At 59.6% G+C, this 57,671-nt stretch carries 36 protein-coding genes, 1 tRNA gene, 3 rRNA genes and 1 pseudogene (1 of these 41 running past the window's edge); 24 read left to right on the top strand and 17 right to left on the bottom strand.

What is annotated here, in order from left to right:
* Nucleotides 1-450, bottom strand: the 5' portion of a protein-coding gene (locus HLG82_RS06985) for a PPA1309 family protein (RefSeq protein WP_246462381.1). Its footprint begins 135 nt before the window's first position; the window shows 450 of its 585 coding nt (coding positions 1-450); its start codon is at nt 448-450; the stop codon falls past the left edge of the window.
* 219 nt (nt 451-669) lie between these two features.
* Between HLG82_RS06985 and HLG82_RS06980 the strand changes: the two genes are divergently transcribed.
* The 3 genes from HLG82_RS06980 to HLG82_RS06970 all read left to right on the top strand — a co-directional run bounded on the left by HLG82_RS06980 (nt 670) and on the right by HLG82_RS06970 (nt 9,890).
* The gene (locus tag HLG82_RS06980; RefSeq protein WP_369408114.1) at nt 670-3,678 is read left to right on the top strand and encodes a UPF0182 family membrane protein; all 3,009 of its coding nucleotides are present in this window, start codon (nt 670-672) and stop codon (nt 3,676-3,678) included.
* Between the two features lie 311 nt (nt 3,679-3,989).
* The gene (locus tag HLG82_RS06975) at nt 3,990-9,587 is read left to right on the top strand and encodes an endo-alpha-N-acetylgalactosaminidase family protein (RefSeq protein ID WP_193326146.1); all 5,598 of its coding nucleotides are present in this window, start codon (nt 3,990-3,992) and stop codon (nt 9,585-9,587) included.
* A gap of 229 nt (nt 9,588-9,816) precedes the next feature.
* A tRNA-Met gene (locus tag HLG82_RS06970) sits at nt 9,817-9,890 on the top strand.
* Here the strand turns inward: HLG82_RS06970 and HLG82_RS10605 are convergent.
* Nucleotides 9,850-10,194 carry a helix-turn-helix transcriptional regulator gene (locus HLG82_RS10605; protein ID WP_193327756.1) on the bottom strand — a complete coding sequence of 115 codons (345 nt, stop codon included), beginning with the start codon at nt 10,192-10,194 and terminating at the stop codon, nt 9,850-9,852. The genes HLG82_RS06970 and HLG82_RS10605 overlap by 41 nt on opposite strands.
* A gap of 236 nt (nt 10,195-10,430) precedes the next feature.
* On the opposite strand from HLG82_RS10605, the gene HLG82_RS06960 reads away from it, so the two are divergent.
* Both HLG82_RS06960 and HLG82_RS06955 read left to right on the top strand, forming a co-directional pair.
* Nucleotides 10,431-11,623, top strand: a protein-coding gene (locus HLG82_RS06960; RefSeq protein WP_193326145.1) for an IS3 family transposase whose coding sequence is annotated in 2 segments (ribosomal slippage) — nt 10,431-10,710 and nt 10,710-11,623 — 1,194 coding nt in all. Because the reading frame shifts where the segments join, the coding sequence is not laid out codon by codon here.
* A gap of 315 nt (nt 11,624-11,938) precedes the next feature.
* Nucleotides 11,939-15,184, top strand: a complete 3,246-nt coding sequence (locus HLG82_RS06955; protein WP_193326144.1) for a hypothetical protein — start codon at nt 11,939-11,941, stop codon at nt 15,182-15,184.
* A gap of 348 nt (nt 15,185-15,532) precedes the next feature.
* Here the strand turns inward: HLG82_RS06955 and HLG82_RS06950 are convergent, their stop codons facing one another.
* Together HLG82_RS06950 and HLG82_RS06945 are read right to left on the bottom strand one after the other, a co-directional pair.
* Entirely contained in the window at nt 15,533-16,732 is a 1,200-nt protein-coding gene (locus HLG82_RS06950; protein WP_193326143.1) for an IS110 family RNA-guided transposase, read from the bottom strand.
* 723 nt (nt 16,733-17,455) lie between these two features.
* Entirely contained in the window at nt 17,456-18,733 is a 1,278-nt protein-coding gene (locus HLG82_RS06945; RefSeq protein WP_193326142.1) for a hypothetical protein, read from the bottom strand.
* A 110-nt stretch (nt 18,734-18,843) separates the two neighbouring features.
* On the opposite strand from HLG82_RS06945, the gene HLG82_RS06940 reads away from it, so the two are divergent.
* From HLG82_RS06940 to HLG82_RS06930, 3 genes are read left to right on the top strand one after another with little or no spacing between them, the layout of a single operon-like run.
* Nucleotides 18,844-19,206: a GntR family transcriptional regulator gene (locus tag HLG82_RS06940; RefSeq protein ID WP_193326141.1), complete on the top strand. Its 363-nt coding sequence runs from the start codon at nt 18,844-18,846 to the stop codon at nt 19,204-19,206.
* Nucleotides 19,207-19,212: 6 nt separating this feature from the next.
* On the top strand, nt 19,213-19,911 hold the full coding sequence (locus tag HLG82_RS06935) for an ABC transporter ATP-binding protein (RefSeq protein ID WP_193326140.1): 699 nt from the start codon (nt 19,213-19,215) through the stop codon (nt 19,909-19,911).
* A complete protein-coding gene (locus tag HLG82_RS06930) occupies nt 19,911-20,723 on the top strand; it encodes a hypothetical protein (RefSeq protein ID WP_193326139.1) in 813 nt (270 codons plus the stop codon). Before HLG82_RS06935 ends, HLG82_RS06930 begins: the two co-directional genes overlap by 1 nt.
* Before the next feature lie 125 nt (nt 20,724-20,848).
* Here the strand turns inward: HLG82_RS06930 and HLG82_RS06925 are convergent, their stop codons facing one another.
* A complete protein-coding gene (locus tag HLG82_RS06925) occupies nt 20,849-21,841 on the bottom strand; it encodes a calcium:cation antiporter family protein (RefSeq protein ID WP_193326138.1) in 993 nt (330 codons plus the stop codon).
* 162 nt (nt 21,842-22,003) lie between these two features.
* Here HLG82_RS06925 and HLG82_RS06920 point away from each other — a divergent pair, with 162 nt between their 5' ends.
* From HLG82_RS06920 to HLG82_RS06900, 5 genes are all read left to right on the top strand, one after another.
* On the top strand, nt 22,004-22,696 hold the full coding sequence (locus tag HLG82_RS06920; RefSeq protein ID WP_193326137.1) for a succinate dehydrogenase cytochrome b subunit: 693 nt from the start codon (nt 22,004-22,006) through the stop codon (nt 22,694-22,696).
* Nucleotides 22,693-24,720 carry a fumarate reductase/succinate dehydrogenase flavoprotein subunit gene (locus HLG82_RS06915; RefSeq protein WP_216858923.1) on the top strand — a complete coding sequence of 676 codons (2,028 nt, stop codon included), beginning with the start codon at nt 22,693-22,695 and terminating at the stop codon, nt 24,718-24,720. The genes HLG82_RS06920 and HLG82_RS06915 overlap by 4 nt, the downstream gene beginning before the upstream one ends.
* Nucleotides 24,717-25,469, top strand: coding sequence for a succinate dehydrogenase/fumarate reductase iron-sulfur subunit (locus HLG82_RS06910; RefSeq protein ID WP_193326135.1), 753 nt, complete (start codon nt 24,717-24,719; stop codon nt 25,467-25,469). The genes HLG82_RS06915 and HLG82_RS06910 overlap by 4 nt, the downstream gene beginning before the upstream one ends.
* Nucleotides 25,470-26,050: 581 nt before the next feature.
* Complete coding sequence (locus HLG82_RS06905; protein WP_193326134.1) at nt 26,051-27,262, top strand: LLM class flavin-dependent oxidoreductase; 1,212 nt, start codon at nt 26,051-26,053, stop codon at nt 27,260-27,262.
* A complete protein-coding gene (locus HLG82_RS06900) occupies nt 27,259-28,128 on the top strand; it encodes a CE1759 family FMN reductase (protein WP_193326133.1) in 870 nt (289 codons plus the stop codon). The genes HLG82_RS06905 and HLG82_RS06900 overlap by 4 nt, the downstream gene beginning before the upstream one ends.
* 56 nt (nt 28,129-28,184) lie before the next feature.
* Here HLG82_RS06900 and HLG82_RS06895 read toward each other — a convergent pair whose 3' ends face one another.
* The 3 genes from HLG82_RS06895 to HLG82_RS06885 all read right to left on the bottom strand — a co-directional run bounded on the left by HLG82_RS06895 (nt 28,185) and on the right by HLG82_RS06885 (nt 30,153).
* Nucleotides 28,185-28,733: a dihydrofolate reductase gene (locus tag HLG82_RS06895; RefSeq protein WP_193326132.1), complete on the bottom strand. Its 549-nt coding sequence runs from the start codon at nt 28,731-28,733 to the stop codon at nt 28,185-28,187.
* Nucleotides 28,734-28,741: 8 nt separating this feature from the next.
* Entirely contained in the window at nt 28,742-29,548 is an 807-nt protein-coding gene (locus HLG82_RS06890) for a thymidylate synthase (RefSeq protein ID WP_193326131.1), read from the bottom strand.
* A gap of 80 nt (nt 29,549-29,628) precedes the next feature.
* A complete protein-coding gene (locus tag HLG82_RS06885; RefSeq protein ID WP_193326130.1) occupies nt 29,629-30,153 on the bottom strand; it encodes a DUF2505 domain-containing protein in 525 nt (174 codons plus the stop codon).
* 38 nt (nt 30,154-30,191) lie between these two features.
* Here HLG82_RS06885 and HLG82_RS06880 point away from each other — a divergent pair, with 38 nt between their 5' ends.
* Nucleotides 30,192-31,616, top strand: coding sequence for a sensor histidine kinase (locus HLG82_RS06880; RefSeq protein ID WP_193326129.1), 1,425 nt, complete (start codon nt 30,192-30,194; stop codon nt 31,614-31,616).
* 59 nt (nt 31,617-31,675) lie between these two features.
* Here the strand turns inward: HLG82_RS06880 and HLG82_RS06875 are convergent, their stop codons facing one another.
* From HLG82_RS06875 to HLG82_RS06845, 7 genes are all read right to left on the bottom strand, one after another.
* Nucleotides 31,676-32,593 carry an aldo/keto reductase gene (locus HLG82_RS06875; RefSeq protein ID WP_193326128.1) on the bottom strand — a complete coding sequence of 306 codons (918 nt, stop codon included), beginning with the start codon at nt 32,591-32,593 and terminating at the stop codon, nt 31,676-31,678.
* Nucleotides 32,594-32,677: 84 nt separating this feature from the next.
* Nucleotides 32,678-32,920, bottom strand: a complete 243-nt coding sequence (locus HLG82_RS06870) for a WhiB family transcriptional regulator (protein WP_193326127.1) — start codon at nt 32,918-32,920, stop codon at nt 32,678-32,680.
* A 26-nt stretch (nt 32,921-32,946) separates the two neighbouring features.
* The gene (locus HLG82_RS06865; protein WP_193326126.1) at nt 32,947-35,418 is read right to left on the bottom strand and encodes an ABC transporter permease family protein; all 2,472 of its coding nucleotides are present in this window, start codon (nt 35,416-35,418) and stop codon (nt 32,947-32,949) included.
* Nucleotides 35,418-36,149, bottom strand: coding sequence for an ATP-binding cassette domain-containing protein (locus HLG82_RS06860; protein WP_193326125.1), 732 nt, complete (start codon nt 36,147-36,149; stop codon nt 35,418-35,420). The genes HLG82_RS06865 and HLG82_RS06860 overlap by 1 nt, the downstream gene beginning before the upstream one ends.
* Nucleotides 36,146-36,835 carry a response regulator gene (locus HLG82_RS06855; protein WP_193326124.1) on the bottom strand — a complete coding sequence of 230 codons (690 nt, stop codon included), beginning with the start codon at nt 36,833-36,835 and terminating at the stop codon, nt 36,146-36,148. Before HLG82_RS06855 ends, HLG82_RS06860 begins: the two co-directional genes overlap by 4 nt.
* The gene (locus HLG82_RS06850; protein WP_193326123.1) at nt 36,828-38,015 is read right to left on the bottom strand and encodes a sensor histidine kinase; all 1,188 of its coding nucleotides are present in this window, start codon (nt 38,013-38,015) and stop codon (nt 36,828-36,830) included. The genes HLG82_RS06855 and HLG82_RS06850 overlap by 8 nt, the downstream gene beginning before the upstream one ends.
* Nucleotides 38,016-38,059: 44 nt before the next feature.
* Nucleotides 38,060-38,803 (bottom strand): SOS response-associated peptidase, encoded by a 744-nt coding sequence (locus HLG82_RS06845; protein WP_193326122.1) that lies wholly within the window; start codon nt 38,801-38,803, stop codon nt 38,060-38,062.
* A 57-nt stretch (nt 38,804-38,860) separates the two neighbouring features.
* Here HLG82_RS06845 and HLG82_RS06840 point away from each other — a divergent pair, with 57 nt between their 5' ends.
* From HLG82_RS06840 to HLG82_RS06830, 3 genes are all read left to right on the top strand, one after another.
* A complete protein-coding gene (locus HLG82_RS06840; protein WP_255313844.1) occupies nt 38,861-41,449 on the top strand; it encodes an NAD-dependent DNA ligase LigA in 2,589 nt (862 codons plus the stop codon).
* A gap of 573 nt (nt 41,450-42,022) precedes the next feature.
* Nucleotides 42,023-43,747, top strand: a complete 1,725-nt coding sequence (locus HLG82_RS06835; RefSeq protein WP_193326120.1) for a S8 family peptidase — start codon at nt 42,023-42,025, stop codon at nt 43,745-43,747.
* A 99-nt stretch (nt 43,748-43,846) separates the two neighbouring features.
* Entirely contained in the window at nt 43,847-44,284 is a 438-nt protein-coding gene (locus HLG82_RS06830) for a hypothetical protein (protein ID WP_193326119.1), read from the top strand.
* Between the two features lie 490 nt (nt 44,285-44,774).
* Here HLG82_RS06830 and HLG82_RS06825 read toward each other — a convergent pair whose 3' ends face one another.
* Complete coding sequence (locus tag HLG82_RS06825; RefSeq protein WP_193326118.1) at nt 44,775-46,034, bottom strand: phospholipase D-like domain-containing protein; 1,260 nt, start codon at nt 46,032-46,034, stop codon at nt 44,775-44,777.
* Nucleotides 46,035-46,068: 34 nt separating this feature from the next.
* Here HLG82_RS06825 and gatC point away from each other — a divergent pair, with 34 nt between their 5' ends.
* From gatC to rrf, 7 genes are all read left to right on the top strand, one after another.
* Nucleotides 46,069-46,368 (top strand): Asp-tRNA(Asn)/Glu-tRNA(Gln) amidotransferase subunit GatC, encoded by a 300-nt coding sequence (gene gatC, locus HLG82_RS06820; RefSeq protein ID WP_193326117.1) that lies wholly within the window; start codon nt 46,069-46,071, stop codon nt 46,366-46,368.
* Nucleotides 46,368-47,864, top strand: a complete 1,497-nt coding sequence (gatA, locus tag HLG82_RS06815) for an Asp-tRNA(Asn)/Glu-tRNA(Gln) amidotransferase subunit GatA (RefSeq protein WP_193326116.1) — start codon at nt 46,368-46,370, stop codon at nt 47,862-47,864. The genes gatC and gatA overlap by 1 nt, the downstream gene beginning before the upstream one ends.
* A 2-nt stretch (nt 47,865-47,866) precedes the next feature.
* Nucleotides 47,867-49,360, top strand: a complete 1,494-nt coding sequence (gene gatB, locus HLG82_RS06810) for an Asp-tRNA(Asn)/Glu-tRNA(Gln) amidotransferase subunit GatB (protein WP_193326115.1) — start codon at nt 47,867-47,869, stop codon at nt 49,358-49,360.
* A 166-nt stretch (nt 49,361-49,526) separates the two neighbouring features.
* Nucleotides 49,527-50,918, top strand: a complete 1,392-nt coding sequence (locus HLG82_RS06805; RefSeq protein ID WP_193326114.1) for an NAD(P)-dependent malic enzyme — start codon at nt 49,527-49,529, stop codon at nt 50,916-50,918.
* Between the two features lie 585 nt (nt 50,919-51,503).
* Nucleotides 51,504-53,028: ribosomal RNA gene (locus HLG82_RS06800) — 16S ribosomal RNA — on the top strand.
* Nucleotides 53,029-53,239: 211 nt separating this feature from the next.
* A 23S ribosomal RNA gene (locus HLG82_RS06795) occupies nt 53,240-56,326 on the top strand.
* A 102-nt stretch (nt 56,327-56,428) separates the two neighbouring features.
* A 5S ribosomal RNA gene (gene rrf, locus HLG82_RS06790) occupies nt 56,429-56,545 on the top strand.
* Together the 16S, 23S and 5S rRNA genes form the textbook arrangement of a ribosomal RNA operon.
* Before the next feature lie 155 nt (nt 56,546-56,700).
* Here the strand turns inward: rrf and HLG82_RS10515 are convergent.
* A pseudogene (locus HLG82_RS10515) lies at nt 56,701-57,516 on the bottom strand (pyridoxal-phosphate dependent enzyme).
* Nucleotides 57,517-57,671: the final 155 nt, after the last annotated feature.

Genomic DNA, 57,671 nt, shown 5'->3' with positions numbered 1-57,671 from the left:
CCAGGTCTCCCCAGAGCGAAGGACGGAGACGACGATACGAACATCCTGGCGGTCGGGATGCGCAGCGAGAACCTTTTCGGCCTCGACTGGGTCCTCAGGCAGTGCCACCTCGGTACCCGGCGGGAGGATGATGCGTTCGACGGACAGGGCAGCGCCGTCGACCTCCTCGGGCCACACGATTCGGCTCACAAGATCCTCAATCGTGTCCACCTGCGGCAGGTCTTCCTGCTCGATGGAAAACAGGGTGGTTTCATCGGTAATGGCCTCGGCCTGAACATCGGCGGGCAGCTCGGAGGCGAGCTCGGGATGCTGCGCGAGTGCGTTTTTGGCGAGCGCGAGCGCGAACAGGCGCATGGGGGCGTCCCACCCGCCGGTAGCAACGTGGCGCTCGATCTCGAGGGTGGACTTCTCAAGAGAGCGGGTCATCGGGGTCTTCGATTGTTCATTCACGCCCACATTCTTTCACATCGTGCTGGGTTCAAGCCCCCTCGCGGCGAGCTTACGTGGGCGGCTGGGCAGCCGGCGGGCAGCGGCCGGAGAGATGTGCCGCCCGCTTTGAGCGGAACCACATGGAATTCGCCTAGCCATCTGGTATACGGTTTTGGAAGATGTAACTGCCCTCGCGGCTTGACGTCGCCCGCGAAATCGGGCGCGAAGTGAGGTTTTATCTTGACCATTCCCATGGCTCCGCTTGGCAAGCCTGACAACCGCCGATCCCCGTTGGGTGGTGCCTTTATGCCCACCCTGGTGGTACTCGGCGCACTCGTGTTTGCCGTCGTCATTTTTGCTAACTTCTGGACAGAGCTTAAGTGGTTCGAACAGATCCAGGCCGCGCGCGTGTTCTGGACGCAGTACGGCGCAGCGATCGCGCTTGGCGTGATCGGCTTCCTAGTCGTCTTCGGCGTCGTCGCCGTGAACCTCCGCCTTGCCATCGGCAAGCATAAGGAAGAGGCAAGCGGCGTGGTTGCCGGAGCGAAGAACGTGCTCGGCCGCCGGTGGCTGGTGTACGGGCTCATTCCGGCCGCGGTGGGTGCTGTTTTTGGCGCGGGGCTGTCCACGTCATGGCAGACCTTCCTCCTGTGGTTTAACGGCACGCCGTTTGGCACCACGGATCCGGAGTACGGGCTCGACGTCTCCTTCTACGTCTTTGCCTTGCCGGCAATCCACGCCCTGGTGGGGTTCGTGGTCACGCTCCTAGTGATTTCCCTCGTGGTCGCTGCCGCCGCCTACTGGGCTACCGAAGGAATTTCGGCGACGCCGACGGGCATCAAGTTCTCCAAGAAGGCCCAGGCACACTTCGGAGTGCTCCTTGCACTCGGTGCCCTCGTGGTGGCGCTGAAATACTGGCTTGCGCGCTACGACCTTCTGCTTGGCAATAATCAGCGCTTCTCGGGCGCTACCTACACGGACATCAACGCTTCCAAGCCGGGTCTGACGATCCTCGCGATCGCCGTGGTCCTCGTCGCCGGACTTTTTGTGTTCGCCGCGCTACGGCGTCGTTGGAAGCCCGCGATCGTGGGTATCGCTGCCACGATCGCCACGGCTCTTGTAGTCACCATGCTCTACCCGGTTCTCATCGAGAATTTCAAGGTTCGCCCGAACGCGGCTGAACTCGAGTCCACCTACATTCAGCGCAATATTGACGCGACGCTCAAGGCGTACGACATGGCGCACGTGGAAACCCAACAGTACGATGCCCGAACCGATGTGGAGCCGGGCCAGCTGCGAAAGGACTCGGAGACCGCCGCGCAGATTCGTCTCCTCGATCCCAACATCGTTGATCCCTCGTTCAATCAGCTCCAGCAGAACCGGCAGTACTACCAGTTCAAGGAGCCGCTGACCGTCGACCGTTACAAGATCGGCAACGAAACTCGTGACACGGTGATCGCCGTGCGTGAGCTGAACCTCGATGGCCTCGATGCTGAGCGTCGATCCTGGGTCAACGACCACACCGTCTACACCCACGGCTTCGGCGTGGCGGCTGCCTACGGCAATACCATTACCTCCCGCGGCGATCCGGCCTTCTGGGAAGCCGGTATTCCGTCCAGCGGTGAGCTTGGGGCATACGAGCCGCGCGTCTACTTTGGCCAACACTCGCCGTCGTATTCGATCGTCGGGGCGCCGGAAGGGTCGGACCCGTGGGAGCTTGACTACCCGGACGACTCAGCCACCAACGGCCAGGTGATGAACACTTACACTGGCAACGGTGGCCCGAGCGTGGGGAATGCTTTCGAGCGCCTCATGTTCGCCATCCGTATGAGCTCTACCGACGTCTTCTTCTCCGATCGCGTCACCTCCAAGTCTCAGATCCTCTTCGATCGTGACCCCCACGAGCGCGTGCGCAAAGTCGCCCCCTACCTGACCCTCGACACGAAGGCCGTTCCCGCCGTCATCGACATGGACAACGATCCGGCCACTAAGAAGGATCTGGTATGGATCATCGACGGCTACACGACGTCGAACAACTACCCTTACTCTGCGCGTGAGACGCTCACCAAAGCGACAACCGACGCGACCACTCAGGCGCTGGGACTGCAGCGGCCGGAGGAAATCAACTACATCCGCAATTCCGTGAAGGCAATCGTGAACGCCTACGACGGTTCGGTGACCCTCTACCAGTGGGACGACGAGGACCCCATCATCAACGCGTGGAAGAAGATCTTCCCCGGACAGATCACTCCGTTGGCGCAGATGCCCGGCGACCTCATCGCCCATGTTCGCTACCCGGAGGATCTTTTTAAGATCCAGCGCGCATTGCTCGCCCGCTACCACGTCAAGGACGCCAAGTCCTTCTACTCCGGAGGCGACTTCTGGAACGTCCCGCTCGAGCCGACCAAGGCCGCCGGTCCGACGACGCCGAACCAGCCCCCGTACTACCTGACGCTTAAGATGCCGGGGCAGAAGGAGACGGCGTTCTCGCTGACGACCTCCTACATTCCGGGAGGGCGGACGAACCGTAACGTTATGACCGGCTTCCTTGCCGCGTCCGGCGATGCCGGCAACCAGACGGGCGTCAAGGGGGAGGGGTACGGCCGACTCAGCCTCCTTGAACTCCCGCGTGACCTGACGGTTCCGGGCCCGGGTCAGGCGGAAAACACGATGCTTGCGAACCCTAAAGTGTCGACCGATCTCAACCTTCTCCGCCAAGGAGGAACCGAGATCCTGCAGGGTAACCTGTTGTCGCTGCCGGTCGGAGATGGCTTGCTCTACGTCCAGCCGATCTACGTCCAGGCGTCCTCGGGCACGCAGTACCCGACACTTCAGTACGTTCTCACGCTCTTCGGCGACAACGTCGGATTTGCCCCCACGCTTGACGAGTCCCTCGATCAGGTCTTCGGTGGAGATTCGGGCGTGCAGGCGGGCGACGCCGGTGTCGTCGGGCAAAAGGAAGCCCCGGTTGAGGGCGGAACGGTTGACCCGAGCGTCGTCGAACCGACTCCTGCACCCAGCGGTGCCGCTACGCCGGCGCCGACGCGGAGCGCGACGCCTGCCCCGGCACCCGCCGGACCCGCGCAGGAGCGTTTGAATACGGCGTTGGCCGACGCGAAGAAGGCCATCGAGGACTCGAGCAAGGCGCTCAACTCAGGTAACTGGGCCGAGTACGGCAAGGCCCAGAATGCGCTGTCGAAGGCCATCGACGAGGCCGTGAAGGCTCAGCAGGAGCTCAGCGGCAAGTAAAGCGTGACGCATGTGGGGGCCTGGTCGGTGAGACCGGGCCCCCACACGTATGCGTTGCCACCAGCGCGGTGCGGGCGGTGTGAGGGGGCGGGCGTGTGGCGGTGAGGACTCAGGAGTGGACAAGCGGGCTGAGCCAGACACCCCACTTTTTACAAATTGGCAAAAGGTGGGAAGATTAATGAGGTATTTTCTGCAAATTGGCTGAATGATTTCTGAGAACTGGCTATCCTTGTGAGTGAAGCATTCGGACCTGATGCACAGCGACGTGCATCTGGGCTTCATCACCAAGAAATCCAGCGACAGGACTAAACATGCAAAAAACTTCATTGGCAAGAAGCGCGGCCTTCGTCGCGGGCGCCGCGCTCGTGATGAGCGGGGTGTCCACGCCCGCTTATGCCGCTAAATATGAGTATTCACCGATCGAGCAAAAGAACATGGTTGCGGTGTATACGGATTCGGTTGAGACGGGAGGGGAGAGGAGCAACGGGCCACTCGAGCTTGTCCTCGACGGGGATACGAAGACCTATTGGCACTCAGCGTGGTCCTCAGCGAAAGGTAAGGACCCGCTTCCGCATCAGCTCGTCATCGATCTGGGAAGCAAGGTGGAAAATCTCGGTCGCGTCGTTCTGACTCCCCGGCAGTCCTCGAATAGTTCGGGCCGTTTCGGCAAGTTCGCGATTTTCGTCAGTGACGATCCCTCGTGTAACGAAGCTGACACATATCCTCAGGCTATCGCGGATCTTTTCGGCGAAGTTGTGAAGGAAGTTGACATTCCTGCCCAGCCCGCCCAGGGAGCAAACAAGCCTGTGACGGTCGATTTCGATCCGGTCAGCGCGCGGTGCGTGCGCGTCGAGGTCAAGAGCGCTTGGGGCGGCAACGACTCCCCGGAGGAGGCGGCATCCCTCGCCGAGTTCCAGGCTTTCACCGCTGTGGCTAGCGATAAAGAGGAGGAAGCCACACCAGCCCAGTCCGTGGAAATTGTGGTTCCCGAGGGTGCGCCTGAAATTACTGATGGCAAGCTGACGGTTCGCACGCATCCGGCCTTCCCGCAGGTGGTCGACTATCGCCTCGGCGACAAGCAGCTTCCCGGTAAGTATGGTGAAGCGTTGACGACGATGAAGATTGATGGCCACGAGACGTCAGCAACCGTTGGTGCTCCCGTGATCTCTAGCGACAAAACGTCGGTCACGTACCCGGTGACGTTTAAGACCTCGGAGGGGACCTCATTCGACGTCGTCATGTCCGTCAAGGATCAGGTGCTGGACTACCGCATCACCAACATCGAGGACCCACGTCGTCAGATCAATCGGATCGAGATTCCTGGCCTCGACCTTGTTTCGGTGAACGCGGCCAATGATGCCGAATCCTCTTTGATCGGTGCACGTATCGATACAGATCGAGGCCGCTCAGGCGACATATTAATCTCTGCCGCTAAGTCTCCAGCTGGGCAATACACAGTATGGATGGGTGGGGCCTATGGCCACGGTCTCGCAGCCGGATTCGAGACTAACGCCATTGATGACAGAACCGCCAAGACCAACACCTCGGGTAATGACCGTTACGTTTTGGCTGTACGTGATGGAGGTGGCAGTCGAATCGCGACTGTCTCTCCCTACGAGTGGGTTTACCGTGGCGGGGCGGTCAGTAAGTACGCTCCCGAGGGCGGCATCGGCACCGAGCCCGATCCTTTCATCCAGGTCAAGATTACTGATGATGCGAATAACGACGGCGTCGTTGACTGGCAGGACTCCGCCATTGCGTCTCGCGATATCCTCCGCCACTTTATTGGCATGGAGGACACAAAGAATCGCGTGATCACCCGCATTCCGTTCAATATCGTCTCCCAGGCGACCCATCCGTTCCTGCGCACACTCGACGACACGAAGAGGGTCGCCCTTGCCACGGACAACCTCGGCCAGCAGGTCCTCCTCAAGGGCTACCAGGCCGAAGGACACGATTCCGCACAGGGAGACTACGGCAACAACTACAACGAACGAGCCGGTGGGCTGAAGGACCTCAAGACCCTCGTCGAAGAGGGCAAGGACTGGAACGCCACCTTTGGTATTCACGTGAACGCCACGGAAAGCTACTCCGAAGCAAAGTGCTTCTCTGACGGAATCAACGGCTTTACCGATGTTGCCAAGAACCCGAAGGGACAGGCTGCTCCGTGCGAGCTGAGAATGGACCCTGAACTGGCGTGGGGATGGATGAACCAGGCCTACAAGATGAACGACAAGAAAGACCTCGCAACCGGCAACGTCTTCAAGCGTCTCGACCAGTTGCGCAAGGACTTCCCCCAAGGCTCGAACCTCAACTGGCTCTACTGGGACGTCTACTACGAGAGCGGATGGCAGGCCGAAGCCTTCGCCTGGCGTATGCAGGAACGTGGTTGGCGCCTAGCCTCCGAGTGGGCGTTCTCGCTCCCGACGGCCTCGACGTGGTCGCACTGGGCAACAGACGAAAGCTATGTCAAGAAGCCTGAGAACAAGGGGCTAAACTCGGACCTCATCCGCTTCGTCCAGAACTCATACCGTGACACCTTTAACCCGAACCCCATGCTGGGCAACGCGAACGTCTATGAATACGAGGGTTGGACCGGCCACGTTGACTACAACAAGTTCCACGAGATGGTGTGGACCAAGAATCTTCCGGCGAAGTTCCTTCAGCAGTCGGACATCATGACCTGGAAGGAAGCCGTTAATGACGAACCAGGTAAAATCACCTTCAAGAACGGGACTGAAGTTACCTCGGCACAACGCACAGTTGACGGCTTCGGCATTGCCCGTGACCGCGTCATGACTTACGACGGCGCAACCGTCTACGACAAGGGCGATTACCTCTTGCCATGGAAGGACGGCGGCAAGGAACGCCTCTACTACTACAACCCCGGAGGCGAGGCCCGAACCTGGAAGCTCACGAACACGTGGGCCACTCAGCCGATCCTGAAGCTCTACGAGCTCACCGATACGGGCCGCGTGGAAGTCGGAGATATTGCTGTTGTCGATGGCTCTATCAGCCTCCCCGCGACCAAGGCGGGCACCGCCTACGTCCTGTACCCCACGAAAGCGCTTCCGCAGACCGTCGCTCCCGATTGGGGCCACGGCACGGCCTTCAAGGATCCGGGATTCTTCTCCGGCACGCTTGATGCCTACAAGACGAGCGGCAAGGTCGCCGTTGCCACCTCGGACCGCCGGAACTTCCAAGCGGAATTCGGTGAGGGTGAGGGTTCCATCTCCCAGTCGATTACCCTGCCCGCGGGTGATTACTCTGCATGGGCGTGGGTGGAAATCGAACCCGGAAAGACCCGCGAGGTGACGGTATCGGTTGCTGGCCAGGACGGCGTCGTCAAACCGGCTCAGTACCAGGCCGTCGTAGAAGGTAAACCTGCAACGACGATCAACAACTCGGGCGCCGTGAACTCGACGGCTTCCGATGAGAAGTTCCATAAGAATTTCCAGCGCGTGCCGGTACGTTTCCACACGGACGGGAAGGCTATGACCTTCTCGGTCAAGGTGGGTGCTGGTGAGGCGCGCGTCGCGGTGGATGACCTGCGCGTCGTCGCCTTCAGCGAAACTGACAAGGCTCCGACAGCGCAGACGATCGCTTTCACCAACTTCGAGAATACCGACACGGGCTACTGGCCCTTCGTCACCGGCCCGGCCAACCGTGGAGACGCACGCACGCAGCTCGCACTTCGCCACGAGCCGTACTCTCAAGCCGGCTGGTGGGGAGCAGTCGCCGCCAAGAAGCCTGCGGCCAAGAACCAGAAGTACATTGACAATGTCCTCGACGGCGACTGGTCCCTGCTTGCGCACGAAGAGACCGGTGGCCTCATCCTGCGCACCACCTCGGCGTCGGTTCCCATGAAGGCCGAGCACACGTACCGTGTTTCCTTCGACTACCAGGCAGCCTACGACGGCGACTACCAATTGCTCGTCGGTCATGACGTGGCCTCCGGCAACAGCTGGAAGCAGGCCGGCGATCAGCAATGGCCGATTCCTTCGGCGCGCGGCAAGGGATGGAGCGGAGCCGATGGTCAGTCCGGTCCGGGCACGAAGCAGTTCTCGGCCGAGTTCTTCGCCGGCGCAGACACGACCTTCATCGGCATTCTGAAGACTGGCGGAAACTATCAGGGCGACCTGACGCTCGACAACTTCCGCGTTGAGGATCTGGGTGTCATCCCGGTGACCTCGATCGACGTTACGCCTGGAAAGGCGGGCGACGCCGATACCCGCGCCTACACCGTGACCACAAAGGTAGAGACCTACAAGGACAAGCTTACCGGGGTCGAGCACAAGCTTGCCCTCCCGGAAGGCTGGAACGCCAAGCTTGCCAAGGCAGGTTCGGCTGAGGCCGTCAAGGGAGCACCGTCCGTGGCAACGTGGGACGTCACCGTGGCGAAGTCTGCCGACCCGGGCAAGCTAGTCTTCACAGGCAGCTGGAAGGTCGGAGATGCGCAGGGCACGGGATCGTCGGAGGTCACGCTGGATCCGTCGAAGGTTGAGCTTGTTAACCCAATTGGGGGCAAGGATCTTACCCTCGTCGGCCAGAGCTCCGAACAAAAGCAGGGAGAGCCGAAGCCAAACGGACCGGCCGCTGCCGCGATCGATGGAGACCCCAACACTTACTGGCACACCCAGTGGTCGCCGGACATTCCCTATCCGCACTTCATTACCCTCAAGCCGAAGGCTGCGACCGACAAGACCTGTACCTTTACGGGCCTTGAATACACCCCGCGGCAGAATCAGGCCAACGGCCGTATGAAGGGCTACGAGATCTATGTCTCGATGGATGGCAAGGTGTGGGGTAACCCGGTTGCCGAGGGCCAGTTCGCCGATGGCACCGCGCCGACCGTCGTGGAATTCCCCGCGATAGAGGGCAAGTTCGTCAAGCTGACCGGCCTGAACGCCCAGAATGGCCAAGCCTTCGGCGGTGCTGGTGAAATCCGCCTGGGCGGAACCTGTAGCGAGCAGATGGACCCGGTCCCCGGGGACGACCCGACGGGCCAGCCCGGGGATGCGCCGACTGGCAAGCCTGGGGATGACTCGACCGATCCGGCTCCCGAATCGAATGGCCAAGTCAGCCTTGATAAGGAAAGCGTTGAGCGTGGTTCTTCGCTCGCGATCACCGGATCGGGATTTGCGCCCGAGGAGAAGCTCACGGTGACCATCGATTCGGACCTCGCGACGGTCTTCGAGGGTAAAGCCGACAAGAATGGCGGCATTACCGTCACGTGGAAGGTGCCAGACGACCTCGAGCTTGGCGCACACGTGGTGCGAATCGCGGGTGAGTCCGTGGCAGAGACCGAATTCGCGGTTGTCGACACGGTAGACCCGAAGCCGGACCCGAAGCCGGATCCGAAGCCGACGGTTGATCCGAAGCCGGACCCCAAGCCGACTGCGGAAGCCAAGCCCACGGCAAGCGTCGATCGCCTGAAGGTCGAGCGAGGCTCTTCGCTCACGATTACCGGTTCAGGATTCGTGCCTGGAGAGAAACTCACGGTGACTGTCCATTCTGATCCTGTGACGGTTGCCGAAGTTAAGGCTGACGGGAAGGGCGTCATGATGGTGACGTGGACTGTTCCGAGTGACTTCGCGCTCGGCAAGCACACGGCACGGATCGTTGGCGCTAGCACGGCAGAGGCGGCCTTCGAAGTCGTCGACTCGCCGGCTGGAGATCCGCAATCTGAGCCGAACAAGCCTGCGCCGAAGCCGTCCGGGAATCCGGGACCGGAACTGCCGTTCGTTTCGGGGCTGACACTGCCGGACCAGAAGGGGTACAAGGCTCCCATCGTGGCTGAGAAGTCGGCGGAACTCTCGCATACCGGTTTCGACTCGGTCGGCCTGATCGGAGCGGGCGCAATGCTGTTCCTTGCAGGAGCGGTATTGGCGGCTCGGCGTCGAGCCTAGGACCGTATCCTGATGTAAGGGTGTTCTTCCCGGTGCTGACCGGGAAGAACACCCTTACTTGTGTCAACATACTTAGCATGCTCAGCTAGGCAGTCGTTTCAGGAGATAACCAGATCAGTTTCATCGGTTGGATGATGCGAGCCGCTTGATGGATGTTTAAATGGTGAGCAAGGGCACCGCGCCTTGCCTTGAATCTTGAATGATTCGTGAATAAGCTGTTAATTGCCGACGCGGGGTGGAGCAGCTCGGTAGCTCGCCGGGCTCATAACCCGGAGGTCGTAGGTTCAAATCCTGCCCCCGCCACTGATGAAATGGTCTCGAACTCTTCGGAGTGAGAGGCCATTTTCTTTTGCTCGTTTGCGATGACTTCTGGTCTAAATAAGTCAGTGATGTCGACGTTCAAGATGGCGGCTGCACGCGCTAGATCGGTTACGCTCCAGGCGGTCTTGCCGGCCAGCTTTCGTGACGTTGTGGGTATTGAGAGCCCAAGACCAGCTGCGAGATCAGCTTGGTTGAGGCCGCGTCGAAATAACCAAAAGCGTACTTGCTCTCCAATTAGGGTGTCGGCAGATGCCGATTCCGTAAAAACCTCATTTGCAATGCTCATGAACTAATTGTCGCATAGTGTTGCGTTTAATGCAATAAAAGCGTGCTTGGCTTTAAATACTCTCACGACCGCAGTTCGTTGCAGATCAAGTTGCGTGACATGCAAAATATTAGGGTGGAATGATGAGGGCTGTTGAGTACTGGTAAGGCGGCGGAGGCATTCGAGGACCTGATCCCCGTGGGGTAGACACCTGATATCCGACCCTGTCGGGTTGGGAAGAAAGGTAATCTACCACCATGCCCAGGTACTGTGAAGAGTTCAAACGTAATGCCGTGGCTCTTTACGAAGATTACGAGGACCTCTCTTTAAAGGCCGCGTCTGCCGAACTCGGAATCAACCGAGCCACACTGCATACTTGGCTCAAGGCCGATGGAACCGGCAAAGGCAGCCGCACCAAAGCCCTTCGCGCCCAAGCCCAAGCCGCCACCGAATCAGAGCGCATCCGTGAGCTCGAACGTGAGAATGCAAAACTGTGTGAAGAGCTCGACATTCTGCGTAAGGCTGCGAAGTATTTTGCCGAAGAGACAAGCTGATGATCCGCTTCCAGTTTGTTGATGACTACCGAACCGAACACTCGGTCAAGCGGATGTGTAGAGTCCTCAAGCTCAACCGTTCCTCCTTCTACAAGTGGGCCAACACCCGCGAAACACGCCAGAAATGCATGTATTCTGATGCTCTTGTTGGAGCCAAGATTAAGACCATCTTCGATGATGAACATGGTCTCTATGGGGCTAAACGCATCGCTGCGAGCCTAAAAGAAGATAGAGACCTTGAGCTGGTCACCCACAAGAAGGTCGCACGAATCATGAAGGCCATGGAGCTCAAAGGCTTTACTAAACGTCGCAGGTATATCACCACCAAGGGCGCATCTGGCCGCCGAGTCATGCCCGATCTGGTCAATCGTAACTTCACCGCTACTGGCCCTAATCAGGTCTATGTTGGTGATATCACCTACCTGCCGTGTAAGGCTGGTAAGAACATGTACCTGGCCACGGTCATTGATGTGTACTCACGCAAGCTTGTTGGCCATGCGCTGGCAGAGCACATGCGTACGTCTCTGGTTATCGATGTTTTGACTCACGCTAAGAACATTCGTGGCAGTCTTGATGGCGCGATCTTCCATGTGGATCATGGCAGTGTCTACACCTCACAGGCGTTTAGGGCTTATTGCTCATCGCTAGGGATTGCCCAGTCCATGGGTGCTGTGGGAACCAGTGCTGATAATGCTCTGGCAGAGTCATTTAACGCCACGCTCAAACGAGGGGTGATGCGTAACCGGAAAGTCTTTGACAATCCGTTGGTCTGCCGCCAAGAAGTCTTTCGGTGGTGCATGCGCTACAACACTCGCCGGCGGCACTCATGGTGTCACCTGCTGGCCCCTGACGTCTTTGAAACCCAAAACTCAGCTACACCGACCAAAGCAACTTAGCTATCCCCGACGTCTCTACTTTCCAGGGGTCAGGCCCGAAAAGCGATAAGCCTCCAGGTAGACATGTAAGGCATTTCATATGTTGCTTTTGTGCCTGTGTTTGTGACATTCGTATGGCTCTTACCAGCTAAAACGCTTTTTCGAGGAGTTTGCGGGGGGAGTCTCCATATGCCCCTGGGGGCTGACGGGGCCAATTTTTTGTCGGTGTAAGTTGAAAACCTCAGAAATAGCTGGGGGCGGTAGCCGACCGCCGGTCGTGACATTCACGAAGCGGAGCCTCGCGCTGAAGCTTCACTACTCGAAGGAGATTATGGAATGAAACCGAAGAATTCGCTCGCAATGAAGGTGGCTCTGGCGGCGACCTTGAGCGCGGCTGTTGTTGGCGCAGGCACCGTAGCCTCCGCCGTTCCTGCTTCGTCGGAGCAGGAAGCCGCGAAGACCGTGGTTTGCTTGACCCCTGAGGAAAAGCAGCATCAGCTGGAGATGATCTCCGTCGCTGTTGAGGTTGCTCACGGCAAGGTTGTGCAGGCTCAGGCGGCTCTCGATCTTGCCCAGGCGCATGTTGATGAGGCTCAGGCGGCTTACGACGCCGTGAAGAAGGACGCCGATAAGGCTGCGGCTGATCTGACCGAGGCTGAAGAAGGGCTTAAGACTGCCAAGGATGCAGTTGTTGCTGCGCAGAAGGCTTATGACGCTGCAGTTGAAGCTGAGAAGGCAGCCTCAGTGGCTTATGAAAAGTGGCAGAAGGCTGATGAGGCTGAGAAGGTTGCGATTGAGGCGTTCGAGGCATGGGAGAAGGCCGCCGAAGCCGAGGAAGCCGCCGATAAGCTCGCCCAGGAGGCTTATGAGAAGTGGCAGAAGGCTGATGAGGCTGAGCAGGCTGCCATGGAAGCCTACGAGGCATGGGTAGCCGCTGATGAGGCTGAGCAAGCTGCGAACGAGGCTACCCAGAAGGCGCTTGCCGACTCCAATGCTGCTATCGAGGCTGAGGAGGCTGCGGACACAGCAGCCAAGGAGGCTTACGAAGCATGGAAGGCCGCCAAGGAAGTCAACGAGGCACGGACGGTAGACGTGATCGCCAAGAACAAGGTGGCGGTTGCCGCCGGTGAGGAAGCGCGCAAAAAGCTTGCGGTTCTGGTGGCGGCTCGCAATGAGGCGGCTCCGGTGATTCGCGATGCGGCCGAGAAGCGTGAGGCGATGCTTGAGGCCAACACTGTTTGGACGAAGACTGCTGATGTGGCTCGTGCCAAGGGCAAGGTATTGGATGCGGCCAAGCTGAGGGCTGAAAACGCGGGCAAGGATGTTGCTACCAAGTTTGATACCATGCATGCTGCCAACGATGAGCATATCGCCGCAGGAAAGGTGAAACAGGCCAAGGAGGCCGAGCTCGAATCAGCGAAGCAGGAGGCTGCGGACGCAGCAACGAAGCTTGCGGCGGCCAAAGAGACTGAGCAGGCCAAGGATGATGAAGCCAAGAGAGCTAAAGTAGTTGCTAATGAGAAACTTGCTACCCTCGAGGCTGAGGAGGCCAAGGCCGGCACGGTTGACGCTGAGGACGTGGCTATTAAGCAGGCCGCCGTGGAGAAGGCGAAACAGCAACTCGCCACTGCTGAAAAGGCTGTCTCGGATCTGACCGAAGAGGTTAGCCGGCTATTAACTACCGCGCACACGCGTAACACCGCGAAGAATGAAGCCAAGGACACGTACGAGAAGCTGCACAGAGAGGCTGAAGAGGCAGTCAAGGTTGCTGATGCCAAGGCACGCGAACATGAAAAAAAGACGCTCAAGGCTCAGGGCATCCAGCGCACTCTTGAGGCAAAGAAGGCTGCTTGGCAGGAAGCTCAGAACAAGGCCAACGATACCTTCTCTCCGGAAGATAACCGCCTGGCAGAAAAGACCTTCGGTGATTACCACAACGATGTGCTCGAGTTGGCAGATTTGGAGCGCGCTATTCCACGCTTGAAGGCGGAGGCGGACGCTTTAGTCGCCGACGCAAAGGATAAGGCGGAGCAATACGATGACGCCTATGCGGAATACCAGAGAATTGAAGCTGGATACAATGAGTATGCCGCCCAGGTACAGTCAGCTCGTCAGGAGGTTGAGTCTGCCGAGAAAAAGGCGGAGGCTGCGAAGGTTAAGCTAGCCGAGGCTCGCAGTGCTCTTCAAGCCGCACAGGAAGGTAGCTCGAACGACGCTGCTATCGATAAGGCTCAGGAGGAGCTCAATAAGGCGGACGAGGAACTGAAAGCTGCCAAGAGTGCTGCACAGGAAGCTCGCGAGGCCGTGCGCAATGCTGAGAACGCCAAGGCCAGCGCAGATGAAGCTGTGGCAACGGCTCAGCAAGCTCTCGATAAGGCCACGGCTGTAGAAGATGAGAAGGGCGCGGCTACGGCGAAGGCTCACAAGGTGTGGGAAGCTGCGCAGAATGAAAAGACTGCCGCAGATGAGGCACTGAAGAAAACTGAGGAAGAGTCCTCCGCGGCATTCTCGGCATTCAAGCAGGCTGACGAAAAGGCAAAGGCCGCGCGCAAGGCCTTTGAAGAGGCTGATCAGTTAGAAACGGCGGCGCGCGAGGCTCTCATGCAGGCTCAGGCTGACTATGCTGCCGCCAAGCAGGCTGAAGAAGCTGCGGATGCGGCAGTCCAGGAGGCCTACGAAGCATGGTTGGCCGTCAAGGATTTTGACGTCGACGCCCTCGAGTCTGAGATGAAGGCTGCTAATAAGGCCGCTATCGCCGCCGGTGACGACGCGAAGGCCAAGGCCGAGGTTGTCGCGCAGAAGAACGCTGAGGCCGGCGTCGCGGCTAAAGATGCTGCTGCTAAGCACGAGGCGATGGTCGCTGCGAACAAGTCCTCGCTTAAGGCTGGCGATGCCAACGTTCTGTTGGACGAGCTCAAGACGCTGGACAAGGCCGCAATCGCTGCCGGCGAAGAGGCTGGAGCGAAATATGCACAGATGCTCGCAGCCCAGAAAGCCTCCGTTGAGGCCGGAGACGCTAGCGCGCTGTGGGCCGAACTTGTCAAGGCGAACGCCCTCTCGCTTGAGGCTGGCGACGCCAATGTTCTCGCCGACGCTCTCGCGGTTGCCAAGGCCGAAGCTAAAGCTGCCAAGGGAGTTGCTGCGCAGGTGACTATTGCCAACGACTTGGCACAGACCAGCCTCGCAGAAGCCGGTGAGGTGCTCAAGAAGGCAATCGATGGCCGTGACGCCCATGCTGAGGCACTCGCCTCGGCTAAGGAAGTCCTTGCAGCCGGTGAGAAAACTTATGCTGATTCCGACGCGATCGAGATCTGCAACGTCCCGGTTGAGCCTGTCAACCCGGCTGATCCGGAGGTGACCGAGCCTGGTACGGAGGCTGAGGAGCCTGCTCCAGCTCAGTCTGAAACGGACAAGCCTGTGGCGAACAAAGTCACTGCGAAGGCTGACGCTCCCAAGGCAAAGCTCGCCTACACCGGTGCCTCCACGGATGGCACGTTGATGGCCTCCATCTTCGCCCTCTTTGGTGGTGCTGGCCTGCTTGGTGCCTCGCGATACGCCGCGCGTCACCGCCGTGATTCCTAAGATTTCCTAGGATCTATAGGGAGGGTAGCTGCACGCGTAGCTGCCCTCCCTTATTTGAGGGTTAATAGACAAAACGTGGGTCTAATGCGGGCGTGTCGTTAGCTTCGAATCCATCCTTTTCGGATGGTGAGGCTGTCTTCCCATGGGTGGAGTTGGTTGATGGTTCTCGGGCTAATTTTGTACACAGTTCATACCCCGTGCTTGTCAGCCTGTTGTGAGTTTGGTGGTTTGTGGTTGATTCCGGGGTGCTGGTTGCTTGAGCTGGGGTGCTTGGCAAGTCCGCCCGGGAGGAGCAGGTCTCTGGGTATGCCAGCGCGTCTGGGGGTGCCCCTATGTCTTCTGTCAAGTCTAGGCGGCTTTTTTAGGGGGCTGGGTTTCGTAGAAGGTGCCGTCTCGTAACATGGCGTAGATGACGGTTAGGCGTCGGTGGGCTAGGGCGATGATGGCTTGGTTGTGTCGTTTTCCGTTAAGGCGTTTCTTGTCGTAATAGCGTCGTGAAATGGGATCGGCACGTAGGGAAGCGAAGGCGGACAGGAATAGGGCTCGTTTGAGGCGTTTGTTGCCTGTGTGGGATACGTTCTCGGATTTAATTGATGTTCCAGACTGACGTGTTCTTGGTACTAGGCCTGCGTAGGAGGCGAGATTGGCGGCGGAGTCGAATTCTTTTCCTGCAAGCTCGGCGATGATCACAGCGGTGGTCCTCACCCCAATTCCTGGCATGGAGGTGAGGACCGGGTAAAGAGGGTGTTCGGTCACCAGCTTCTCGATTTGTGTCTCGATATCATCACGCTGGTGGTAGAGCCCGGCTAAGGTGTGTGCTAGGTGTGGGATGACAATGGCTGCCGCGTTTGTGCCTGTCACGGTCACTGTCTGTGTGGCAAGAGCGTCGATAATCTCATTGGCCCATGCTTGCCAGCGCCTGGCTCCGTGTTTCTTGAGTTTGGCGCCAATGCGAGAGTGGCCAGCTTTCTTCAATGCGGCAGGAACAGGCCAGGTTTGTAGCATGGCTAGGATTGCTGGATGGTCCAGGCGTGGTCCAATCACGCGTTCTAGTCCTGGGTGAATCTGTGTCAACAAACCGCGGATGCGGTTACGAGTCTGGGTGATCTGGCGTGCGAGGTCGTCGTCGAACCCGGTGAGCATCCCCAGCTCGGCTTCGTCTTCGTCGATAGTGCGAAGAGTTCGCAGCGTGTGAGGCGTTGTACGAGCTGCGTGGGCGATGATGAACGCATCGCGTTGGTCAGTTTTCGCATTGCCTGGGTATAAGTCTGCGATGCGCCGCATCGCCAGGCCTGGTAGATATGCGACAGCGATTGCCATCGATTGTGCAACTGCGACAGCTAAAGCGCCAATTGTCGCGGGTTGATCGACAACTATTAGCAAACGACCTTGGGCTGCTAGATCGTCATAAATCGCGCGTAGTTTGCTTTCATCGTTAGGCAAAGAGTGGGAGTAAACCAGCTCACCGGAATCGTTAACAGCGGTTGCCCAGTGGTCAGCCTTTCCCACGTCTATACCCAGCCAGATCTTGAAATCTCCAGGTTCCATGATGCTCTCGCCTTCGAGGTAGAAACGGTTAACTTCGTTGGCCTTAGGGCAAACACATCCGCCTTACACCCACGTTACGACAGGCATCCTATTCCAGTGCCACGCCCCTGATCAGCAATCACGAACATGTCTGTCCGATCCCGGTGACAACACCCCCGGATCATTCAAAAGACAGGGGCAGACAATCATGCCGGGATCGTCCAGCCAACAAACCCATCATCCCGCACAAACAACAGAACTAGGGCTCCTCAAAAAAGTAACGGGGCAAGCAGGCCGTGCTGCCGGCAGGGCGGGCGCTGGCTCTGTCCTTGCCCAAGGCGAGATTTGATATCTTTTTGAACGGACACTGGTATGGTCAAGTTCCTTTCCTTCCTGAACATCGCAATAAACAACATTCAGGAATCTAGAACACGAACCTGCCAGTGTCCTTTTCTCTACCGCGAAAAACTGAGCCACCCACTGGCTCAATGACAAATGCACAATCGGCTCAGAAACATTTGACCATACGACAGAACCCCGAAATGCTCGCCCCAACACCAAAAATGACCTCATACTGACTCGCAACGAGGCTGGCACACAGAGCCGCGCCCTCGATGGCGTGGCGGGCTGTTAGATATGCCCAGATCATGGATTTCTACGGTGTTTTCCGAGTTTTATGACAGCCGGGGATGGAACATTTCGCTGGGCCTGTTCGGAAGGAGAGCTTGGCCGTTCTCGTGGTCTTTATTCGTTGTGGGAAACGGAATCGAGCAGTTCCTTCGAATCGCTGAATATCCTGGATAGTTGCCCGGCTTGTTCTACCTCCACCTGGTGGGCCTGGACAGCTAATTTTGTAATTCGTATCTCTTCGAGTAGAGGTGCGATGAAATCTTTGGCATAGGTCTGTTCGGTTGTTGTTGATGCAGCGAAAGAAAGCCCAGCGAAGCTGGCCAAGATGAGGGCCACCTTGATGTCGTCTTCGCCAAATGCCCATTTGATGCCGAACAAATGGATATGGTCGCGCGCTTCTCCGAGCCACGCTTGTGCTAGCGGATCAGGTACCGACACAACTGAGAGAAGAAGGAGGAATGCTATAACGAGGATCATGAACCAGAACACTTGTATCAGGTGAGTGAGGGCCAGATTCAGGATAAGATTTCCCCTTTGCAGACGAGTCAAGCGTGCTGGGTGAGCATTGTCAGAGAGTTTGAAAGGGGTTTCGGCAAGTAATTGATTTGCCCGTTCGTCGTCGATCGGCGTATCGAGGATGTCCAGGACTCGTTCGCGTGAGGAGATGACCACTAACCCGATTGTTAAGCCCACCAGAATCAGTGCCAATGTGCTTATTTTGCTCCAACTATTTGAACGTGCGATCTGCCATGCTTCTTGCGAATAGAACACAAAAAGCAGAGTAATGATAAGAAGCGGTAGAGCTTTTGCGACGAGTATTGCGAGGGAATCGAGTTGGCGTAATGCGCGCCTTCCTGCCCACGCCAAAATGATGCCACCGCCCAACCAGAAGAATAAGAGTGTTGCGATAGTGATGACACAACGAAAGATCACCGTGGGGATGGCGGAAAGCAGAGGGGTAGCGAGGGTTGAAGAATCGTCTACTATCGCCGATAGTGCTGGGCTAAAGATGTATATTGCTGTGGCTATCGCAGTTGATGCTGCGCGTGTGCTGGCCTGGCGCTTACGCATAGCGAGCATGATGACGATAGTGATAACAGTTGCGGCGGGGATGGAGAAAACGAGCGCAATTAAGGGCCAGATGCTGGCTTCGGATACCTGTCCGGTGAAATTGACTTCGCTACGTTCTAAGATGACGCCCGTCTGTTTAAGTCTTCCCAGTAGCCAAAGCGCTAACACCTGCCAGAGGGCATAGATCGCGCCAAAGCTAGCCAATGGAAATAAGCGTGAGAGGATCTGGTAGCCGCGCGTGGCGAAGGAGAGCATGGTGGGTAGTCCGTTTCGGATAAACCATACTGATTCTTGGCTATGTGCTGAGACTTGAGATACCACAGGTATATTGTGCCACTACTGGTTCGGAGTGTGCGTAAGCTGCGTCTTGACATATGGTACCCCCTGTGTCACTGTGTTAATACACTAATACAGTGGTAAAGGGGGTATTTATGGCTTTGGATGATTCCCGGCCCATCTGGATCCAACTCGCGGAGAATTTTGGCCAAAAGATCATCTGTGGCGAATGGGAGCCAGGTGTGAAGATCCCTAGCGTGCGCGAACTTGCGCTTGAACAAGGGGTAAATCCGAACACGATTCAGCGCGCACTTAACAAGCTTGACGACGACGGGCTGACAGTCCCCGCACGGGCCCAAGGACGCTTCGTGACTGATGACGAAAGCGTAATCCAACGGCGTCGGGAGGAGGCTGCCACGGCGTTAACAGACCGTCATATCGCGGCGGTTCAAGGCTTGGGACTCAACCTCGACGGGGCTGCAAACCTCCTCAAACAACGCTGGATCAGTTCTAACTAAGGAAGAATGATGGAATCGCTTATTCATGTGACATCGTTGACGAAGAGATTCGGCAACGCTGTTGCCCTCGATGGGCTCAACTTGGACCTCGTCCCGGGCAGGGTTGTTGGGCTGATTGGCCACAATGGTTCTGGGAAGACCACGCTATTGAAGATTCTTGCGGGTTTGATCTCCGATTATGGCGGGACGGCGACGATCTTGGGACACAAGCCAGGTTGTTCCACCAAACCGCTTGTGGCCTTCCTGCCGAGCGAAGAATTTATTGACGCCGAACAAACCGTTGCCGATGCCGTACGGCTCTTCGCAAGGTTCTTCGCTGACTTTGACGAGCGCAAAGTAGCCGAATTGCTCGACTATTTCCATATCAGTAGCACCTCTTCGATCAAGGAGCTTTCCAAGGGTACGAGGGAGAAGGTGCAGATCGCGCTCGTGATGTCGCGGCGTGCCAAGGCTTACCTCCTCGACGAGCCCATCTCCGGGGTCGATCCGGGCGCGCGTTCAGTCATCCTTGAGGGGATCCTGCGTGACTTCCCCGAGGACGCCCTCCTCTTTATCTCCACCCATCTGGTATCTGACGTGGAAGCGATCTTCGACGACGTTGTGATGCTCAAAGACGGTCGCGTGCTCTACTCGGGCAATGCGGATGACCTCCGCGACGAAACCGGACTCTCTATCGACGCGCTCGCTCGGAAGGAATACCGCTAATGTTTGGAAAACTCTTTGCTCAAGAATGGCTTGATTACAAGAAGACAGTGGTGTTCGGGACGTTGTCTGTAGCCCTAGTAGTGGTTGCGCTGTCCTTCCCGGTTCACTTGTTGAACATCCAGTTCGTCTCCTCACTCGCATCGATTGTTGCGATTGGAGGAGCTAGCGCTGCATTCGTTGCCACCTGCATCTTCCTCGGCCTTGGGTACTGGCAGACGACGCGCGGCTCGCGCGCCTATTTCACGTTCACCATCCCGGCTACGGGAAGGCAGGTCTTCTGGGCAAAAGTTGTCTTCGCCTACCTGATGGTTATGGCGGCGATCGCGATCATCCTCGTTGCGCTCTTGTCAACGCTCTGGGCCAATGCGCGCGCGAGCGGCGAAAGCCTGTCGGTCTGGTTCGGCCCGATCCGTGACTTCTTGGGGCAGCTTGGAGCGTGGAAGGTCATCACCGTCGGCGTCGTCATCTTACTGTTTGTCTTCCTGTATGTCTCAGCCGTGGCCGCGCTCATTTCCATCACCGCCCAGGAAAAGTATCAGCGCCATGCTGGCACCTTCATCCTTGCGATCGTCCTCGCCTATGCCGTTGGCCAGCTCTTGAATGTGGTGAGCATGATCTTCCTCCCTGGCGCGCTCAGCCTATCGACGGGCGAGCTCACCTGGGCGACCATGGCGTCTACCCTCATTGAGACGATCCGAACGGGAGCGGACCCGAATGTATTAGGGCTGGGGTTCATTCCCGTAACGCTCGTCTATCTTTCGAGCCTGACGTGGTGGGGCCTGCGTATGATCGAGCGCCCCTCGGTGAGGTAGGCAGATTCCGACGGGCGGGTGGGGCACGTGGCGAGTGGTGTCGGGCCGTCTCGCCACCCGCCCCAAGCATCGAACGGCCGCGGACGCCGGCACCCCTGCCGGCTCTGAGGCACTCGTGCCAGCTCTTAGAGGAGAACTACGTAGACCGCGAATAGCGCGAGGTGCCCAACTCCGTGGACGAGCGTGAATCGGCCAAGCGCCAGCGCTGTCGACTGAACGATGAGCGTAGCCAGGAGCAATCCAAGATCGGTTGCGCTGGCCCCCAAGTTGATGGCTTGGCCGGTCAGGGCACCGATCAGTAAAACGCCGGGTACCGATGCGCCAAATACGGAGACGAGGGCTCCGTGGGTCAGGTTCGACACGCGCTGAGTCTGACCGTTCCATCCGGCGCGCACCGTGGTGAGCGTTTCGGGAAGGAGGGCGACGGCCGCCAGGATCAGCCCGGCGACGGCGGTACGCGACACGACGGCGTCGAGCACGGGGCTCATGGCGTGCGAGAGGAGCACGATGGGCGTGAGAGTCACAAGGAGCCAGGCCAGGTTCGTGCCGATGGGCTCGGTGCTACGCGGTGGCGGAACTGCTTCGGCAAAGTCGCCGGAGCGAGGACCGAGCTGGAGCCACATGAACAGGGCGTAGCTGACGAGCACAAGCGCCCCGATGACCGCCGCCGGAAAACCCGAGAGCGCGCCGCCGAGCGCCAGTGGAAACGCGAAGGTTGCCGAGCCGAGGACGGTGAGCGCGAGGAGATATTGTGCGAGCGCTGGCCGGCGAATGTCTAGTGGCCCGTGCCGGAGCGCACCCACAACGATCGCGAACCCCAGAATGCAGCTGAGGATGAGCATGGCTCCCGAAAGCGCCGCGTCACGGGCGATCGAGGAGTGTGCCCCGGGACCGAGCAGAACGCTGGCGACCATCGCCACCTCAATGACGACGATCGACAGTGTCAAGATGATGGTCCCGAACGGCTCGCCTAGCCGACGCGCCAACGCGTCCGCACGGTGCATGACCCCGAATGAGGCATACACGATCGCCGCAAATATGCCGACGAGCGCACCAATTCCCTGAAACGACAACACCGACGTCAACACGACGGCCAACCAAGCAATAACAGCAGGCATGTGTACTTTCTTGAGGGCCGTCCCTCGCCGAGTGTCCGTGCCGGTTTGCCGGCGCCGGGTCGTCCCGGCCGGAAGTCCACACTAGTGTAACCCACCCCAGTCGGGACATAGGTGCTATACATCACATCGAATGCCAGGGATAATGGTGGGAAGGAGGCAACGATGCAACTCAAAGCTCCGCCCTCGTGGGCGCTGAAGGTCACCATGGCCGTGACGGGCGCGATCTGGGCGATCTTCGTCCTCATCCACCTGTATGGCAATCTCAAGGTGTACATGGGCCCGCAAAGTTTTGACGGCTACGCCCACTGGTTACGTGGCGCGTTTTACCCATTGGTTCCGAAACTTGGCGTCTTGTGGATCATGCGCGTCGTGCTGGGTGCATGCCTGATTTTGCACGTGTGGGCCGCCACTCTCGTGTATCTGCGCGGGCGCAAGTTCCGGGGCAAGTACCGGGCGCGCAAGCTCAGCGGACTGCAAGCCCTCTCGGCGCGGCTCATGCCGGTGACGGGCATCTTTATCCTTGGTTTCCTCGTCGTACACCTGCTCGACCTGACGGTGGGGGCTACACCGATCGCGACGGACTCCTTCCAGGGTCCGACGGCCGGCGCGTCGGCGGCATATTCCAACCTCGTGGCGTCCTTCGATCGCCCCGCCATGGCAATCTTCTACGCCACCACCATGGTGTTTCTTGCCATTCACGTGGCGCATGGAGCGTTTAACCTCGCCGTCGATTTCGGCTCTATGGGCGCCCGGTTGCGGTCAGTATTCGTATGGGTGGGGGCGCTGGCCGCGATCGCCATTTTGCTCGCCAACGCTTCCATTCCACTTGCAGTACAGATGGGGTGGCTCTCATGAGTTTCTTCAATTTCTTTCGCGACCTTCAGAGCGGAATCAACGACGCCGTCGCCGACGGATCCTTCCCCGAGGGCTTCACACCGCCGAGGGTCAAGATCAAGGGCGCGAGGCTCGGACGCGTGCTGGACGGCAACATTCCCGACGGCGATCCGGCGAGCGCTTGGAGACGGCGTCGTGATTCATACAAGCTGGTCAGCCCGCTGAACACGAAGAAGTTCACGGTCGTCGTCGTGGGGACGGGCCTGGCGGGATCGGGTTGTGCGGCGGCGCTGGGCGAGCTGGGCTACAACGTCCACTCGGTGACCTATCACGACGCGCCGAGGCGCGCCCACTCGGTCGCCGCCCAGGGCGGAATCAACGCGGCGCGAGGGCGCAAAGTCGACGGCGATTCGTTACACCGATTCGTCACCGACACGGTCAAGGGCGGAGACTTCCGCGCCCGCGAGGCCGAAGCGTTCCGGCTTGGTGAAGAGTCGATACGCGTCATTGACCACATGAACGCCATCGGTGCTCCCTTCGCGCGCGAATACGGCGGAACGCTCGCCACCCGATCGTTCGGAGGAGTGCAGGTCTCGCGCACTTACTACACGCGCGGCCAGACCGGCCAACAACTCCAGCTAGCTTCCTCCCAGGCGCTCCAACGCCAGATCAAGCGCGGAACCGTCACGCTGCACATTCGCAGCGAGATGCTCGACCTCATCATGGACGACGGGGTGGCGCGCGGCGTCGTCATCCGCGATCTTGTCACCGGTGAGGTCAGCGCCATCCCGGCCCACGCCGTTGTGCTCGCCACCGGCGGATACGGCTCGGTGTACTTCCAATCAACGCTGGCGTTGAACTCGAACGCCTCCGCGACGTGGCGCGCACACAAGCATGGCGCTTACCTCGCCCACGCATCCTTCGTGCAATTCCACCCGACGGCGCTACCGGTTAATTCGCCTTACCAGTCCAAGACGATCCTCATGTCCGAGTCGCTACGCAACGACGGGCGAATCTGGGTGCCCGCCCGTGCCGGCGACGATCGCCCGCCCGAAGAAATCCCGCCTACAGAACGGGACTACTACCTCGAACGCAAGTATCCAGCCTTCGGCAACCTCACCCCGCGCGACATCGCCTCGCGTGCGGCAACCGAGCAAATCAACTCGGGCCACGGGGTCGGGCCGCTGAAGAACTCCGTCTACCTCGATTTCTCGGACGCGCTCGCGGCTGTGGGCAAGAAAGTTATTGCCGAACGCTACGGCAACCTCTTCCACATGTACGAGCACGCCACGGGGGAGAACCCCTATGAGACGCCCATGCGTATCGCGCCAGGTGCGCATTTCACGATGGGAGGACTGTGGACCGACTTCGACCAGATGAGTTCGATCCCGGGATTGTTCGTGGGCGGGGAGGCCGGATGGTCCTACCACGGAGCAAATCGCCTAGGTGCGAATTCGTTGCTCTCGGCCTGCGTCGACGGATGGTTCACCCTCCCGTTCTCCGTGCCCAATTATCTCTCTAGGCATTTGGGGGAGGAATTGCCGGGCCCGGATTCGCCTCCCGTTGTGGAGGCGATGGAACGTGTGCGGGCACGCACCAACCGCCTGCTGTCCATTGGTGGCACACGAGGCCCCGTCCAGTTCCATCGAGAGCTGGGACAGATCATGTACGAGGGCTGCGGCGTCGGTCGCACGAAGAAGTCTCTGACGACGGCGCTGGCCGAGGTGCGCCGCCTCCAGGACGAATTCTGGGAGGACCTGTCCGTGCCCGGCGGCGACGCCCAAATCAACCAGACGCTCGAGAAAGCCGGGCGCGTGGCCGACTTCCTCGAACTTGCCGAGCTCATGTGCATCGACGCCCTCGATCGTGAAGAATCGGCGGGCGCGCACTTTCGCTTCGAGTACCAAACCGACGGTGAGGCCAAGCGCAACGATGAACAATGGGCGTTTGCCTCGGCGTGGGAGAGTGCGGGCGGTACCTTCATCCGCCACATGGAGCCGTTGGAATTCACCGCGGTTCCGCTGGCAACGAGGAGCTACTCATGAAATTGACATTAGAAATTTGGCGGCAGCCCGGCCCGGGGGCCAAGGGATGCTTCGAGTACCATACGATGGATGGGCTCGACGGTTCGATGAGCGTTCTCGAGCTCCTCGACAGGCTCAACGAACAACTGGTCAATGCCGGTAAGGAACCCTTCACCTTTGAGTCGGATTGTCGGGAGGGGATCTGTGGCGCGTGCGGCATCCTGGTTGGCGGAAGGCCTCACGGGCCTGAGCGCAACACGCCGGCCTGCCATCAGCGGCTGCGTTCATTCAAGGACGATTCGGTTGTGCGGATCGAGCCGCTGCGCTCGGCGAGTTACCCCGTGCTTCGTGACTTGATGGTCAATAGGCATAAGCTTGACGAGCTCCTTCAGGCTGGCGGATACGTCTCGGTGGATGCGGGTACCGCGCCCGACGCCGATTCGGTTCCGGTCGATCATGAGACAGTTGAAAACGCCCTCGACTTCGCGGCGTGCATCGGGTGCGGCGCGTGTGTTGCGGCATGTCCCAATGGTGCGGCCCACCTCTTCCTCGGAGCCAAGCTGACGCACCTGGCGATGCTGCCCCTGCCGAGCAAAGAACGCGCCCGCCGCGCGACGGCGATGATCGCCGTCGCCGATGAGAATTTCGGCCCGTGTTCCAACTATGGCGAGTGTGCGGCGGTCTGCCCGGCAAACGTGCCACTGTCCGCCGTCGCCGCGGTGAATAAGGAGCGCCTACGGGCGGTGTTCGCGCGCCGGCTTGCCAAGTAGGTTGCGCGACCCCGCGCGTGGGCCGGCTCGCTCGGGGTCGCTTGCTCGTAGCGGTTGCGGGGGCCGAACGTGGCGGATAGATGCGCTCTTCTGCAGAAGGTGGGAGCGCAAAGATGGATTTGGCCCGGTCTTTCAGACCGGGCCAAATCTTGCCACCCCCGGCCGCGTCTTGCGCGGCGTCGCACTTGCTGTCAGACAGGAGCAAGTGGTGAAACATATCGTGGCAAAGGTTGCCGGCGCCGTTCGCGGGAGACTCACCAAACTCCTGCACGCCTCAACAACCTGATATAAGGGTAGGAAATGACGGCCGTGGGGGATTGGTGTAGGATGTTTCAGCAAAATTTCCTCGGCGCGGTATGCCTGCGACCTGCATAAATATAAATATCGTCGGTCAATTATCGATATTTTTGCAACACTTTGCCCCCTTTCTGCCGTCCTCTCTCGAGCCGTGAATGCCATATCGTGATGCAATGCTTAGGCTGTGGCGGCATCACCAGGTTGCAGTAGTTGAAGATTCAATTAAGTGGTGTTAGTCTTCTGGCAGACGGTACCGGAACACCGGCCAATGCTAAGGAGTCAACATGCAGTTCGGAATCTTCTCAGTTTCTGACATCACCACTGACCCCACCACGGGGCGCACACCCAGCGAAGCTGAGCGCATCAAGGCCGCAGTAACTATCTCCAAGCACGCCGAAGACGCCGGCCTCGACGTCTTCGCCATCGGCGAGCACCACAACCCGCCTTTCTTCTCATCGTCGCCCACAACCCTGCTGGCACACATTGCGGCACAGACGAAGAAAATCATCCTGTCGACGTCGACGACCTTGATCACCACGAACGATCCGGTCAAGATTGCGGAAGACTACGCCATGCTCCAGCACCTGTCGGACGGGCGCATGGACCTCATGATGGGGCGCGGCAATACCGGCCCGGTATACCCCTGGTTCGGCCAGGACATCCGCCAGGGTATTCCGCTCGCCATCGAAAACTACTCACTCCTGCGCCGCCTGTGGGAAGAAGAGGACGTGGACTGGGAGGGCAAGTTCCGTACGCCCCTTCGCGGTTTTACCTCCACCCCGCGCCCTCTCGATGGGGTGGCACCCTTCGTTTGGCACGGCTCCATCCGCTCGCCGGAAATCGCCGAGCAGGCTGCCTACTACGGCGACGGCTTCTTCCACAACAACATCTTCTGGCCGATGAGCCACACCAAGCGCATGATCCAGCTCTACCGCCAGCGCTTCGCCCACTACGGCCACGGGAGACCCGAGCAGGCTATCGTCGGCCTCGGCGGTCAGTTCTACATCGCCAAGGATTCCCAGACCGCCAAGCGTGAGTTCCGCCCGTACTTTGACAATGCGCCCGTCTATGGCCACGGCCCCTCGCTTGAAGACTTCTCCGCGCAGACACCGCTCACCGTGGGATCGCCGCAGGAGGTCATCGATCGCACGCTCAGCTTCCGCGAGGACGTCGGCGATTATCAGCGCCAACTCTTTCTCCTCGACCACGCTGGCCTTCCGTTGAAGACGGTCCTCGAGCAGATCGACCATTTGGGCGAGATTGTGCCCGTCATGCGCGAGGAGTTCGAGTCCATGCGCGAGCCCGGCGTGCCCCATGCTCCGACCCACGCTTCGCTTCTCGCAGCCCGTATGGCCTCCGGCGTCGTTGACACGGGCTCGCCGACGGTGCGTGTCGACGACGTCACCGGCGGTTCCTTCTACCAGCAACAGGAAAGCGACTCGGCCTCCGTCGAGCACGCCGATGACCTGCTTCGGGAAGCGGAGAGTGGACGATGAAAATCGCAGTCGTATCCGCCTCCCTCTCCGAAAGCTCGACGACCGACCAGCTGGGCCGTGCCATGGCCGGCGCGCTCGCGCGCAAGACCCAAGCCGAGACGGACGTCATTTCGCTCCGCGAACTCGCGCACGCCATCACGGACAACATGCTCACGGGGATTCCCAGCCCGGCACTGGAGGCGGCGTTCGACCGTGTCAGGTCTGCCGACGCCGTCATCGCGGTGACGCCCGCATATAACGCCTCGTTTTCGGGGCTTTTTAAGTCCTTCTTCGACGTGCTCCCGTTGGACTATATGCGTGGCAAGCCCGTTGCGATCGGTGCCACCGGGGGAACGCCACGGCACTCGCTCGTCACGGAGCATGCAATCCGGCCGCTACTGACCTACCTGCGCGCCTTCGTCGTACCGACGGCGGTCTATGCGGCAACCGAAGACTTTGGCGCGCACGCAGCCGACTCTGACGGCCAGGGCGGTGTGAGCCTAGCCTCCCGGATCCAACGGGCGGCCAACGAGATCCTCGTGACGTGGCAGGCGACAGGTGGCGGCGGAGCCGAGCTAGGTCTCGGGGGCGTTGGTCAAGCCGGTATCAATTCTGGTGGTGGGAGTGCTGGCAGATCACAAGGTTCGCGTGCTGGCGGGGAGAGCGTCGAATCGCAAGACTCCGCAGTGCGAGATTCTGCAACCTCAGCCGCGCCGTCTGCCGCCACCTCTGCCGCGGGCCTCGATGATGCCTCTGGCCCAGATACCGCCACGTCTGTCCTAGCGACTGCGTCTGACGTAGAAACGGCGTCCGACCAAGATGATATTAAGGCCGCCAAGGCAATTTTTGCTGACTTCAAATCAATGGACGAGCTCTTCGCGAGCTAGCACGGCGCCGCCGCCGGGTGAAGAGCTGGATTCCCGCGCCGCCCGCGCCTCACGCGCTAACAAGCGCGTAGCTCCGGCGCTTCCAGCGGGCCAGGATCGAAGCCGGAGCGCCTGCGCCGGTACACAGTCATGCGGTAGCGGGTGCCGTTGTCGGCCACGTGCCAGCCTCGATCTGGGGCGCAGTCCATCGTCTCCCAATCGCGGGGGATCATGGGTGCAAACGCATCCGCGCCGGCGACGTCAATATCGACGTCCGTCACCACGATCCCGTCCGCCAACGCCATGCCTGCCTCATAAATCTGGGCGCCTCCCATGATCCACACCAGCGCGTCGGCGTCGTCAGACCTGGCCAGCTTGTATGCCTCGTCTAGCGAGGCGGTGACGAGGGCTCCCGGAGCGGCGAAGTCGCCGTCACGGGTGAGGACGATATTCTTGCGTCCGGGAAGCGGCTGAAATGTCGGACCCAGCGACTGCCACGTCCGCCGGCCCATAATAACCGGATGGCCCATGGTCATCCGCTTGAAAAATGCCAGATCCTCCGGCAGGTGCCACGCCATGCCGCCCTCGCGCCCAATTGCCCTGTCATGGCCCTGGGCCCAGATCATTCCCAACACTAGACAGCCACCGGCGCCTTAATCGCGGGATGATGCTGGTAGCCCTCGGAGGCGAGGATATCGTCCATGTCGTAGTCGAAAATGGAATCAGCCTTGCGCAATTCGAGCGTGGGGAAGGGGTAGGGCTCGCGCGAGATCTGCTCCTTCACCTGATCGATGTGGTTGAGGTAGATGTGACAGTCGCCGCCCGTCCACACGAAATCTCCCACCTCGACGCCAACCTGTTGAGCGACCATGTGTGTCAGCAGGGAATAGGACGCGATATTGAACGGCACGCCGAGGAAGAGATCCGCCGAGCGCTGATAGAGCTGACACGAGAGCTTGCCGTCGGCCACATAGAACTGGAAGAACGCGTGGCACGGCTGCAGGGCCATCGCATCGAGGTCAGCAACGTTCCACGCCGAGACGACCATACGACGCGAATCAGGATTGGTCTTGAGCGTTTCGATGACGCGGGCGATCTGGTCGATGTGCTCACCGGAGGGAGTCGGCCACGAGCGCCACTGGTATCCGTAGACGGGCCCGAGCTCGCCGCGTTCGTCGGCCCATTCGTCCCAAATGGTGATTCCGCGTTCCTGGAGCCAACCGACGTTGGTCTCGCCCCGCAGGAACCACAGCAGCTCGCCTTTCACGGCCTTCATTGCCACGAACTTTGTGGTGATACGGGGAAACCCGTCAGCAAGGTTGTAACGCAGTTGCCGCCCAAAAACTGACAGTGTGCCTGTACCCGTGCGGTCGCCCTTTTGCACCCCATTTTCAAGCACGTCCGCAAGCAGATCCTCGTATTGTCTATTGATCACAGCCATGGTTGTAGTTTAGTCATGGTTGGCGCCTCCGTGGCCAGTGCTGGCTGGGTCAGTGCTCGTTCACGACGCCGAACCCCGCCTCACGACGCCGAATCGGCCTGGCCGTCGGCACGGCGTCGGGCAATCTCGGCGTTAACGATTGCGGTGTCTCGGCTCATGATTTTGCCAAGCTGGTCAACAGCCATCTTTTCGATGCGGCCGCCGATGAGTGGCAAGCTGACCTTGATCTCGCCGGTGATCTTGGCAGGAGTGGTCACGCCGCCGTCGGCGAGCAGCATCGTGAGGGAGCCGGATGCCGGGGCGCCAGAGACATCGATGACGTAAGGGATTTTCGCGCCGTGGATCCGCCCGGCTTGAGACTGGACGACAGTCGTTGCGGTGGCGAAAATCTTCATCCCGTTCGGCAGGAAGGACCGCGCGGCGGCCGGAATGCGATCTGCCGGGACTTGAAGGCGGAACGAATGCGTGTCGCCGTCCTTGGCGAATTCGACTTCCTGGGTTACCCCGGCGGCCTTTTCGCGTGCGCGAAGTAGCTCTTCGGAGGTAAGTACATCGACGACGAGGTCAAGAGGGCCGACAAAACTGGTCTCGGATTCGAACTTCATAGTTACTATTGAACACGAATAATCATTACAGTGGTACTGTGTCAACACTTTCGCGAATTCTTAGCCGTGACTCCTACCTGTTTGCCCATCAGCGCGAGTGGCTCCACCACCTGACGGGCGAGTGGCAGATCATTGCCGACATTACCTTCTCCGACCTCATTCTCTACGTGCGTACCGATAGGGGCGTCGTTGTGGCGGCTCAGGCACGCCCGGCGACAGCCGCGACGGTCCACCAGAGAGACTTCGTCGGCGAGCCCACAAAGGAATGGAAGGCTGAGCTTATTGAAAAGGCCGGTCAGAGTGGTCAAGAGATTTTCACGGAAGACGACGGCGTCAACATCCGCCTCGTTCCCGTCTCCTGTCAGGGTGAGATCATCGCCGTGATGGGGATCGTGACGGCCAAATTCGTCGACCGCGTGCCGACCGTCATGCTCGCCAACTACGAGTCCATTGCCGACACTTTGGTGTCCATGGTCATGAACGGGGAATTCCCGATCGACGGATCGCCATCGGGTTATCGGCATGGAACCCCGCGCGTGACGGACGGCCTGATACACGTGGACTGCGAAGGGAGCGTCATCTATGCCTCCCCGAACGCCATTTCGCACCTTCGCCGCCTCGGGGTGGAAAAGCCGCTCTTGGGAGAGATCCTCGCAGAGGCCATCACGGATGATCTCGACGGTGTTTTCCAAATTGACGAGGCACTGCCCGTCGTACTGACTGGGAGAGCAGCATGGATGGCCGAGCTGGAGCGGAACGACGTCGTCGTCTCCTTCCGGGCCGTTCCTTTGATTCGCATGGGGGAGCGCCAAGGTGCCATCGTCTTGTGCCGCGACATCACGGAGCTGCGCCGCCAGGAACGCGAGTTGATGAGCAAGGATTCAACGATTCGTGAGATCAATCATCGCGTGAAGAACAATCTGCAGACGGTATCGGCGTTGCTACGCTTGCAGGCCCGCAGGGCAGGCGAAGGTATGACACGGATGGCGCTGGAAACCGCGCAGCGCCGCGTGGCCACGATCGCCGTCGTTCACGAAAAGCTTTCCCAGACGATCGATGAGGTCGTCGATTTCGACCAGGTCTTTGTTCCGGTGATGCGCATGGTACGCGACACGGCGGTGACCGATAACCCCGTGGTGACGACGTTCGAGGGTGATTTCGGGCGGGTGCGCGCCGAGCAAGCGACGGCGCTCGGCGTCGTCATGAACGAGATCATCTCCAACGCCATCGAACACGGGCTGCCCAAGGGCGGCCGCCTCGACATCAAGGCTCAGCGCGACGCCGAAAAGCTCCACATCGAAATTGCCGACGACGGCCGTGGCATGGGAGAGAACCATCCCACGGGTCTGGGCACGCAAATCGTCAAAACGATGGTGGTCTCCGAGCTGAAGGGGCGCATCGCGTGGCAGGAGCGTTCCGGTGGCGGGACTGTCGTCGTCCTTGACCTCATCATCCGTTCGTAGACGACGTGGGCCCGGAGGTGAGCTTGCCCCGCAGGCGTAATGCTTGCGGGACAAGAACGCTAGGGGACGACGTGGCCCGCGCTGCGGAAGAGCTCGTACCACTGTGCCCGCGTGAGTCTCAGTTCCGATCCGGCGGCGGCTGCCCTGACCCGATCGGGCGAGGTCGAGCCGAGGATGACCTGAATGTTGGCAGGGTGGCGCGTGATCCAGGCCGTGGCGATGGCCTCGGGAGATACCTGGTACTCGGCCGCGACCCGATCCATGACGGCGTTGAGCCCGGGCAACCATTCGGCGTCGAAGAGATGACCGGTCCCCGACTGAAACGGTGACCACGCCTGGAGAGTGATCCCGGAAAGACGCGCGTATTCGATGAGGCCGCCGTCGCGGTCGGTGGACTGATCGTGCATCATGTTCGACGCGACGCCCTGGGCGATCATCGGGCAGTGCGCGATGGAAAGCTGAACCTGGTTGACCACGAGCGGCTGGTCCACGGTGTGCTTGAGGAGCTCAATCTGGCACGGAGTGTGGTTCGAGGCGCCGAAATAGCGCACCTTACCGGATGCGGCCAGATCGTTGAAAGCGCGGGCAACTTCCTCGGGCTCGACGAGGGCGTCGGGACGATGTAGAAGCAGGATGTCGATGTAATCGGTGCCCAACGCGCGCAAAGAATCCTCGACCTCGCCGACCAGGTAGTGGTATGAGAAATCGTAGTAGCCCTCATTCTTGACGATGCCCGCCTTGGTCTGGATCGTCACCTCCTCACGCTCGGAGGAGGAAAGCTGAAGGGCGCTCGCGAAGCGCTCCTCACATTCGTGCAGGTGAGAGCCGTAGATATCTGCGTGGTCGAAGAAGTTGATTCCGGCCTCGCGTGCTGCGCCTACGAGCGAGCGGATCTTATCGTCAGACTTGTCCGCGATGCGCATGAGCCCCAACCCGATGTTCGAGGTCTCGATGGGGCCGATTTCTATGTTCTTCATTGCCGCTCCTTACCCGCATTTCTATTGTGGCACTGCGAGCAGCAAAATGGGGCCGGTGAATGCCGGCCCCATCAGCGAAAATCTCTAGCGGCGTGCGCGAGCAGTGCGGCGCTTGAGGGCACGGCGCTCATCTTCCGACATGCCGCCCCAGACGCCGGCATCCTGATTATTCTCAAGCGCCCACTTCAAGCAGATCTCCTGGACATTGCACGTGGCACACACGGCCTTTGCGCGCTCTACCTGTGCCATGGCAGGGCCGGAGGAACCAATCGGAAAGAAGAGTTCCGGGTCCTCGTTGAGGCATGCTGCCCGATGGCGCCAATCCATGAATTAGTCTCCTTAGTGGTGCGATGTTATTCGCCGGTTAATACGCCCTTAACCTTTGCAGGTTTTGGCGTTTCGGTAAAGGAAAAAAAGTGTGATCCATGCCCAATTACCGCGAGCTGGTGCGGATTTGTGTGCTTTGACACGTCGGCATGATACCGGAGTAGGGCAAGTCCGACGCAGGCGAGCATAATCGAGACGAGATTGAGCGCCAGACGGGCGAAAGGAACGCCCACGTGCGAGATCCCGACCACCCCGTGGCTGGAGAAGGCGAGGTAGACGGCACCCACCCCGAGGCCCATTCCGACCGCCGACATGACCAACACCGACAGCGTGACGTGGGCGATCCGGCGTCGTCGGATGGACGTGCGGGGGAGGCCGAGTGCCCGGAGGTTGCGCGTCTCGTAGCCATACTCGCTGAGGTAACGCGGCACGCGCCCGAGCGCGACGTAGGCAAGGATCACGATCAGGCTCGTCTGTATGAGGGCGCCAACCCGGCTTGGGTTGATCGCTCCACGTTCGGGAATGGACACGGCGAGGGAGAGCTTTGGACGGCCCTCCCCGGTGCCGAGGTAGGAATCCAGCCGGCGGTAGTCCTCAGAAATGTGCTCAAGCGACCAATCTGTCAGGCGCATCCACACCGCGCTCGGTGGGGGCGTGCCCAGCGTGCGAAGGCCGGTCATGGCGACGGGAATGTTTGCCGCCTCGACCTTGAGCCGCGCGGTGTGTTCGCCCCCGATGGAGTCGAGGAAGGAAACCTCCGCGGTCGGGGGAATACTCTCGGTGTCGAAGGGCACGAGGAGCTTGCCCTCGAGGTCTAGTTGCTCGCCGAAATACTGCTCGGCCTGCGTGGGATCTACAGCGTAAATCAAGCCCGGCTGGAAGCTATCGCTTTCCGGCAACGTGGAGACGACGCTGTGGAGAGTGAGGGTCGATTGGGCCGATCCCCACGCCTCGATGGCCGCGAAATCCTCGGGGGCCAGGGAGGGGGCATCCGGGCTGGCGACGACGGCCAGGTCGAACAGATCGTTGAGAGACATGTCCGTGGCGTCGAGCGCGGCGTAAACGGTGTGGAGGACTCCCAGCATGCTCGTGGAGACGAGCACGACGAACAGTGCCACACTTCGAACGACGCCGGTGCGCGAGCGCGGCAAGAGCGGGATGTCTGAGCCGACGTGGAGCCGGCGCACCGCCCAACGCACGATACTCATTCCTACTGTGAAGGCAAGGATGGTCAGTGCTGACAGTGCCAGCAACGTGCGCACGAGGGCGTCAATGCTCAGTTCGTCCGCGAGGACGCCGGGCATGCCGATCGTCGCATACAGCAAGGCGCCCGTCAGCAGCGCTAGCGCAGGGACGGCCACGAGGAGCCTGCGCTGCCAGGCGGCCTTGTCTTGAGCGATGGTCAGGAGGATGCCGAGAGGCCCACCGATCGCCGTCGCGGCCACGACCGCGACGAAGGACAACACGAACGCATCGAGGGGAACACCGACGGTGTGGGGAAGAAAACGTGCTCCATCCATCGATCGGGCAAGAACCGCAGTGCCCAAGGCCGAGGCGTAGCCCACTGACACGCCAACCACGTATGCCACGGCGACGACGACGAAGCTCTCGCGCAACGCCAGCCAGCTTTGCCGCGGTCCGGATACGCCAAGTGCCTTCAGCTTGAGGAATTCGCGTGCACGACGCCGGCCCGCCCCAACCATCGTCATGAAGACGACCGCGGTCGAGGCAAGAAATGCGGTGGTGAGAAGCCACGTGCCAGCAGACGTCATCGACTGCAGGGCGCCCTCTTGACGTTCGTAGGCTTCCTCGAGCCGCTCGGAGGCGTTGACGACGACCGTCCCAGGGATTTTGAGGATTGATGCTCTCAGATCGTCGGTCGTGGCGGTAGCAGCCGCCCGCACCTCAATGCCGCCCTGGTCTTGAGAGTCGATGAGATAGGCGACGTAGCTGGGGTCGGCGTCGGTGACGAGGGCTTCGACACCTGAGTCGAGCCGATCGACGATAGGGGAGCGCGCATAGACGCCCGTGACCGAATAACGTTCGGCGATATCTGGCCCGACGACGGTCACCTCGCCCCCGGTGGAGACGTGGAGCGCCATCGCCAACTGCTGCGTAATGGCAATCTCGGTGGAGGCGACGGGAAAACGCCCAGCAACCAGGGTTTGGGTGCGAAGGGTGGGGGGAGCGAGTGTGCGCAACCGCAGAGGGAGGTGATCGGTGTCTGACAGGGCCTCGACGGCACGCTGGGAATCCACGAAGAGGGTCTCGACTTCAGGCAGGGCCGCAATCTGCTTCGCTACCTCAACGGCCGGTGCCGTATCGGAGTAGACGAGGACGTCGGAGTCCGGTGTCGAATGGCGCACGGATAGCGCCAAGGCGCGATCGGCGTAGCCCAACATGGCGGTCACGAAGAAGACAAGCGCCGCGGCGTAAGCCAACGCCACGCCAGCCAAGACGTGGGACCGCCAATAGTAGTCGAGCTGGCCGCGCAGCATCAGACGTCCTCGCCGTAGAGGGCCTGCAACGTGCCGAGGACCGCATCGAGGGTGGGCGAGCGCAGTTCGCCGACGATGCGCGAATCTGACAGCAGATAGACGTGGTCGGAAGAGACCGCTGCAATGGCGTTGGTCGTAAAAGTAACGACGGTGAAGCCGAGCTCCTTGGTGCACATGCGAAGCAGGGCGAAGAAGGTCGACCCTTCGCGCTGGTTGAGGTTCGCGCCCGGTTCGTCACACAGCAACACTTTGCGGCCAGATAGCACGAGGCCGGCTAGGGCACAACGCTGGCGTTCAAGCCCGGTGACGGCGTCGGGATAAAGGTCCAGAAGGGAAGCGATCCCAAAGAGTTCGCTGACACGCTTGCGATCCGCCGGGCTCACGGCCGTGCCGTTGAGGGCGGCAGGCAGGTCGAGGTTCTCGCCCAGCGTGAGCGAAGGCAGGAGGTTATTCCGGGGGAAGAGGACGCCGACCGTGCGGGAGAGTAGTGCCTCCTTCTGTTGGCGGCTCGCATGGGAGATATCGAGCCCGTCTATCTCGATGAGTCCGGATTCGGGGTCGCTCAGTCCGCTGATGACGGCCATGAGGGCCGACTTTCCAGAGCCGGTCGAACCCAAAATCGTGGTGATGCTCCCTTCGGCTACGCGAAGGGAGACATCTTCAAGCACGAAGCGACGGTTGCGGCCGACGCCGGCGAGGAGCCGGACGTTCTCGAGGTTGATAAGGCTCAACTGAGATCCCCTGGGCGGACAAGACCGGCCTCGTAGGCGAGGACCACGGCCTGGACGCGGTCACGGGCTCCGAGTTTAGCGAAGATCCGTCCGACGTGGGTCTTGATCGTAGCCTGGGCGACATCGAGCTCCTCGCCGATCTCGGTGTTCGATAGGCCCCGGGCCATGTGATAAAGCACTTCGCGCTCGCGTTCGGTGAGCACTCCGACGATTTCGGGACGAAGCGCGCGGTCCTCTACCGCCTTCTCCGCTATGTAGGACACGAGGCGCTTGGTAGAGGAGGGTGCAATCACCGCGTCCCCCCGGTGGACGGTGCGGATCGACGCGAGCATCTGGTCCGGCGGCGCATCCTTGAGCAGGAATCCGGAAGCTCCGCCGCGGATAGCCCGCATGACGTATTCATCGAGGTCGAATGTGGTCAGAATGATGATCTTGGGCCGAACACCGTGCGGAAACTCCATCGCGTTGATACGTTCGGTTGCCTCGAGGCCATCCATGCCGGGCATGCGGATATCCATGAGAACAACATCGACTGGGACAAGCGCAAGCCGGTCAAGTGCCTGTTTGCCGTGCGACGCCTCGAGGACCGTGCACATATCGTCCTGGGAATCGATGACCATTGCGAAGCCGCTACGCACGAGATCCTGATCGTCAACGAGCCCGACTCGAATCTTTTCCTCAGACATGAGTCTTCCTTTCACCGGGGGTGGGAATAGTTGCCGTAACTTTGAAGCCGCCGCCGGGGCGTGGCCCAGCGACGACGGTACCGCCGAAAACTGCGGCGCGTTCGTTCATTCCAATAATGCCGTGTCCCTTGCCGTCGTTGATAGCGGCGGCGCCGCGCCCGTTATCAGAAACGTCAAGTACCACTTCGGAGGGGCGCCAATAGATTGAGACGGTGAGCTGGGCCTCGGGTCCGGCGTGTTTGAGGGCGTTGGTCAAAGCCTCTTGGCAGATGCGGTAGAGCGCGTTGCCAACTCCCACTGGTAACGGCCGTGGCTGGCCGGTGACAACGTAGGAGACTTGGTGGCCCGATTCGCGGACATGATCGGTTAGTGAAATCAGATCCGTGTCAACAGGTTCGGGGGCGAGGGGAGCATTGAGATCGTCTGCATCGCGTAGAACGCCGATGATGGACCGGATGTCGGCAAGCGCTGCCCGCGACATATCGGCAATGACGTTGAGCGCCCGCTCTGCGGCTTCGGGGTTGGACTTGGCCGCGTAGCGGCCGCCGTCTGCTTGGGCGATGACGACAGAGAGCGTGTGGGCAACGATATCGTGCATCTCGCGCGCGATCCGGGTACGTTCCCCGACGACGGCGAGTTCGGCGTCGCGTTCAGCGTGCCTCTGCGCCAGTTCAATGTCCGCCAGCATTGTATCCATGCGGGCCAACCGTTGGCGGCGCAGGAGCGCCCCGGCCGCCGTGCCAAACACCATTGCCTGCGCTGCAAAGATGGTCAGGACAAGGAGCGTCGCCGGCATGTTGGCCCGGAACGCGGGCAGGACGACGAGGAAGGCGCCGAATGATGCTCCGGCGATCGCCGGAATCTTCGCCGCCTTGGGGCCGTACACGAGGACGGCATATAGGGCGAAAAGTATGGCCACATCTTGGGGTAAAATGCCGTGAGGAAGGGCAATGTAGCGAAGCAACGCGGCGATGTAGACGACGACGGCCGCTGGTAACGCGTGCGTGCGGCGCAAGAAGGTGCCGATTACGATCGAAACGCTGGCTACGTACAGCAGTGCGTCCTGATACAGACTGACGCCAAGGGCTTCGGTCGGCAACGCCAGTACTAAGAGCGCGACGAATAACGCCAGCGCGAGATCGGCTGGTGAAAAGCCCTTGATAGTGGCGAAATCTTTCATACCATTAGGGTAAACGTCACCTCCGTCAATCTTTGCCTCGAGCCTCAGTCTGAGGTGGCATTCACCGATTCGATGTTCTCGGGCTCATTATTGCGGGCGTTGCCGACCGCCCTCGTCACGGGGTGGAAGGAGAGCGGTGCCTGCGGGCGCTCCAAACGGTCGAGGACTTCCTTGCCGACCTCCGCCGACAGCCACGCGTCGTATTCCTCTCGCTCGAGGAGGGCCGGAGTCCGGTCGTGGACGTTCGCCAGCTCGCCTTGCGCGCGGCGCGTGACGATCGTGGCGGTGAGCACCCAATCCGTGCCGGCTTTCCACCAGCTGTACAGGCCCGCGAAGGCCAGCGGGCGACCGTCGCTGCGGTAGATGTAAAACGGACACCTATCCGCCTTGCGCCACTCGAAGTAGCCCGACGCAGGGATGATGCACCGCCTCGACTCCAGGCTGGGGGCAAAGGACCTCTTCTCCCCAAGAGTCTCCAACCGTGCGTTGATCATCGGCCGGGAGGCATCCTTGGCCCAGCTGGGAATCAGCCCCCACGACGCCGGGGTGAGGGCTCGCACCCGCCGCCCGCCCTCCGGAGCCGTTCCAAGCGGGCTGGAAGGCGCCCCGACGGCGTCGTGAACCCACTGGTCCCCAGTGATGGCCTTGCGTTCGACGACGATGGGGATGTCCTGGGTGGGCGCCACATTCCAGCTGGGACTGGGCAGATAAGATTCGGCGACGACGTCGAAGCGGAACTCGAGCTGAAGCTCGCCCGTGGACATCGTGGTTGCATATCGACCGCACATGGAGTCAGCCTATCGGCTGGGGAGAAAAGTGTCGGAGAAATGGGGGACAATGATGGGGTGAACATCGACGAAGCAACTGCACGCTGGAACGAAATCGCCCCCAAACTGCGCAGGGCGCAAGAGGCCTACCATTCGACGGGTGAACCCGTCATGGTCGATGCCACCTACGATGCCTTGATTGCGCAGATGCGCGCCCTCGAAGCGCAGTTTCCGCAGCTGTGGAGCCCACAGTCGCCCACGATGAAGGTGGGAGCGAAGGTCGCGCGCGGTGCGGTTGCGCAGTTGCGTCACGCCCAGAGGATGTATTCCCTCCAGGATGTGTTTAGCCGGGAAGAACTCGCTGCCTGGTTTTCGTCAGTGGCCGCCGAATTGCCAGCGGCGAGCCGGTTCACCGCTGAGGTCAAGGTCGATGGCCTGGCGTTGAACCTGACCTACCGGCGTGGCGTGTTGGACAGCGCAGCCACGCGTGGTGACGGCGTGACGGGCGAGGACGTGACGCGCAACGCGTTGGCCATCGATGCCATCCCTGCCAAGCTGTTGGGCGAGGATTGGCCGGAGCTGGTCGAGGTTCGCGGCGAGGTCTATTTCCCGATCGCGAAATTCGATGAGTACAACCGCCTCGTGGAGGCGCGCAACGAGGAGATCGCCCGGCGCAATGGCGAAATTGACGCCTTTAATAAGGCGTTGCGATCCACGAACGCGCGCCGCACCAAGGAGGGCCTGCCGGCACTGGAACGCGTGCAGCGGGAAGGCCAGTTGAAGACGTTCGTCAACCCGCGCAACGCAGCCGCCGGCACGATGCGCCAGGAGGACGCCACTGGTTTTGCCATCAAGTCGCTGAGCTTCATCGCGCACGGAATAGGAGCGTTGGAAGGGACGTCGCAAGAGCTCGAGGAAAGGCTCGCCACGCAGGAGGGAGTCTATGAGGTCTTCACCTCGTGGGGATTGCCGGTCTCCCGCGAGACGGTCATGGTCTCCTCGATGCCAGAAATTGAAGCCTTCCTTGACCGCTATCAGCATGCGCGCCTGAGCCTCGATCACGAATTTGACGGGGTAGTGATCAAGCTCGAGGACCGCCGGGTTCAAGAGCAGTTGGGCTACACGGCCCGCGTGCCGCGCTGGGCGGTCGCCTTCAAATTCCCGCCCACGGAAGTACAAACCCGCCTGCTGGACATTCGCGTGCAAGTGGGGCGCACGGGCCGCGTTACCCCCTTCGCCGTGATGGAACCCGTGTGGGTTGACGGTTCGACCGTCGCCCAAGCGACCCTCCACAACCCCTACGAGGTAGAACGTAAAGGGGTCAAGATCGGCGACGTGGTGATCGTGCGCAAGGCGGGTGACATCATCCCCGAGGTGGTCGGTCCCGTCCTGGCCGAACGCGACGGCTCGGAGCGTGCGTTCGTCATGCCCGGAAACTGCCCTGCATGCGGGGGCGCGATCGAGCCGGCGAAGGAAGGCGACAAGGACTTGCGGTGCTCGAACACACGCTCCTGCCCTGCACAGCTTCACCAGCGCGTCATCCACATCGGTTCGCGTGGTGCGCTCGATATCGAATCCCTGGGCGAGGAGTCGGCGCAATGGCTCGCCGATCCCGAGGCCTACCGCCAGGACGTGCTCATCGCGCTGGCAACCGGCCACACGGTCGAATTCACGGACGAGCACGCGCTCGCGGCGGCGGAGGCCGGATGGCCGCTCGAGAAGGCCGCCGATCCGCGCGTGGCGATGAGGCTTTCTCTCGAGAAGCGAATTGAATGCGGCATCGTTGACGACGACGGCGCCCTCCTCGACCCGGAGAGCATTATCGCTCCCCACATCCAGAGGGAGCTCGGGATCCCCGCCGCGCAGAAGCCTTACCTGGATACGGAGGCCGGCCTCTTTGCCCTGCGCGCCGAGGACCTCGAAAACGTTTGCACGTGGCAGCCCGTCCGCGAAGGCGGGCAAGACACCGGCGATTGGCGTTATGTCCGCGCAGGCTGGACGAAGCCCACCTGGCTCAAGCCGAGCGCTCATCGGGAAAACTTCGAGATTCGCCGTGCCTCTGCTCCGTCCAAGACACTCGAAAAGGTCCTCGACGAGATCGAGAAGGCCAAGACGAAGGATCTATGGCGCAAGATTGTGGCGCTCAACATCCGCCACGTCGGGCCCGTGGCCGCCCGGGCGCTCGCGGAGCGTTTCGGCTCCCTGGACGCGCTCCTCGAGACCGGTCGCGCCCAGATTGCGGCTGGCGAGGTGCCTTTTGCCGACGTCGATGGCGTGGGTGAGATCATCGCCCGCTCGTTGATGGACTGGTTTGACGAGCCGTGGCATGCCGAGATTGTCCAGGCGTGGCAGCGCGACGGGGTGACGTTCGCTGACGAGAGCGTGGGAGACGGATCTGCTACCGACGCCGCACCGGGGCCGCTGGACGGCATGACGATCGTCGTGACGGGCTCGATCGAGGGATTCACGCGCGACGGCGTCGCGGAGGCTATCGCCAAGGCGGGTGGCAAGGCCACCGGCTCGGTGTCGAAGAAGACCACCGCCGTGGTGGTGGGTGAGAACCCGGGCGCCTCGAAGACGACGAAGGCCGAGGCGTTGGGCATCCCGATGTGGACGCCGGAGGTTTTTCTGGCTAAGTTGCGTGGGCAACGCAATGGAGTTCATTAGATTAAGGGTTTTGACGACGCAAGAAGTGCGCCAGCATGCGCGAGCGTTGCGCATCCCGCGGGGCAAATAACGGTGCTGGTCTATCTCAACAGAGATTAATCGCCTGGCTTTTGATGGGCAAGCAGAAAGTCTGCCGGTAGCTAGGCTGTGGGGTAGACAGAACTCGGGCCGAAATGACGCAAAGCCACCATCCAAAACAAAACCGGTTAAGTTCGGTTGAGGGGCGTTTAAGTCATATGCACATTGTAACAATATGGTGGTTATGTGCTTCTGTGTCGTGTGACTATATTGGAGCTCAAAGGGTGTCATCCCTGAGTATGACATTTTTGTAAAAAGCCTTGTCGCAGTGGGTGTGGAGGCGTTAGGATTTCTGTAACAAAATATTGAATATTTTGTTACTGTACACATATCCGACAAATGTATGGCGGCCTAATTATGAGCAAGCACACCCATCGTACACTTATCGCTGCGTGCGTCGGGACAGGGGCGCTCCTGTTCTCCGCATTCGCTGCGCAGCCGGTAGCGTTAGCTACTGCCAACGAAGACAGCCCAATTCTCTCCGGAGAAGTGGTTGTGAAATACAAGGACGGCACCGAAGCCGCCGAAGCAATCGAAGATGCAAAGGAACCAGAACAGGCACATGAAAAATTGCCTGCGGATGAAAAAGAGCGCATTAAGGAAGCCGTTCAAGAGGAAGGAGCCAACCTTACTGATACTAAGGCGCATGCCGATGGTGCAGTGACTATCTCTCTTGATAAAAAGCTTTCCGAAAGCGACATCGACTCTCTCGTTGAAAAGCTAGAGGACAGTAAAGACGTCGAATTCGTTGAGCCTGTTTACATTGCTCAGCCTTTCCAAATTAATCAAGATGAAGTCAATCGAGGTAAGTACACCAGTTACCAGTGGAGCCTTCGTAACGGTGTTGGTGGCATCAACGCTGATGCAGCCTGGCGTTACAGCAAGGGTAAAGATGTAACGGTTGCGGTTCTTGATACCGGAATTGTTGATCACCCAGAATTCGATAACAAACTCGTCCAGGGCGCGGATTTAATCTCCGACAGCAGCCGTAGCCGTGATGGTGATGGCCGTGATATGAATCCACGCGATGAAGGCGATTGGATGCGAGCATACGAGTGCGTAACCTGGCCCGCTCGTGCTCGTACATCATCGTGGCATGGCACTCACGTTGCCGGCATTGTTGGCGCAACCCAAGACGAACAGGGGATCGATGGCGTGGCGCCACAGGCCAAGATCCTCCCCGTTCGCGTTCTTGGGCGTTGTGGCGGTACCTCAACCGACATCGCTGACGGCATCACCTGGGCCTCGGGTGGAGATGTCCCGGGACTCGAACGGAACGAGAACCCAGCCAAGGTTATTAACCTCAGTCTCGGTGGCGGAGCCTACCAGTGCCCGCAGGTATACCAGAATGCCATTGATGCGGCTATCGCACGTGGCTCAACCATTGTCGTAGCTGCAGGAAATGACCACGCCAATGCTCGACACACCACGCCCGCTAACTGTCGTGGAGTCATCACCGTCGGCGCAACAGGTCCTGATGGTGAGCAGTCTTCCTACTCCAACTATGGACACGTCGTTGACCTGTCGGCTCCGGGTGGAAATGGCTATCATCGTGAGCAGATCCTCTCCGCGGCCAACATGTCAACTACCACTCCGACTGACGGCAACTACGTGTGGATGCAAGGCACCTCCCAGGCAACCCCACATGTGTCGGGTGTAGCAGCACTCATGCTTTCGAAATTCCCACAGATGACGCCCGAACAGGTGCGTCAATCGCTGGTTAATTCGACAAAAGACGTGCAGTCGTGCCCGCGTGGCGGATGCGGTCGCGGAATTCTCAACGCACCAGCAGCGCTCGAATACGCCAGCAATCTCGTCGGCCAGGCTCTGACAGAAGACGATGCGGCAGCCGGACCGATCCAACCCGTTGAGGCTCCAGTGGCGCAGCCAGCCCCTGTGCAGCCTGTTGACCTTCAACCGGCACCTCGCGACGAAAACCGCACGACGCAACGCGCTCGCATGACTATCGAACGATGGGTTCTTGATGCAGGCCAATCCACTGCTGTTCTTGGTAATGGTTTTGAGCCTGGTGAGGAAGTAATTGCCTACGTTGATAGCTTCTCCCGTCCCCTTGGTAGCTCGTGGGCGGACGGACAGGGGCAGATTCGTGCACGATTCACCCCGTCACAATCACTGCGAGTGGGATACCATGTCATGTTCTTGACCGGTCAAACCTCAGGCAAGGTAGCGGGCGCACGCTTCTTCTACTGGGGCGATTAACAGAAAAGCTGAATGATGAGAATTAGATCATTGATATCCGTACTTGCGTGTTGTGCCATCTTAGGCGGATGTTCGTCAACTGAGGATCTCCAGCCCCAGATGTTACCAACACAAAACGCATCGATATCGTCTGAGAAGGCGGGCACATTCACCGATGAAGAGTCTGTTCAAAAGGATGATAAAGATGACAAGGGAAAGTCACACGATCAAAATTTTTCACCTGACGCCAGTACTGAAAGCAGCCAGATCGTCATCGGGTATAAGGCTGACAGTGCTCAAGCTAAACACCTCGAACAAGCTCCCGCACAAGCCAGCGTGAATGAAGTTTTGCCCGCAAACGAAATCGAACGTTTAGGGAATATCTTCAAAGCCCACGGCTTAACTCTGGCAGAGGCACAAGCTAACTCAGGAGGAGCAGCAACTCTTACATTGTCAGGAAAACTGCCTGGCAATGCACTTGAGGCCATTTTGAGTGAAGTCGCCAAAGATTCCGCAGTCGCTTTCGCTGAACCTATAGTGACGGCAGTCACTCAATAACGAATCTGGTGATTGTGCGATCGCATCGAATCTGCACAGCTTGGTGGCGGGCATGGAATACATGCTCGCCACCAAGCAGCCGGCGAGCACCACCAAGCAGCCTGGTGCTCGCGCTGTATTAAGCTGTTCCGCGCTGTATTAATTTGCTGCAGATTAATACAGCGCGAAGCACCTTAATACGGTTTCGGCAGGTGGGGTTCTGTCGGCAGGCCCACCAGGGCGGGCCTGGTAGAAAACATGAATCTGAGCCCCACCAGGGGCATCTATGAATCGGCGTCCAGCAGCCTCAAAAGAACTGTCACGAGGCAGGCCGCATTTTCAAGAGAACTGCCGGAAAGTCGGCTAGACCAAGCCGTCCCTGAGCCCATCTCACCCCCAGCAACTAGCAAGCCCCGAAGTTCTAGCAGCTCAAAAGCCCAAAATTCCCTCACCCAACTACAAACCTCAAGCTCACTGACAACCAACTTGGCAGATAGTGGGGGCTTCACCATCACAGCAACGGAGCCAGCGGCCGCAGTATCTTCTCAGCGATCCGAGGTAGCCGCCCGCGCTGTTCCCATTCTTGCGCCAATAGCTCGTGGGCGTTGGTCAGGTCGAGCGCGAAGACCTCTTCCATGACGGTGGCGAAGTCGTGGTCGAAGACTTCGACGTTGACCTCGAAATTTCCGCCCATCGACACCGCGTCGATATTTGTGGTGCCCACGGTGGACCAGATCCCGTCAACCGTCATGGTCTTGGCATGAATCATCGCCTGGCGGTAAAGGAAGATGCGCACGCCCGATTTCAGCAGGTCGGTGTAATACGGTCTGCCAACCCAGTCGGCCACGATGTGGTTGGAGAACTGGGGGATGAGCACGCGAACGTCCACCCCGCGCCGAGCCGCAGAGGTCAGCGAGTGGAGGATACCGGCATCGGGGATGAAATAGCCCATCGTGATGTAGACGTGGCTGTGGGCACGGTCGATGGCCCCCAGGTAGGACGCCCGCACTGGGTAGGACTTGAAGGCCGGAACGTTTTGGGTGGCCACGATCTTGGAAGACCAGCGGGCGAGCCCACGGTCGGACAGCTCGGGCAGGTTGGCCTTGCGGTAGACGTTCCACATGTCGACGAACGCGTTTTCCAGCTCCCACACCGAGGGGCCGACGATTCGCAGATGGGTGTCGCGCCACGTGTCGGCGTAGAGGCGCCCAATGTTGTAGCCCCCGACGAAGCCCACGCTCTGGTCGACGACGATCAGTTTGCGGTGGTCGAAGCCGCGGTCCTTACCGTTACCCGTGAAGATGCCGGTGCGGATCAGCGGGAACAGGATGACGTGCAGGTTGGGATGCTCCGGAAACTGCCGGAAGGACGGGTCCTGATTGAGGTTGCCGAAGGTGTCGATGATGACATGCACCTGGACGCCGCGGCGGGCGGCGGCGATGAGGGCGTCGCGAAAGGCCGTTCCGACGTCGTCGGCCTTGATGATGAAAGTCTCGAAGAAGATCTGCTCTTTGGCGTTGTTGATGGCCGAGAGCATGTCGGCATAGAGGTCGTTGCCGTTGGTGTAAATCGTCAGCTCGGAGCCGGAAACCTCAACCGTTCGTGGCATCATCGTGGGGAATTTGCCGGTGGGCGGGTCGCGGCGCTTACGCTGCTCATCGACGGCGATGACGGCGGTAACAGCCGCGAGCTGGGCGGCGAGCGCGGCGAAAATGCCCGCTTGAACGATCTTCTTGGGGGTGCCCCGATTCGGGCGCGGGAAGCGTGACATGTGCTTATAGTACCGAACGGGTTAGACTTTCCCCATGTCGATTTTTTCTAAGGATGAGGTTGCGCGGCTCGCGGACCTCGCACGTATTGCATTAACAGATGAGGAGATCGAACAGTTCGCTGGCGAGTTGTCGATGATCTCGGACGCGATGGCAAAGGTTTCTGACGTCGCCGCTTCCGATATTCCTCCCACGTCCCACCCGATTCCGCTGACCAACGTCTGGCGCGAGGACGTGGTGACTGATGAAGTGCTGGATCTTGAGACCGTCTTCGGTTCGGCCCCGGCGCATGAGGACGGCAAGTTCGCCGTCCCGCAGATCCTAGGGGAGGAGTAATGGAGTTGCTGAAGAAGTCTGCCATTGAGCTTGCGCAGATGTTGCGCGCGGGCGAGATCACGTCGGTGGAGATTACCGAAGCCTGTCTGGATCGCATCGAGGCAGTCAATGATCGCCTCCACGCCTTCCTGTTCGTGGACCGTGAAGGTGCACTCGAGGTTGCCCGGGGTGTCGACGCCGACCGCGCCGCCGGCGAGGATCTTCCGCCTTTCGCAGGCGTTCCGGTGGCTATCAAGGACAACATTTGCCAGCACGGCACCCCGGTGACCTGTGGTTCGAAGATGCTCGAGGGCTGGATCGCTCCTTACGACGCGACGGTCGTGGCCAATCTGAAGGCAGCGCGCCTGCCGATCGTTGGACACACCAACATGGATGAGTTCGCGATGGGCTCCTCGACCGAGAATTCGGCTTTCGGTCCGACCGTGAACCCGTGGGGCGAGGATCTTATCCCCGGCGGTTCCGGCGGCGGCTCTGCCGCGGCGGTGGCGGCCTACATGGTGCCGTGGGCGCTGGGTTCGGACACGGGTGGCTCGATCCGCCAGCCGGGTGCGGTCACGGGCACGGTCGGCGCCAAGCCGACGTACGGAAACGTCTCGCGCTACGGCGTCGTCGCGATGGCCTCGTCACTGGACCAGGTTGGCCCGTGTGCACGAAGCGTGGCGGACGCGGCAGCGTTGCAGGAAATTCTCTCCAGCCACGATCCCCACGATTCGACGTCGTTGCCGCAGGTCGCTACCGGTTTGCACGACGCCGCAGCGGAGGGCCTGGCGGCGACGGATCTGGCGGGGCTGCGCATCGGCGTCGTCACAGAGATGGCCGGGGAGGGCTTCGAGCCCGGTGTGCTCGCGGTGTTCAACGAGACCGTGGAGGCGTTGCGTGCGCGCGGAGCGGAGGTCATGGAGGTCTCCTGCCCGTCGTTCGACTCGGCGATTGCGGCGTACTACCTCATCATGCCGGCGGAAGTGTCCTCGAACCTCGCACGTTTTGACGGGGTGCGCTACGGCAACCGCGTCGAGCCCACTAGTGGCCCGGTGACGTCCGAGACGATGATGGCGGCAACGCGAGGAACCATGTTCGGTGCTGAGGTCAAGCGTCGAATCATCCTTGGCACGTATGCCCTCAGCTCCGGCCAGTACGACAAGTTCTACGGGTCGGCCCTCAAGGTTCGTACGCTGGTTCAGCGCGATCTCGAGGCGGCCTTCGCACAGGTGGACGTCCTCGTTACACCAACAGCTCCGACTGTGGCCTTCAAGTTTGGCGAGAAGAGCGAGGACCTGATGGCGATGTACATGAACGACATGACCACCACGCCGGCCAACCTTGCCGGAGTTCCGGCTATGTCGGTGCCCGCCGGCCTGTCTGAGGGACTGCCGGTCGGCTTCCAGGTCATTGCGCCCGCGCACGAAGATGCCCGTATGTACAAGGTGGCGGCGATGGTTGAGGCTATTGCGGATCCGTCCGCCCGTGAATGCCCGGTTGAAGTAGGGGAGAAGTAAACATGGATGAACTGATGGACTACGCCGACGTTGCGGCCACCTACGATCCCGTTCTCGGACTCGAGGTTCACGTGGAGTTGTCCACGAAGACGAAGATGTTCGATGCCGCCGCCAACGAGTTTGGCGGAGAGCCCAACACGAACACGACGCCGGTCTCGCTCGGCCTGCCCGGCGCCCTGCCGGTGGTGAACAAGACCGCGATCGAATACGCGATCCGGCTCGGGCTCGCCCTGAACTGCAAGATTGCGCAGTCGTGCCGTTTTGCGCGTAAGAACTATTTCTACCCCGACCTGTCAAAGAACTTCCAGACCTCCCAATCGGACGAGCCTATCGCCTATGACGGTTACCTGGATCTTGAGCTGGACGACGGCGAGGTTTTCCGCGTGCTCATTGAGCGTGCTCACGTGGAGGAGGACGCCGGCAAGAACACCCACGTTGGCGGCGAGGGCCGTCTGCAGGGCGCCACGCATTCGCTGGTGGATTACAACCGTGCGGGCGTGCCGCTCGTGGAGATCGTGACTCGGCCGATCGAGGGCGCCGGAAGCCGTGCGCCGGAAGTGGCTGCCAAGTACGTTCAGACTATTCGTGACATCGCGCGCGCGATCGGCGTTTCCGAGGCGCGCATGGAACGCGGCAACGTCCGAGCTGACGTGAACGTCTCCCTTCGCCCGTCGCCCGATTCGCCGCTGGGAACCCGTACCGAGACGAAAAACGTCAATTCTTTCCGGGCTATCGCTCGTGCTGTGGAGTACGAGATGTGCCGCCAGGGCGCCGTCCTCGAATCGGGACAGAAGGTTTTCCAGGAGACTCGCCACTGGCAGGAAGCCGATTCGACGACGTCGTCCGGCCGACCCAAGTCCGACGCCGACGATTACCGCTACTTCCCCGAGCCGGACCTCGTGCCGATCGCGCCCTCGCGCGAGTGGGTGGAGGAGATTCGTGCCTCGCTGCCGGAGTTGCCGGCGGCTAAGCGCAAGCGCTTGCTGGCCGAGTGGGGCGTATCCGAGATGGAGATGCGTGACATCGTCAACGCCGATGCTCTCGACTTTATTAACGATTCGGTCGAGGCCGGTGCGACCCCGGCCGGCGCCCGCAAGTGGTGGATGGGTGAGCTGGCCCGCTTTGCTAAGGACAACGAGCTTGCGCTCTCCGACGTGCCTGTGACTGCGGCTGACGTCGCCGAACTGGACAAGCTCGTCCAGGGAGGCAAACTGACCGACAAGCTTGCGCGCCAGGCCCTTGACGGAGTGCTCGCGGGCGAGGGAACTCCCTCCGAGGTCGTCGCCAAGCGTGGCCTCGAGGTTGTTTCTGACGACGGCGCCCTGGGCGCGGCCGTGGACGAGGCGCTCGCAGCCAACCCGGATATTTTGGCCAAGATCAAGGCCGGTAAGGTGCAGGCCGCCGGAGCCATCGTGGGTGCGGTCATGAAGGCAACACGTGGTCAGGCGGATGCAGCCCGCGTGCGCGAGCTCATCATGGAGCGCGCCCAAGCCTAAGTGCCCGGACGCCTGCTTACTGTCAGGTCAGCGGTAGGTGCGTGGACGGCGTCGTGAAACCCCGGAGGGCCAGCTTTCCGGGGTTTTCACTTGGTGAAATTCGTGCCGGCGAGCGCGCAAATCTGTAAGAATTAACCCGAAAATTAGACTGGAGAAAAGGACGAAGATGTCTAAGCCAAGGCCGAGTTACGCGGTTACTTTGCGAATTGAAGTGCCTTACGACGACCACGCCGTACCGCGCATCACCAACGAGATTAGCTACCAAGATGCGCTGATCACCGGCATCGACATGGTCAAGTCGGACGACGAGCGGCTACTCTTCGACGTCACGTGTATGACTCACGATCTTGAGCACGCAAAGAAGATCCGGCGAAAGCTGCAAAAGATCGACGGCGTGGTCGTGCACGGTATCCACGACGCGACCGTTCAAGCCCATCTGGGAGGCAAGATCGAGGTCACCCTCAAGCGACCGCTGAAGACGCGTCAGGATCTGTCGAAGATTTATACGCCTGGCGTTGCGGCGATCTGCGAGCGAATCGTCGAGGAACCGGAGGAGGCCCGCCGCCTGACGATCAAGCGTAACACCGTCGCGGTGGTCACTGACGGCACGGCCGTTTTGGGTTTGGGTGATATCGGGCCGCTTGCCGCCATGCCGGTGATGGAGGGAAAGGCTGCGCTGTTTAAGAACTTTGCGGGCGTGGATGCGTGGCCGCTGTGCCTGGACACCAAGGATACTGAGGAGATCATTGCCATCGTCAAGGCGATAGCTCCCGGATTCGCCGGCATCAACCTGGAAGACATTTCGGCACCGCGCTGTTTCGAAATCGAGCGGCGCCTGCGCGAGGAGCTCGACATTCCCGTGTTCCACGACGACCAGCACGGCACCGCCGTGGTCGTTCTTGCCGCGTTGATCAACGCGTTGAAGGTTGTGGGGAAGAAGATTGAAGACGCACGGATTGTTGTTTCCGGCGTCGGCGCTGCGGGCAACGCGATTATTCGCCTGCTCATGAGCCAGGGCGCCCACGACATCATCGGTTGCGGTCGCAACGGCGCGCTGGGGAGCTTCCGGACGGAAAAGGATCCGGATCGCAACTGGCTCGCCGAGCACACGAACCCGCGCAGGGTTAAAGGGAGCCTGAAGGAGGTGCTCGTCGGTGCAGACGTCTTTATCGGCGTCTCCGCGGGCAACATCCTCGACGGAGACGACATCGCGACCATGGCCGACGACGCCGTCGTCTTCGCCCTCGCCAACCCGACCCCTGAGGTGGATCCGGGTGAGGCGGGCAAGCACGCTGCCGTTGTGGCGACCGGGCGCTCGGACTACCCGAACCAGATCAATAACGTGCTGGCCTTCCCAGGCCTGTTCCGCGGAATGCTCGACGTTCGCGCGCACGAGGTGACGGACGAGATGCTGGTTGTGGCAGCCAACGCGATCGCGAATGCTGTTGAACCGTCGGAGCTTAATAGCGCGTTCATCATTCCGGGCGTGTTTACTCCTGACCTGTCGGAGAAGGTGGCGGCAGCCATCCGCGAAGAATTTGCGAGCTCGCAGGTGTAGGGGGCTCGCGTATAGGTGACTCGAGCGGGGGCCGGGGCGGTGCTAAACACCGCCCCGGCCCCCGTATATGCAAAAGTTTGCAAAACGTCCAGTTGTGTGGTTGTGGGTTGTGTTACGGGTGGGTTTTTTGTTGGTGTGGTGGGGTTTGTGGGGTGTGTGAGGGGTGGCATGGTGTGGTGGTTTGACGGTGTGGGTGGTGGGTGTGTAAGTTTTTTTCTTGTCGCCGGGGCGTGTGAGGCACGGTTGTGGTGATGGTTTTCTGGTTTGGTTGTTCTGATTGCTGGAGTTTGACTTTGGTGGTTGGTTGGACTAGGTTGGAGAGGTTGCTCCTGAGGGGGTCTGGCAAAGGGTTTTTGTTGGGTTTTCTTGTGTGGGTGTGTTGTTTGATATCTCAATAGTGTGTCAGCTTTTTATGTTGTATTTTTTGCTGGCTCTTCCATTTTTTGGTTGGGTTGGTTTTTTGCTGTGACTGGCCTTTTGGTTGGTTGTGGTTTTTGTTTGCCAGTTTTCTGGTTTTGTTGAGCTTGTTTTTCTTGCTTTTCATATGGATTGGGCTGGCCCTGTTTGTTGGGGTTGGTTTTGTTTTTTGTGGAGAGTTTGATCCTGGCTCAGGACGAACGCTGGCGGCGTGCTTAACACATGCAAGTCGAACGATGAAGCCTTTGCTTTTGCTTGGGTGGATTAGTGGCGAACGGGTGAGTAATACGTGAGTAACCTGCCCTTGTCTTTGGGATAAGCCTGGGAAACTGGGTCTAATACCGGATATTCTGCTTCTGCCGCATGGTGGGGGTTGGAAAGATTTTTTGGATGGGGATGGGCTCACGGCCTATCAGCTTGTTGGTGGGGTGATGGCCTACCAAGGCGTCGACGGGTAGCCGGCCTGAGAGGGTGACCGGCCACATTGGGACTGAGATACGGCCCAGACTCCTACGGGAGGCAGCAGTGGGGAATATTGCACAATGGACGCAAGTCTGATGCAGCGACGCCGCGTGGGGGATGAAGGCTTTCGGGTTGTAAACTCCTTTCAGTACAGAAGAAGCGATGAGTGACGGTATGTGCAGAAGAAGCGCCGGCTAACTACGTGCCAGCAGCCGCGGTAATACGTAGGGCGCGAGCGTTGTCCGGAATTATTGGGCGTAAAGAGCTCGTAGGCGGTTTGTTGCGCCTGCTGTGAAAGTCCGGGGCTTAACTTCGGGGTTGCAGTGGGTACGGGCAGACTAGAGTGTGGTAGGGGTAATTGGAATTCCTGGTGTAGCGGTGGAATGCGCAGATATCAGGAGGAACACCGATGGCGAAGGCAGGTTACTGGGCCACCACTGACGCTGAGGAGCGAAAGCGTGGGTAGCGAACAGGATTAGATACCCTGGTAGTCCACGCCGTAAACGTTGGGCACTAGGTGTGGGGCCTTTTCCACGGGTTCTGCGCCGTAGCTAACGCATTAAGTGCCCCGCCTGGGGAGTACGGCCGCAAGGCTAAAACTCAAAGGAATTGACGGGGGCCCGCACAAGCGGCGGAGCATGCGGATTAATTCGATGCAACGCGAAGAACCTTACCAAGGCTTGACATACACTGCGATGTGCCAGAGATGGTGCAGCCTTCGGGGTGGTGTACAGGTGGTGCATGGTTGTCGTCAGCTCGTGTCGTGAGATGTTGGGTTAAGTCCCGCAACGAGCGCAACCCTTGTCCTGTGTTGCCAGCACTTTGGGTGGGGACTCACGGGAGACTGCCGGGGTTAACTCGGAGGAAGGTGGGGATGACGTCAAATCATCATGCCCCTTATGTCTTGGGCTTCACGCATGCTACAATGGCCGGTACAGAGGGTTGCGAGCCTGCAAGGGTGAGCTAATCCCTTAAAGCTGGTCTCAGTTCGGATTGGGGTCTGCAACTCGACCCCATGAAGTCGGAGTCGCTAGTAATCGCAGATCAGCAACGCTGCGGTGAATACGTTCTCGGGCCTTGTACACACCGCCCGTCACGTCACGAAAGTTGGTAACACCCGAAGCCCGTGGCCTAACCTTTTTGGGGGGAGCGGTCGAAGGTGGGACTGGCGATTGGGACGAAGTCGTAACAAGGTAGCCGTACCGGAAGGTGCGGCTGGATCACCTCCTTTCTAGGGAGCCCTGGTGTGATGGTCACTGTTTGTTGGTGGTTGTCGTTTTTTGTTGGGGTTTTTAGTGGTGTGCAATGTGGGGAGCTGGCATGCTGTTGGGGTGTGGGGTAACACCTGTGCTGCCTGTGCGTGGGCCTGCTTGTGTGGGTTTGTGTGTGGTGTTGGTGTGGTGGTTGAGAATTGTATAGTGGATGCGAGCATCTTTTGGTTTTTGTAAGTGTTTTAGGGCGTTCGGTGGATGCCTTGGTACACGGAGCCGATGAAGGACGTTGTAGCCTGCGATAAGCCTCGGGGAGTTGGCATACGAGCTGTGATCCGAGGGTGTCCGAATGGGGGAACCTGCCTGGAGTTGTTTCTGGGTACCGTCATCTGAATGTATAGGGTGATTGGGGGTAACGCGGGGAAGTGAAACATCTTAGTACCCGTAGGAAGAGATATTCTGTGAGTAGTGGCGAGCGAAAGCGGATGAGGTTAAACCGGGTGTGTGTGATAGCCGTCGGGCGTTGCATATTCGGGGTTGTGGGGCCTGCAGTGATTCCCTCCGACGGGGGGTCGAGGAGTGATAAAGGTGGCAGATAGGTGAATCAGTTGGGAAGCTGGACCGTAGACCGTGATAGTCGGGTAGTTGAAATCTGTTGCTCTTCTTTGTGGTGTTCCCGAGTAGCACGGGGCTCGTGAAATCTCGTGTGAATCTGCACAGACCACTGTGTAAACCTAAATACTTCGTGTGACCGATAGTGAATGAGTACCGTGAGGGAATGGTGAAAAGTACCCCGGGAGGGGAGTGAAATAGTACCTGAAACCGGACGCTTACAATCCGTCAGAGCCCTTTTTGGTGGGGGTGATGGCGTGCCTTTTGAAGAATGAGCCTGCGAGTTAGGATGTGTGGCGAGGTTAACCCGTGTGGGGTAGCCGTAGCGAAAGCGAGTCTGAATAGGGCGGTTTGAGTTGCATGTTCTAGACCCGAAGCGAAGTGATCTAGCCATGGGCAGGGTGAAGCACGTGTAAGAGCGTGTGGAGGCCCGAACCCACTTCAGTTGAAAATGGAGGGGATGACCTGTGGTTAGGGGTGAAAGGCCAATCAAACTTCGTGATAGCTGGTTCTCCCCGAAATGCATTTAGGTGCAGCGTTGCGTGTGCTTGCTGGTGGTAGAGCGACTGGATGGTCGATGGCCCTTATACCGGGTACTGAGATCAGCCAAACTCCGAATGCTGGTTTAAGTTGAGCGTGGCAGTGAGACTGCGGGGGATAAGCTCCGTAGTCGAGAGGGAAACAGCCCAGATCATCGGTTAAGGCCCCTAAGGGTGTGCTAAGTGGGAAAGGATGTGGAGTTGCTGTGACAACCAGGAGGTTGGCTTAGAAGCAGCCATCCTTGAAAGAGTGCGTAATAGCTCACTGGTCAAGTGATTCCGCGCCGACAATGTAGCGGGGCTAAGTACACCGCCGAAACCGTGGCAACAAGTTTTTGTTGGGTAGGGGAGCGTCGTGCTCGAGATGAAGCTGCCGGGTGACCGTGTGGTGGATTGGGTGCGAGTGAGAATGCAGGCATGAGTAGCGAATGACGGGTGAGAATCCCGTCCTCCGAATGACTAAGGGTTCCAGGGCCAGGTTCTTCCGCCCTGGGTTAGTCGGGTCCTAAGGCGAGGCCGACAGGCGTAGTCGATGGGCAACCAGTTGTTATTCTGGTACCGGCGAAGGACCGTCCATGCTGAAGCGGGGGATACTAACCATCCTTGCTTGCTGTTGTACCCTTTCGGGGGTTGATGGTAAGTGAGCGTGGGACCTGATCTTGTGGTAGGCAAGCGTGTTAACAGGGGTGACGCAGAGTGGTAGCTTCCGCGTGGCTAATGGCTTGCCACGTTTAACAGCGCAGCTCGTTCCTTAGGTAAATCCGGGGAACATGGTGAGTGAGGCTGGATGATGAGACCGTGTGGTCGAAGTAGAGTGATCCTGTGCTGCCGAGAAAAGCCTCGACGTGAGGTCCAAGCCGCCCGTACCCTAAACCGACACAGGTAGTCGAGTAGAGTATACTAAGGAGTTCGAGTGAATCGTGGTTAAGGAACTCGGCAAAATGCCCCCGTAACTTCGGGAGAAGGGGGGCCTGATCCTTGAAGCACCTTGCGTGCTAGGGGTGATGGCCGCAGAAACCAGGGAGAAGCGACTGTTTATCAAAAACACAGGTCCGTGCGAACACGTAAGTGGATGTATACGGACTGACGCCTGCCCGGTGCTGGAAGGTTAAGAGGATCGGTTAGCCACCTTGTGTGGCGAAGCTGAGAATTTAAGCCCCAGTAAACGGCGGTGGTAACTATAACCATCCTAAGGTAGCGAAATTCCTTGTCGGGTAAGTTCCGACCTGCACGAATGGCGTAACGACTTCTCCACTGTCTCAACCGCGAACTCGGTGAAATTGCATTACGAGTAAAGATGCTCGTTACGCGCAGCAGGACGGAAAGACCCCGGGACCTTTACTATAGCTTGGTATTGGTGTTTGGTACGGTTTGTGTAGGATAGGTGGGAGACTGTGAAGCCGTGACGCTAGTTATGGTGGAGTCATTGTTGAAATACCACTCTGATCGTGCTGGATGTCTAACCTCGGACCATGATCTGGTTCAGGGACAGTGCCTGGTGGGTAGTTTAACTGGGGCGGTTGCCTCCTAAAATGTAACGGAGGCGCTCAAAGGTTCCCTCAGCCTGGTTGGTAATCAGGTGTCGAGTGTAAGTGCACAAGGGAGCTTGACTGCGAGACTGACAAGTCGAGCAGGTACGAAAGTAGGAACTAGTGATCCGGCGGTGGCTTGTGGAAGCGCCGTCGCTCAACGGATAAAAGGTACCCCGGGGATAACAGGCTGATCCTGCCCAAGAGTTCATATCGACGGCATGGTTTGGCACCTCGATGTCGGCTCGTCGCATCCTGGGGCTGGAGTAGGTCCCAAGGGTTGGGCTGTTCGCCCATTAAAGCGGTACGCGAGCTGGGTTCAGAACGTCGTGAGACAGTTCGGTCCCTATCCGCTGCGCGCGTTGGAAACGTGAGAAGGGCTGTCCCTAGTACGAGAGGACCGGGACGGACGAACCTCTGGTGTGCCAGTTGTACCGCCAGGTGCATGGCTGGTTGGCTACGTTCGGAAAGGATAACCGCTGAAAGCATCTAAGCGGGAAGCCTGCTTCAAGATAACGTTTCCCGAACACCCTTGGGTGTTGAGAGGTCCCCTATAGACCATGGGGTTGATAGGCCAGACGTGGAAGCACTGTAAAGTGTGGAGCTGACTGGTACTAATGGGCCGACCACTTAAAAAACCAGACAACAAAAATTTTCGTATCCACTATACAATTCTGGACCACCACCCCATCCCTTGGTGGCAGAGACAAATTGAATAAAAATTGGTCCCCAAATGTTTTGACGGTGGCCATAGCGGTGGGGAAACGCCCGGTCCCATTCCGAACCCGGAAGCTAAGCCCACCAGCGCCGATGGTACTGCACTCGCGAGGGTGTGGGAGAGTAGGACACCGCCGTCAACCAAACCCTTTTTGAGCCCTGACCCAACAGTCAGGGCTCAAAACATTTCAGGCACCACCACGCGCACACTCGGCCCTTCTAACGTCGAGGCGACAGGACGAACCCGGCCTGGTGTGAGCTCTTGCCTCAGTAGCAGTCACCTTAGTGGTCGGGCTTAATGCCGCTGTAGGGTCGTTCGAGTAGCGCTCGTGGCTTTGAGCGCGGTTCGTGTCAGGATGAGGACGGTCTGCTCTGATGCATGTATCGAGCCGGTTCTGACCAGCTTGCGGAACGCAGCGTGTGCGACCGCGCTCATGGGCTCAGCGTAGAGCCCGTGGCCAATAAGGTAGCGAGTCGACTGCGCGATGTCGTCGTTGATGCTGACGCCAGTGCCACCCGTCCTCACGACGGCGTCTGCGACCTCCAAGCGATGCACAGGCTGGGCGATGGAGGCGCCCTTGGCAAGCATAGAGCGTAGGGACTGCGTGTACCCCAACCCGGTGATGGTGGCGACGATGGGATCCCATCCTCGGGGCTGGCCGATAAAAATGCGTGGCGGTGCCGCTATCTCCCTGCAGTCCGTCAGCTCGGTGAATGCTAAGTCGAGGCCAAGTGCGATCGTGCCGGAGCCAGCAACCGCGACGATGTTGTCCGGTATCGTGTTGCCTAGATTCTCCCAGATCTCGTATCCCAGCGTCTTTATCCCGTGAAGAAAATAGGGACTCTAATTGTGGCTTGCATAGGGGATATCTTGCGCCATGCGTCTGGACTCGTCTGCCACGTGGTCGCGGGTGCCGGCTACGCGGCATACCTTCGCGCCAAAGTCCTCCATTTGTTCGACCTTCTGGCTCGACGTCGAAGATGGTACCACGATGGTCGCTTCGATGCCGGCCGCTCGCGCATAGGCAGCTACCGACGATCCGGCATCGCCAGAACTGTCCTCGAGGATCCGTCGTGCCTCAAGCGCTTTAGGGCCGTCACCATCGCGGATACGCCGCGATCCTTAAACGAACACGTGGGATTCATCCACTCTGCCTTGGTGAGAAAGGGCAACTCGTCATCCACAGCAATGGGCGCGGTACACCCCTCGCCGAGGCTCAGGCGTGAATCTGCAAAGGGAAGAGCCTTTCTGTGCCGCCAAATGGA

The organism is Trueperella pecoris, from assembly GCF_014926385.1.
GTDB classification, from domain to species: domain Bacteria; phylum Actinomycetota; class Actinomycetes; order Actinomycetales; family Actinomycetaceae; genus Trueperella; species Trueperella pecoris.
Note: the sequence above shows the minus strand (reverse complement) of the source record. Positions and strands in the feature narration are given on the sequence as shown.

Excerpts from the sequence above, each read along its gene's own strand:
- HLG82_RS06975 (WP_193326146.1), top strand. The coding sequence starts at position 3,990 with ATGCAAAAAACTTCATTGGCAAGAAGCGCGGCCTTCGTCGCGGGCGCC.
- HLG82_RS10605 (WP_193327756.1), bottom strand. The coding sequence starts at position 10,194 with ATGAGCATTGCAAATGAGGTTTTTACGGAATCGGCATCTGCCGACACC.
- HLG82_RS06955 (WP_193326144.1), top strand. The coding sequence starts at position 11,939 with ATGAAACCGAAGAATTCGCTCGCAATGAAGGTGGCTCTGGCGGCGACC.
- HLG82_RS06950 (WP_193326143.1), bottom strand. The coding sequence starts at position 16,732 with ATGGAACCTGGAGATTTCAAGATCTGGCTGGGTATAGACGTGGGAAAG.
- HLG82_RS06940 (WP_193326141.1), top strand. The coding sequence starts at position 18,844 with ATGGCTTTGGATGATTCCCGGCCCATCTGGATCCAACTCGCGGAGAAT.
- HLG82_RS06935 (WP_193326140.1), top strand. The coding sequence starts at position 19,213 with ATGATGGAATCGCTTATTCATGTGACATCGTTGACGAAGAGATTCGGC.
- HLG82_RS06930 (WP_193326139.1), top strand. The coding sequence starts at position 19,911 with ATGTTTGGAAAACTCTTTGCTCAAGAATGGCTTGATTACAAGAAGACA.
- HLG82_RS06925 (WP_193326138.1), bottom strand. The coding sequence starts at position 21,841 with ATGCCTGCTGTTATTGCTTGGTTGGCCGTCGTGTTGACGTCGGTGTTG.
- HLG82_RS06920 (WP_193326137.1), top strand. The coding sequence starts at position 22,004 with ATGCAACTCAAAGCTCCGCCCTCGTGGGCGCTGAAGGTCACCATGGCC.
- HLG82_RS06915 (WP_216858923.1), top strand. The coding sequence starts at position 22,693 with ATGAGTTTCTTCAATTTCTTTCGCGACCTTCAGAGCGGAATCAACGAC.
- HLG82_RS06910 (WP_193326135.1), top strand. The coding sequence starts at position 24,717 with ATGAAATTGACATTAGAAATTTGGCGGCAGCCCGGCCCGGGGGCCAAG.
- HLG82_RS06905 (WP_193326134.1), top strand. The coding sequence starts at position 26,051 with ATGCAGTTCGGAATCTTCTCAGTTTCTGACATCACCACTGACCCCACC.
- HLG82_RS06900 (WP_193326133.1), top strand. The coding sequence starts at position 27,259 with ATGAAAATCGCAGTCGTATCCGCCTCCCTCTCCGAAAGCTCGACGACC.
- HLG82_RS06895 (WP_193326132.1), bottom strand. The coding sequence starts at position 28,733 with ATGATCTGGGCCCAGGGCCATGACAGGGCAATTGGGCGCGAGGGCGGC.
- HLG82_RS06890 (WP_193326131.1), bottom strand. The coding sequence starts at position 29,548 with ATGGCTGTGATCAATAGACAATACGAGGATCTGCTTGCGGACGTGCTT.
- HLG82_RS06885 (WP_193326130.1), bottom strand. The coding sequence starts at position 30,153 with ATGAAGTTCGAATCCGAGACCAGTTTTGTCGGCCCTCTTGACCTCGTC.
- HLG82_RS06875 (WP_193326128.1), bottom strand. The coding sequence starts at position 32,593 with ATGAAGAACATAGAAATCGGCCCCATCGAGACCTCGAACATCGGGTTG.
- HLG82_RS06870 (WP_193326127.1), bottom strand. The coding sequence starts at position 32,920 with ATGGATTGGCGCCATCGGGCAGCATGCCTCAACGAGGACCCGGAACTC.
- HLG82_RS06865 (WP_193326126.1), bottom strand. The coding sequence starts at position 35,418 with ATGCTGCGCGGCCAGCTCGACTACTATTGGCGGTCCCACGTCTTGGCT.
- HLG82_RS06855 (WP_193326124.1), bottom strand. The coding sequence starts at position 36,835 with ATGTCTGAGGAAAAGATTCGAGTCGGGCTCGTTGACGATCAGGATCTC.
- HLG82_RS06850 (WP_193326123.1), bottom strand. The coding sequence starts at position 38,015 with ATGAAAGATTTCGCCACTATCAAGGGCTTTTCACCAGCCGATCTCGCG.
- HLG82_RS06845 (WP_193326122.1), bottom strand. The coding sequence starts at position 38,803 with ATGTGCGGTCGATATGCAACCACGATGTCCACGGGCGAGCTTCAGCTC.
- HLG82_RS06830 (WP_193326119.1), top strand. The coding sequence starts at position 43,847 with ATGTTACCAACACAAAACGCATCGATATCGTCTGAGAAGGCGGGCACA.
- HLG82_RS06825 (WP_193326118.1), bottom strand. The coding sequence starts at position 46,034 with ATGTCACGCTTCCCGCGCCCGAATCGGGGCACCCCCAAGAAGATCGTT.
- gatC (WP_193326117.1), top strand. The coding sequence starts at position 46,069 with ATGTCGATTTTTTCTAAGGATGAGGTTGCGCGGCTCGCGGACCTCGCA.
- gatA (WP_193326116.1), top strand. The coding sequence starts at position 46,368 with ATGGAGTTGCTGAAGAAGTCTGCCATTGAGCTTGCGCAGATGTTGCGC.
- gatB (WP_193326115.1), top strand. The coding sequence starts at position 47,867 with ATGGATGAACTGATGGACTACGCCGACGTTGCGGCCACCTACGATCCC.
- HLG82_RS06805 (WP_193326114.1), top strand. The coding sequence starts at position 49,527 with ATGTCTAAGCCAAGGCCGAGTTACGCGGTTACTTTGCGAATTGAAGTG.